The organism is Simplicispira piscis (assembly GCF_054783455.1).
This window is the reverse complement of record NZ_BAAGQN010000017.1, coordinates 132,879-180,684: the sequence shown is the minus strand read 5'-3', so window position 1 is coordinate 180,684 and position 47,806 is coordinate 132,879. Positions and strand designations below refer to the sequence as shown.

Here is a 47,806-nt window from a genome sequence, read left to right as displayed (position 1 = left end):
GGGAGCATGACGAACATGCTCCCTTTTTACCTGCCCGGGGTAAGCTGCCGTCTTAACTGACTGGCATTGCACCGAAGTGGCCTTTGCATGGGTTACCGCAGCAGCGGCGTACTCAGTTGCGGGTCTGGTCGACCAGCTTGTTCTTGGCGATCCAAGGCATCATGGCGCGCAGCTGGGCACCCACTACTTCGATGCTGTGGTCAGCCGTGTTACGGCGGCGGGCGGTCATGCTGGGGTAGTTCAGGCGGCCTTCCTGGATGAACATCTTGGCGTAGTCACCGTTCTGGATACGCTTCAAGGCATTGCGCATGGCCTTGCGCGACTCTTCGTTGATGACTTCAGGGCCGGTCACGTACTCGCCGAACTCGGCGTTGTTCGAGATCGAGTAGTTCATGTTGGCGATGCCGCCTTCGTAGATCAGGTCCACGATGAGCTTGAGCTCGTGCAGACATTCGAAGTAGGCCATCTCAGGGGCGTAGCCGGCTTCGACCAGGGTTTCGTAACCCATCTTGATCAGCTCGACGGCGCCGCCGCACAGCACGGCCTGTTCGCCGAACAGGTCGGTCTCGGTCTCTTCCTTGAAGTTGGTCTCGATGATGCCGGCCTTGCCGCCGCCATTGGCCATGGCGTAGCTCAGGGCCAGGTCACGGGCTTTGCCGGACTTGTCCTGGTGCACGGCCACCAGGTGGGGCACGCCGCCGCCCTGGGTGTAGGTGTTGCGCACGGTGTGGCCGGGGGCCTTGGGGGCGACCATCCACACGTCCAGATCGGCGCGGGGCACGACCTGGTTGTAGTGCACGTTGAAACCGTGGGCAAAAGCCAGCGACGCGCCCTTTTTCAGGTGCGGCTCGATTTCGCTGTAAACGCCTGCGATGTTTTCATCGGGCAGCAAAATCATCACAACATCGGCAGATGCGACGGCTTCGTTGACTTCAGCCACCTTCAGACCGGCCTTGCCGACCTTGTCCCACGATGCACCGCCCTTGCGCAGGCCGACCACGACCTTCACGCCGCTGTCGTTCAGGTTTTGTGCATGGGCGTGGCCTTGCGAGCCGTAGCCGATGATGGCCACGGTCTTGCCCTTGATCAGGCTCAGGTCACAGTCTTTATCGTAGAAAACTTTCATGGTCGCTCCGGTTGAAATTCGCAGGGGTTGAAACTGAAAAAAATGGGATTGTCTTACATCGGATGGGGACTCGGCCGGATGGCTAGGCGGGGGAGCCGCAGACAGTGCTGTTGCACGGCAAGGCTTCCCAACAACGTTTGCCCCGGTCGAACGCCAATCCGTTACACGCGCAGGATGCGCTCACCTCGGCCGATGCCACTGGCGCCCGTACGCACGGTCTCCAGGATGGCCGTGCGGTCAATGGCCTGCAGGAAGGCTTCATTCTTGACCTGGTCGCCCGTCAGCTCGATGGTGTAGCTTTTCTCTGTCACATCGATGATGCGGCCACGGAAGATGTCAGCCATGCGCTTCATCTCTTCGCGCTCCTTGCCCACAGCGCGCACCTTCACCATCATGAGCTCGCGTTCGGTGTAGGAGCCTTCGGTGAGGTCGACCACCTTGACGACCTCAATGAGGCGGTTGAGATGCTTGGTGATCTGCTCGATCACGTCGTCCGAGCCGGTCGTCTGGATGGTCATGCGCGAGAGCGATGCATCCTCGGTGGGCGCTACGGTCAGCGACTCGATGTTGTAGCCACGGGCCGAGAAAAGGCCCACCACGCGGGAAAGAGCGCCGGGCTCGTTCTCCAGCAATACGGCAATGATGTGTTTCATGGTGCAGATTCCTCTTTTTGCGACGGCAGCACGATCCAAAAATGGTCGCAGAAAACTGTCGTTTTTCGCTGCCCTCCCCTGGCGCCGGTAAGCGCCAGACTTGGCAGGCAATAGATTCGTCGAAAATTACAAAAATGATAGCTGCTAGCGCTTAATGGACGAGCGCTAGAGGCCAATTATGCTCAAAGGTCTTCCGATCCCAGAAGCATCTCGGTCAGGCCCTTGCCGGCCTGGATCATCGGGAATACGTTCTCGGTGGGGTCGGTGCGGAAGTCCATGAACACCGTGCGGTCCTTGAGCTTGCGCGCCTCACGCAGTGCGGGCTCCACATCCTTGGGATGCTCGATCAGCATGCCGACATGGCCATAGGCCTCGGCCAGCTTCACGAAGTTGGGCAACGCATCCATATAGCTGTGGCTGTAGCGGCCCGAATATTCGATCTCCTGCCACTGGCGCACCATGCCCAGGTAGCGGTTGTTCAACGCACAGATCTTGATCGGCGTGTTGTACTGCAGGCAGGTGGACAACTCCTGGATGTTCATCTGCACCGAGCCCTCGCCCGTAATGCAGAAAACCTCACTCTGGGGCTTGGCCAGCTTGATACCCATGGCGTAGGGAATGCCCACGCCCATGGTGCCCAAACCGCCCGAATTGATCCAGCGGCGCGGCTCGTCAAACCGGTAGTACTGGGCGGCCCACATCTGGTGCTGACCCACGTCGGATGTGACATAGGTGTCTGCATCCTTGGTCATGTTCCACAGCGTCTCCACAACGTACTGCGGTTTGATCACGTCAGTGCTACCCATGCTGTATTTCAGGCAATCGCGCTCGCGCCAGGCCTCGATGGTCTCCCACCATGCGGCCAGGGCACCAGCCTCCACCCGCGTGGGTGTCTCACGGATCATGGAAATCAGCTCGGTCAGCACATCCTTGACATCGCCGACGATCGGAATGTCCACCTTCACGCGCTTGGAGATGCTCGACGGATCGATGTCGATATGGATGATCTTGCGATCATTCTGGGCGAAGTGCTTGGGATTGCCAATCACGCGGTCGTCAAACCGCGCGCCCACGGCCAGCAGCACGTCGCAGTTCTGCATGGCATTGTTGGCTTCCACCGTGCCGTGCATGCCTGGCATGCCGAGGAACTTGCGGTCGCTGGCCGGATAGGCACCCAGGCCCATGAGGGTGTTGGTGATCGGGTAGCCCAGCATGTCCACCAGGGTGCGCAGTTCCTGCGTGGCATTGCCCAGCAGCACGCCGCCACCGGTATAGATGAAAGGACGTTTGGCCGTCAGCAGCAGTTGCAAGGCCTTGCGGATCTGACCGCCATGGCCTTTGCGCACCGGGTTGTAGGAGCGCATTTCCACACTCTGTGGGTAGCCCTCGTAGGCAATCTTCTTGAAAGACACATCCTTGGGGATGTCCACCACCACCGGGCCTGGGCGGCCGGTACGTGCGATGTGGAAGGCCTTCTTCATCGTCATGGCCAGGTCGCGTGCGTCCTTGACCAGAAAATTGTGCTTGACGATGGGCCGCGTGATACCCACGGTATCGCATTCCTGGAATGCATCCAGGCCAATGGCCGCCGTAGGCACCTGGCCTGTGACGATGACCATGGGAATACTGTCCATATAAGCCGTGGCAATGCCGGTAATGGCATTGGTGACGCCGGGACCGGACGTGACCAACGCCACGCCCACCTCGCCGGTGGCCCTGGCATAGCCGTCGGCCGCATGGACGGCAGCCTGCTCGTGGCGCACGAGTACATGCTGAATGGTGTCCTGCTTGTACAGGGCGTCGTAAATATAAAGAACTGCGCCGCCGGGATAGCCCCAGATGTATTGCACGCCCTCGGCCTGCAAGGCCTTGACGAGAATCTCGGAACCCATGAGTTCCAGCGAGGCGGGATTGTGTTGCGCAGCGGCTGCCGAAGCGATTTCGGCCTTGGTGATTTCCATGATGAACCTTTGTGATTTTCTCTAACGAAAAACCTTGGGTGCCCCTTGCGTGGACTCTTGTGAAGCCAGCTTGGAACTTGAGGCCAAGGACATGGGCGTGAAGATTGCCGCGCCGGACCGTGACCCGTTTGCCTTTATGTTTGCAGTCGGCCATTATCGCACTGCAACAAAGAAAAAGTGTGGGGAGCAGAAAAAAACCGCCCCAATGCGATAATCAAAGGCGTTTTGCGCACACCCCGCTGCAGCGCCCTCCGTACTGCACACACCCCTGCCCCAAACCCTTTGGCCACCGAAAAAGAACTCTCGGATTTCCTGCAAAGCGTAGAAAAGCGCGCCTTCAAGCGCTCCATGTACCACGTACGCAACGAGGAATCAGCCCTGGACATTGTGCAAGACAGCATGATGCGATTGGCTGAGCACTATGGGGACAAGCCAGCAAGCGAGCTGCCCATGCTTTTTCAGCGCATCCTGTCCAACTGCACGCTGGACTGGTTTCGCCGTCAAAAGACGCACAATGCGTTGTTCTCGCACATGAGCGATTTCGAGAGCGACGCCGATGGCGGTGGGGATTTCGACCTGCTGGAAGCCTGGAACGGCCCCGAAGGCGGCGAGCAAGCCCAGAGCGCCGAAGATCTGGCGCGCCGGGGACAAACGCTGCGGGATATCGAGCTTCAAATTCTGGAACTGCCGCCACGTCAACGGGAAGCATTCCTGATGCGTTATTGGGAAGAAATGGATGTAGCGGAAACAGCAGCCGCCATGGGTTGCTCTGAAGGCAGCGTCAAGACACACTGTTTCCGTGCCATTCAGGCCCTCAGCAAGGCGCTCAAGGCCAAAGGAATTCACCTATGAACACCGCACATACTCCTCCGTACGAACTGCCCGCTGATCGCTTTGCCCTGCGCATCACGGCTCGACTGACCGAAGGTGCCAGCGAGCTGCCTTACGATATTTCTGAGCGTTTGCGTGCCGGCCGCATGCAGGCGCTGGCGCGCCGCAAGAAAGCCGTTGCCGTGGTTCATACGGCGCCCGTGCTCGTGCATACGGGCCACAGCGCCACCTTGGGTGGCGGCGGCGGCATGAACTGGTGGCAGTCGCTCCTGTCGGCTGTTCCCATCATGGCGTTGCTGGCCGGCCTGGTGGTGATCAATCTGGATCTGGACGAAGTCGGAACCATGGAAGTGGCTGAGCTGGACGCAGCCCTGCTTGCCGACGATTTGCCTCCCACGGCATACTCTGACCCTGGTTTCGCCCAGTTTCTGAAATCGGGCGGCACGCAAAGCCACTGATTTTTATTTTAGCACTGCATGCACACACCCGTAAACACGCCACACCGTTCCCGCAGCCCAACGCCAGCCATCGTGCTGGCGTTGGCGTTGCTAGGAGGGCTGGCTGCGGGTGCATGGATGGTGGTGCAACAGGTGCGCATGGTTCCTGGAACAACGATCAGTGCCCCGACGACACCCGCCCAGCCACAGACCAACGCTCCCGAAATCCAGAAAGCGGGAGTAGCCCACTCCAAGGACGAAGGGCCCGGCTGGGAAACCCTCAATACCCCGCAGAAGCTCGCGCTCTACCCTTTGGCAGAGCGCTGGGCCTTCCTGGGCAGCCTGCAAAAGCGTCGCTGGCTGGCACTGGCACAAACCTTTCCATCCTTGCCCGAGGAAGAACAGGCGCGACTGCACGACCGCATGACGGCCTGGGCCAGCCTGAGTGCGCAGCAACGCAACCAAGCACGGCTCAACTTTGCAGTAACCAACCGTCTGTCAACCGAAGACAAACGCTCTCAATGGGACGCCTACCAGGCATTGAGCGAAGAAGAAAAACGCAAGCTGGCAGCCCGTGCCAACACAAAACCGCAGGGAGCAGCTCCCGCCCTACGCCCCAGTGCGTCAAAGAGACTGGCCAAGGTGCCTGCGGCCGTGAACCCTGCGGGCAACCCCGCAAACCCCCCCAAAATTCCCCCGTCTTCTTCAGCACAGGCCCGCATTGCAGCACCTGGTGTGGCCGCCGAAACGCGCTCACCCGAAGCACAAAGCGCCAACGCACCCGCCAGCACGGCCGTTCCAGCCCCGCCAGTCGCCCCCCCGCCGGCAGAGCCACCCGAACCACCGACGCCCGATACGCGGCCCTCCGACATCTACCTGAACTGAGCAGCACACTCCGCAATGCCAGAGCCTACCGCCACCGCCCATCCCACTGTCCAGCCAGCGCGCGTGACAACCGACGCCATTGCCCCCAGCCTGGGACGTCGCATGGCCTGCTGGCTCTATGAAGGCATGTTGATGTTTGGCGTGGTCTTCATTGCCGGGTACCTGTTTGGCACCCTGAGCCAGACGCGCAATGCGCTGGACAATCGCCACGCGCTGCAGGCTTTCTTGTTTGTCGTTTTCGGTATCTATTTCACCTGGTTCTGGGCCAAGGGCCAGACCCTGGCCATGAAAACCTGGCATATCCGGGTGGTGGACACAGCAGGCCACCCCGTATCGCAGGCACGCGCCTTGGCACGCTACGTGTTGAGCTGGCTTTGGTTTCTGCCTCCGCTGCTTGCAGTGTCCCCTTTTTCGCTGCCTGCGGGCGAAGTTACCGTGATCGTGCTGGGTTGGGTCGCAGTTTGGGCCCTCACGAGCCGATTGCACCCGCAACAGCAGTTCTGGCATGACGCATGGGCAGGTACCCGTCTGGTGAATTCACAACCCCCTGGCCTGTAGTCGGCCGTTGCAGCGCGTTCTGCTGGCGCTGGTATCCCATGCCCTCTTCTACTCCGTCAAGCACCGATCCCGTCAATCCCCAAAAGGCCCGTAGCGGTTTGAATCGCCTCTGGCACGCCACAGGCTATTCGCTGCAAGGCCTGCGCAGCGCCTGGGGCGAAACTGCGTTTCGGCAGGAAGCGCTTGCAGCCGTGGTGCTGCTGCCGCTATCGCTGTGGCTGGGTCGCACCTGGATTGAAACCGCCTTGCTGGCCGCCACCGTGGTACTGCTCTTGGTGGTCGAGTTACTCAATACAGGCATTGAAGCTGCCATTGACCGCATTGGCCCCGAATGGCATGACCTGTCCAAGCGCGCCAAAGACATGGGCAGCGCCGCCGTGCTGCTGAGCCTGCTGCTGTGCATCGGGGTCTGGGGCGCGGCTTTGTTTCAAAGGTATTTTCATGGTTGAACCCTCTTTTTCCCTGTGTGTTTACTGCGGCTCGCGCCCCGGTGAGAACCCGTTGTTTGCCAACGCGGCGCATGCTGTGGGCACATGGATCGGTGCCCACGGCGGGCAACTGGTGTATGGCGGCGGCAGTAGCGGCCTGATGGGTATGGTGGCGCAGGCCACGGCCCAGGCAGGCGGCCGGGTGGTGGGGGTGATCCCCCAGACGCTGGTCGACAAGGAATACGCCAACCATGCCTGCGATGAGCTGCACATTGTGCAAACCATGCACGAACGCAAGGCGCTCATGGCCGAGCGCAGCGGCGCCTTTCTGGCGCTGCCAGGGGGCATAGGCACGTTCGAGGAACTGTTTGAAGTCTGGACCTGGCGCCAGCTGGGATACCACGACAAGCCCATCGGGCTGCTGAACGTGGCGGGTTACTACGATGGCTTGCTGGCCTTTTTGCATACCAGCGTGGGCAGCGGCTTCATGGGGCCCTGGCAAATGGACCTGGTACACGCCAGCACTTCGGCAGACACCCTGCTCCCGCACCTGGTGCGGCCCATACCCGCCAGTCCGAACGGCTCAGAACTGCGCGCGGTGATCTGACCGCTGTTTTGCTGCGAGGCGCGCTGCCGTTCAGATGGCAGTGTCGTCCAAGTCACCCGTGCGGATGCGCACCACGCGCTCGACCGGGGTGACAAAAATCTTGCCGTCACCGATCTTGCCCGTGCGGGCCACGCCCACGATGGCATCAACGCAGCGATCGAGGTCTTCGGTCTTGACCACCACCTCGATCTTTACCTTGGGCAAGAAGTCCACCACGTATTCCGCTCCCCGATACAGCTCGGTGTGCCCCTTCTGGCGGCCAAAACCCTTCACTTCAGTCACGGTCAAGCCTGTGACACCGCACTCGGCCAGGGCTTCGCGGACTTCTTCGAGTTTGAAGGGTTTGATGATGGCGGTGATCATTTTCATGGGGTAACTCCTTGATGCGGCAAATAGGGGGCGTCGGTGGCGGCCGGGTTCAGGCCCTGAACTGGCTGGTGATGGGATAGCGCCAGTCCTTGCCAAAGCTGCGCCGCGTGACCCGGATACCTACCGGGGCCTGGCGGCGCTTGTATTCATTGATCTTGATGAGGCGCGTCACGCGCTCGACGTCGGCGCGAGCGAAGCCGGCAGCGACGATGCTCTCGATCGGTTCGTCCTTTTCCATGTAGCGCTCAATGATCGCGTCCAGCACCTCATAGGGCGGCAGGCTGTCCTGGTCCGTCTGGTCAGGGCGCAGCTCTGCGCTGGGGGGGCGGGTGATGATGCGCTCGGGAATCGGGTTGGCGCCCGTGCCATAGGGGTCGTTGGCATTGCGCCAGCGCGCCAGGTCAAAAACCACGGTCTTGGCGACGTCCTTGATGGGCGCAAACCCGCCCGCCATGTCGCCGTAGAGGGTGCAATAACCCGTGGCCAGCTCGCTCTTGTTGCCCGTGGTCAGCACCACGGCGCCAAACTTGTTGGACAGCGCCATCAGCAGTGTGCCGCGGATGCGTGCCTGCAGGTTTTCCTCGGTCGTGTCCTCGCTGCGCCCCACAAAATGCGGCGCCAGCGCGGCCCGCAAGGCGTCAAACGTCGGCGCAATGGAAATTTCGTCGTATTGCACACCCAACCTTTCGGCCATGTCGCGTGCATCAATCCAGCTGATGTCGGCGGTATACGGCGAGAGCATCATCACCGTGCGCACCTTGGCAGCGCCCAGCGCATCGACCGCAATCGCCAGCACCAGCGCTGAGTCCATGCCGCCCGACAAACCCAGCAGCACGCCCGGAAAACCATTCTTGCGCACGTAATCGCGCACACCCAGTACGAGCGCATCCCACAGGTCGGCTTCCATGCGAGGCTCAGGCTGCACATTTGCTATTATTTGTATAGCTGATTGCGCTTTAACCACCTGCGTAAACACCAGTTTTTCTACAAAACCTGGCGCACGCCCTGCTACGGCGCCTGCAGTATCCAGGGCAAACGAACGGCCCTCAAAAACCACCTCGTCCTGGCCTCCCACCAGATGGGCATAAACCAGCGGCAAGCCGGTCTCCAGCACGCGGTCCCGCATGGTCTGTTCGCGTTCAGTGCTTTTGCCGATGTGGAAGGGGGATGCATTGATCACCGCCAGAAGCTCCGCACCCGACTGGACGCAATCGCGCGCCGGCGCGGTATGCCAGGCGTCTTCGCAGATCAGCAAGCCCACGCGCAGCCCACCCACCTCGAACACGCAAGACTCCTGGCCCGGCACAAAGTAGCGGCGTTCGTCAAATACCTGGTAATTGGGCAGTTCGCGCTTGGCATAGGTCTGCTCCACCCGGCCATTGCGCACTACGCTGGCTGCGTTCAGACAGGGGCTGAATGCGGGGGCATCGGGGGCCGCGCGCTGGGGATGGCCCAGCACAATCGCCAGGTCTTTCAACCCCGCTGTCTCGCGGGCCACCGCTTTCACGGCATCATCGCAGGCAGACTGGAATGCGGGACGCAGGAACAGGTCTTCGGCGGCGTAGCCGCACAGGGCCAGTTCAGGCGTCAGCAGCAGGTGCGCTCCGGCGGCGTGGGCCTCGTGCGCCGCGGCAACAATCTTCTGCACGTTTCCGGGCAGATCGCCCACCACAAAATTAAGCTGAGCAGTGCAAATGGAAAGCGTCATGGAATGGAAACGAGCCGCCAGGGCCCCAGAGAGCATCGCCGAGCCAACACACACAAGCCCACCAGCGGGCAACGGTTGCAGGAATGGCCATGGCTGAAAATGCCATTATCACCCGCATGTCCACATCTCCGCTGGACATCGCCGCGGCCGACTGGAACGCCCTGCTGGCCCTGCAAGCCCAGCCCACCCCCTTCATGCGCCACGAATACCTGGCCGCCCTGCACGAGAGCGGCAGCGCTACGCCGCGCACTGGCTGGACGCCGCGCTTTCTCTCGCTCTGGCAGGGCGATGTCTTGTGGGCCGCCTGCCCGCTCTACGTCAAAAGCCATTCCTACGGCGAATATGTGTTCGACTGGACCTGGGCCAACGCTTATGCAGAGCATGGCCTGCCCTACTACCCCAAGGCGGTGGTGGCCGTTCCCTTCACGCCGGTTCCAGGCACGCGCCTGATGGCGCGGAACTGTGAGGCCCGTGCCGCGCTGGTGCAGGCGCTGCGCGACTGGTGCACGCAGGCCGGCGTCTCTTCGCTGCACCTGCTGTTTGCGGACGATACAGACATGGATGCCTGCAAGGCAGCAGGACTGATGCAACGCCAGACGGTGCAATTCCATTGGAAGAATGTGGCCCCCACGCTCGGCACTGGCGTGTCCTCGCTGCCCCCCGAGGGGGCTCTCGCCGCCTTGGGGCGGCCCGGCGGCGGCTCGATGGCCCCCACGCTCGGCACTGGCGTGTCCTCGCTGCCCCCCGAGGGGGCTCTCGCCGCCTTGGGGCGGCCCGGCGGCGGCTCGATGGCCCCCACGCTCGGCACTGCCGTGTCCTCGCTGCCCCCCGAGGGGGCTCTCGCCGCCTTGGGGCGGCCCGGCGGCGGCTCGGTGGCCCCCACGCTCGGCACTGGCGTGTCCTCGCTGCCCCCCGAGGGGGCTCTCGCCGCCTTGGGGCGGCCCGGCGGCGGCTCGATGGCCCCCACGCTCGGCACTGGCGTGTCCTCGCTGCCCCCCGAGGGGGCTCTCGCCGCCTTGGGGCGGCCCGGCGGCGGCTCGGTGGCTTACCGCGATTTTGACGATTTCCTGTCCTGCCTGAGCCAGGAAAAGCGCAAGAAAATCCGCCAGGAGCGCCGCCGGGTGGCCGACGCAGGCGTGCGTTTTGAGTGGCGCCAGGGCACGGACATTGCGTCCAGCGACTGGGATTTTTTCTACCGCTGCTACGAGCGCACCTACCTGGAGCATGGCAATCTGCCCTACCTCACACGGGATTTCTTCCGGCGCATGGCAGCCCACATGCCTGAGGCATGGTTGCTGTTCATCGCAGAACGCAATGGGCAGCCAATTGCTAGTAGTTTGATAGCTATTAGCGTTTATCCATCAAGCGTTACAGGCCAAAAATACTCTGAATTCGTAGCCTATGGCCGTTACTGGGGTGCCTTGGAGCGCGTGGACTGCCTGCACTTCGAAGCCTGCTACTACCAGCCGCTGCAGTGGTGCATAGCGCACGGTGTGCAGCGCTTTGAAGGGGGCGCTCAGGGCGAACACAAGATGGCCCGTGCCCTGCTACCCGTGCCCACCCACAGCGCCCACTGGCTCGCACATCCGGCTTTTGCCGATGCGGTGGGTCATTACCTGGAACGCGAAGGCGTCGGCATGGCGAACTACCTGGAGCAGTTGCAAGCGCGCAACCCCTTACGTACCCCGGATTAAAGACTCAGTAGTCGGTTTGCGCCTGCTCCAGCAGTTGCAGAAACTGCGCTGCGGGCACCGGGCGGCTGTACAAGTAGCCCTGCACCTCCTCACAGCCCTGGGCCTGCAGAAAAGCCAGCTGGCCAGTCGTCTCCACGCCTTCAGCGATGGTATGCATGCCCAGGCTGCCGGCCATGGAAATGATGGCGCTCACGATGGCCCGGTCATCAGGGTCGGTGGTGATGTCGCGCACGAAGGTCTGGTCGATCTTGACCTTGTAGACCTTGAACTTCTTCAGGTAGCTGAGCGACGAATAGCCCGTGCCGAAGTCGTCGATGGACAGCAAAATGCCACGCTGGTGCAGCTTGTCCATGATGGCAATAGCGCCGTCCGGATCAGTCATGGCCACACCCTCGGTCAGTTCCAGCTCCAGACAACGGCCGGGCAGGCCCGCCTCGTCCAGGATGGCGCCGATGCGCTGCACCAGATCGGCCTGGCGGAACTGCACCATCGACAGGTTGACCGCCATGGTCAACCCATGGCCCGCCTGCATCCATTCCTGAAGTTGGCGCGTCGCGGTGCGCAGCACCCATTCGCCAATGGGCAAAATCATGCCGCTGCTCTCGGCCACCGGAATGAATTCCGCTGGAGATACCTGTCCCAGTTCGGGGTGCTTCCAGCGCAGCAGGGCCTCGGCGCCGATGATGGCCCCCGTAGCGACCGAAATCTGAGGCTGATAGTGCAGCGTGAGCTGATCTCGCTCCAGAGCGCGCCGCAGGGCGTTTTCAAGCAACAGTGTGCGCTCGGAGCTGGCCTGCATCTCGGCCGTGAAAAACCGAAAATGGTTGCGCCCGTGTTGTTTGGCGTAGTACATGGCCGCATCAGCGCAGCGCGACAAACTATCAAAGTCCGTCCCGTCGCCCGGGAACATCGCAATACCGATGCTGGGCGTCACGGTCAGCTCATGCGACTCTATCTCGAAGGGTTCGGCGGCCGCGTGCAGCAGCTTCTCGGCCAGGTGGGCCGCGCCGAGCGCATCGGTGTCCGGCAGCACCACAATGAACTCATCCCCGCTGAGGCGCGAGACAGTGTCTTGTTCGCGCACCATGGCGATGAGGCGCCGCGCCATCGCCTGCAACAAGGCGTCTCCCACACGATGGCCGAGTGAATCGTTGATTTTCTTGAAATGGTCCAGATCCAGAAAAAGCAGCGCCAGCGACTGGGTGTGTCGTTGGGCCATGATGATCGCCGTATGGCAACGGTCTGCCAGCAAAACACGGTTGGGCAGGCCGGTCAGCGCATCGAAATGGGCCAGTTGGCGCACCTGCGCTTCGTCCAGCTTGTTCTGGGTAATGTCACGGGACAGCACCACGAAGCGCGGGCCTACCCCCGGTTGTGCAGCCTTGCGCGCCACGGAAAGTGCAAACCAGCGTTCTGCGCCCCCCTGCTGGAACAAGCGGATTTGCGCACCTGAAGCCCAGCTTTTTTGATTAGCTTCATGGATGGCGTCCAACACCGCCCGGGCGGCATCCTGCGGCATGATTTCAACCACCGATCGGCCCAGCAACTGGTCGGCTGCGGGGATCAACATATCCTTGCGAGGCACATGCGCGCTGTAATAGCGCCCCTCCAGGTCCATTTCAAACAACAGGTCGGGGATGGCATTGACCGTGGCTTCCAATTGCTGTTGCGTGGCCAGGATTTCGCTGGTGCGCTGCGCAACCAGCGCTTCGAGCTGGGTATCCCGAATACGCATGGCGTACAGCAGCCATGCGAGGTAAGCCATCAGCAGGCTGACAAAGACACCCACCAACGCCTCCAGCACCCGATCTGCCGTGTGGTACCAACCTGCAAGGGGCGCCACACTCAGTGTCCAGGCGCCATTGGGCAAAGCGAGTGTGCGCTCGACAGGGTCGATCAAGGCCTGCGCATTCCACGTCTCGATTTGCTGGCGTTCACCCGTTTCGGGCACCTTGCGCCACAACGCATAGGCATAACCGCGTTCGCTCAGCACGGGCAGACGGGCCGCATCCAGCGCCTGGGGGAACCGCAGGGTGGCATAAGAAAAACCCCAGAACCGGCGCTCGCCATCCGCTGCGGTGAGATAGATCGGCAAACGCCCCACCACCCCCAAGCCCCCTTGCGCCAATTGAAGTGGCCCTGCCAAAGTCAATTTACCTGTGTCACGCGCCAGGCGCGCCTCGCGGTTCTGCGCAATGTCCGTCAACTGGTTGAAGCCCAGGCTCTTTTCATTGCCCGCCAGCGGTGACACACAGCAAATGATGCCGTTGGGCGCCAGGCCCAGGGCGGCGATGCCCGGGTAGAAGGGCAGCATTTCAGTCGCCACCCCATCAAAGTCCAGCACTTCACCCCCCCCTTGCCGAACCAAGGCCGCCATCGCATAGGTGGCTGAAAGCGCCCGATCGATACCCCGCTGCAATGCCTGGGCATGGTCTGCTGCCAAGTCCGCTGCCAGCGCCTTGCTCTTGTCGACTTGTTGCTGCACCGAGTGACGATCCCACAACTGCACCATCAGCAGGCCAGACACCAGCACCAGCAGTGACACAAGCCACTGTCGTTGACGGGGGGTGATGTGGAGGATCAAAACGAGGGTTTGACAAGGATGAGGAGCGATTCTGCCCGATCACACACTCTTTCACGACTCCTTCGTTTTACGACCCCCATGGCAACCTTTGGGACGATGCTGAACAAGCCCCTCACGCGCTGCACATCCGTACCTCGGGCGGTCTGCGGCGTTGCAAATCCTCGCCATAGCCGCGGCCATGGCTGCGATTTGCGCCTTGCATCCCATCCCGGTGCACGGCGCGCACCATCGCGGTGACTTGTTCAGCATCGCCTTAGATCCTGGATGCCCTTGATGCAGGCGCGGTCACCGGATTGCACATTTGCATACGCGCTTAAAGATGCATACGCTATGCACATTAAATACTGTTTGGATTCTGCGATGAAACAACACTCCACAAACCCATCCCGGCACCGCCCTGGGCGCGCCACTGCCCCGGCGCAACCCTGAAAGGAAATGCACTATGTCCAGCAGCATTGAACAGGCCGCACCTTTGGTGCAAGCGCTTGAGCGCCCCTACCAACACGGGTTTGTGACAGACGTTGAATCCGACGCCCTGCCTCCGGGTCTGGATGAAGACACGATTCGCGCCATTTCACTGCGCAAACGTGAACCCGCGTTTTTGCTGCAGTGGCGACTGGCCGCATTCAAGCGCTGGCAGACCATGGAGCCCCCGGCCTGGGGACGCTTGCAGGTCGATGCCATCGACTTCCAGGCGCTTTGCTACTACTCAGCGCCCAAATCCCTCAAAGATGGCCCCAAGAGCCTGGCCGAGGTAGACCCCAAGCTGCTCGAAACCTACGAAAAACTCAATGTACCGCTGCACGAACGCGCCCGCCTGGCCGGGGTAGCGGTGGACGCTGTTTTTGATTCTGTCTCCGTAGGGACCACCTTCCGCGAGCAACTGGCCGAGGTGGGCGTGATCTTCTGCTCGTTCTCACACGCCGTGGAGCACCATCCAGAACTGATTGAACGCTACCTCGGCACCGTGGTGCCTGTGGCGGACAACTTTTATGCCGCACTCAATTCGGCGGTGTTTTCCGACGGCTCTTTCGTCTACATCCCTAAGGGGGTACGTTGTCCCATGGAGCTGTCATCGTACTTTCGTATCAACGCACGCAACACAGGCCAGTTCGAGCGCACCCTGATCATTGCCGAGGAAGGCAGCCATGTGAGCTACCTGGAGGGCTGCACGGCCCCCCAGCGCGACGAACACCAGTTGCACGCCGCTGTGGTGGAACTGGTCGCGCACGACGACGCTTACATCAAGTATTCCACCGTGCAGAACTGGTACCCCGGCGATGAACAAGGGCGCGGCGGCATTTACAACTTTGTGACCAAACGCGGGCTGTGCGCAGGGCAACGCTCGCACATTGCCTGGACGCAGATCGAAACCGGCTCGGCCATCACCTGGAAATACCCCAGCGTGGTGCTGCGCGGCGATGACTCGCGGGGCGAATTCCACTCCATCGCGGTATCCAACCACTACCAGCAGGCCGACACCGGCACCAAGATGATCCACCTGGGGCGCAATACCAAGAGCCGCATCGTCTCCAAGGGCATCAGCGCGGGCCATGCCCACAACAGCTACCGCGGGCTAGTGCGCATCGCGCCCACAGCCCAGGGCGCGCACAACCACACGCAGTGCGACTCGCTGCTCATCGGCCCGGACTGCGGGGCGCATACCTTTCCCTATATCGATACGGCGCGCAGCGATGCCCTGGTGGAGCACGAGGCCACCACCACCCGCATCTCCGAAGAACGGCTTTTTTACTGCCAGCAGCGCGGCATTGATCCGCAGGAAGCCACGGCGCTCATCGTGGGCGGTTTCTGCCAGGCCGTACTGGAAGAACTGCCGATGGAATTTGCCCTGGAAGCCAAGGCCCTGCTGGCGGTGTCTCTCGAAGGCGCTGTGGGTTGATGGGGAAAAATTCAATAAAAACAGCCTCTAGGCCATGTGCAATAAGCGCAAGAAGCTATCAAATTAATTAAAGGAAACCCCCATGACAACCCCTAGCCCCTTGCTACAAGTGCGTGACCTGCGCGTGCAAATCGGTGACCGCAACATCCTTAAATCGGTCTCTCTCGACGTGCCTGCGGGTTCCTTGGTGGTGCTGATGGGTGCCAACGGCAGCGGCAAAAGCACCTTGGGCTTGACGCTTGCGGGTCACCCGCAGTACTGCGTCACATCTGGCCAGGTGGCGCTGGACGGCCAGGATCTGCTGGCCCTGAACGCACACGAACGTGCCCGCGCCGGGCTGTTTGTGTCGTTCCAGTCGCCGCCTGACATCCCGGGTGTCAAGAACAACCTGTTTATCCGCAGCGCCCTCAACGCCGTGCGCGAAGCCCGGGGCCAGGAGCCGCTGGATGCGTTCGACTTCCTGGCCAGCGCCCGCACTGCAGCGCAGCAGCTCGGCCTGCCCGAGGCCATGCTGGCGCGTCCGGTCAATGAAGGCTTCTCGGGCGGCGAGCGCAAGCGCAACGAGCTGCTGCAACTGGCCCTGCTGCAGCCGCGCCTGGCCTTCCTGGACGAAATCGATTCGGGCATGGATGTCGATGGCGTGCGGGCCGTGGTACAGCTTGTGCACCAGCTGCGCGCCAAGGGAACGGCCTTGGTGGTGATCTCCCACTACCTGCACCTGATCGAATCGCTGGAACCCGATACCGTGCTGCGGCTGGACCAGGGCTGCATCGCAGAAACAGGAGGGCTGGAGCTGGCACGCAGCATCGCCCAGACCGGTTTTGCCCGCAGCCCCGAACTGGCGGAGGCCTGAGCCATGAACACTGCCAAAGCCGATGCGCTGACCGCCCGTGAACACCTGGCCGTGCGCGGCTGGATTGCCCCACGCAACGAATCCTTTCGCCATCTGCCACCCCCCCCAGTGCGCGCCTGGCTGGGAGACAGCGCACAGGCCAACCCGGCAAGTTGCGATGCCTCGCCCCTCGCTGGCGCAGGCTGGACGCTGCACCCCGTGGGCGACACGCTGCAATGCAGCGTTGCCGCCCGCTGGCTCGATGCCAGCGACCCGCAACAGCGGGCAGAGCTTTTTGGCGGCCTGGTTCAGCCCGGCGACAGCGACGCTGCCCCTTTTGCCTGGGCGCACCGTGCGCTGTGCCGCCAGGGCTTGCGCCTGCGTGTGGGCGCGATGCCCGAAGAAGGCTCCGGCAAAACTGTGTGGCTGCACCTGCACCACCAACCACGCAGCACCGTGGAGGCCCCTTTGCTGGTGGTGGACGTGCCCGATGGCGTGCGCTGCGTACTCATCGAAACCCACGACCGCGAACCCGCGCAATGCCAGCGCAGCGTGACGCAGAACCTGCATGTGCACCTGCATCTGGGCCAAGGCGCCATGCTGCAGCACCTGCGCATCACCGCACCCGCCGCGGGCGACCAGGTGGCCCACCTGGTGCATGCCCGGCTGGGCCAAGGAGCGCACTATGCGCAGGCCTTGGTGGCTTCTGGCAGCCAGTACCACCTCCAGCGCACGGTGCTGGACCTGCAGGGCACCCGCGCCAGCGCGCGCACGGGTGCTGTACTGTTCGCCCATGCGGCGGTGCTGGAACAGCAGGTGCACACTGCCCACAACGCCGCCCGCACCGAAAGTGCGGTGGAAACGCTGGTGTTGGCCAGCGGCCAGGCGCATGCCGTGGTCAACGCACACACCCGCATCGCCCCGGGGGCAGACGATGCCACCGTGCGCCAGCGCCTGAACGGCATTCCCCTGGCAGGCGAGCCCCGGTTGGTGCTGCGCCCGCACCTTGAAATACTGCACGACAAGGTGCAGGCTGCACACGGCGCCACCTGGGGCGCCTTGCCTGAAGATGCCTTGTTCTACGCCCGCCAGCGCGGCCTGGACGAAACCAGTGCGCGTGCACTCATCATTGAAGGCATGGCCACGGCCCTGCTGGAACGCTGCTTCGACGACCCGGACACGCTGGCCACCCTGATGGCCGATGGCTTGCTGGCGCGCACCATCGCGCAGCAGTTGGAGGCGCACCATGGGTGATCTGCAGTTTCCGCAAACACCGTCTCTGACAGCTGATTCCGTGGTGCATGGCCTGCGCGACCGGTTTCCGGTGCTGCAGCAGCGCATTCAGGGCGGCGCACTGGCCTACCTCGACAACGCTGCCACCACACAAATGCCGCTGCAGGTACTGTCGGCCATGCGCCATTTCGAGGAGAAAGACCGCGCCAATATCCATCGCGGCGTGCACACCTTGAGCCAACGCGCCACCGACGCCTTTGAACAGGCGCGCAGCGATCTGAAGCGTTTCGTCGGCGCGAGCGACGCCCATGAACTGGTCTTTACGTCGGGCACCACCGAATCGCTGAACCTGGTAGCCCAGGGGCTCTGGGCCGGTGGCACGGGCCCAGCATGGCTGCGCCCGGGGGACGAGATCATCGTCAGTGGCCTGGAACACCACGCCAATCTGGTGCCATGGCAGCAGGTTGCACGGCGCAGCGGCACCACCCTGCGCATCTTGCTGCCCGATGCGAAGGGCCGTCTGCACACAGACGACCTGGCCCGCCTGCTGACACCGCGCACGCGGGTTTTCGCGATCACTGCCTGCGCCAACGCGACCGGCGAGCGCCCCCCGTATGAGGACTTACTGGCCCTGGCAGCGCAGGCGGGCGCGCTCACCGTGCTGGATGCCGCGCAGGCCATGGCACACGCCGCGCCCAACTTGTCGCAGCTTGACTGCGATTTCATGGCCTTTTCAGGCCACAAAATGTATGGCCCCATGGGTATCGGCGCCCTGGTGGGAAAGCGCACCACGCTCGAGCGCCTGATGCCCCTGCGCCTGGGCGGCGACATGGTGGAATGGGTGACGTACGAAGATGCCGGTTTCGCCGTTCTGCCTGCCCGGCTGGAGGGCGGTACGCCCCATGTGGCCGGCGCCGTGGGCATGGCGGCGGCAGCGGCTTTCATCGACGAGGTTGGGCGCGACGTGATCGATGCCCATGTGCATGCACTGCGGGCGCATGCCGCCGCGGGCCTCGCCGCCATCGAGGGCATCACAGTGCTGGCGCCGCACGCTACACGCTCGGCCCTGGTGTCGTTCGTCGCCCGCAATGTGCACCCGCACGACATAGGCACGCTGCTCGATGGGCAAGGCATTGCAGTGCGCACCGGCCACCACTGCGCACAGCCGCTGCTGGAGCACCTGGGCGTTGGCCCGACCACACGCGCCTCGTTCGCCGTTTACAACACCCACGACGAAGTGGAACGCCTGCTGGCAGGCGTGGCCCGCGCACTGGAGATGCTGAAGTGAAACACCACCCTATGTCGCTTTGTTCCTGGGCCCTGCCAGCTTTCTGTGTCGTGGATGCCGCGCAACGCAATGGAGACCTGAAATGAACACCCCGGACAATGACCTGTACCAGGACGTGGTGGTGGAACACAAACGCGCACCGCGCAACTTTGGCCACCTTGCCCACCCCACCCACCAGGCACGCGGTACCAACCCGCAATGCGGCGACAACATTGCCGTGGAACTGGACATTCGCCAGGGCCATGTGCACGACATCCGCTTCCACGGACAGGGCTGCGCCATCTGCATGGCATCGGCTTCCATGATGAGCGAAGCCATCAAAGGCCAGGAAGTGGCAGTGGCGCGGCAGTTGCAGCAGCAGTTCCGCGCCGTACTGACCGGCGAGACCGATCCTGAAAACGCCCATCTGGGCAAACTCATCAGCCTGGCCGGGGTACGACGCTACCCCAGCCGCATCAAATGCGCCCTGCTCGGCTGGCACGCCCTCATGCATGCCCTGGCGCAGGAAGCAGACAACACAAGCGTGGCAACGCCCCACGCGGAGAAAACACCATGATGAAGCGCCAACGCGAAGATGTCCTGGTCCGCCGTTCGGTGTGCGTCGAGCGCATTCCCGATGGCTCACCCATTGATCTGGAAGCAGGCACCCTGGCGCAAATCACGCAAGCGTTGGGCTCTTCTTTTACCTTGGTGGTCGAAGGCCAACTGGTGCGCCTGCGCGGTACGGACGCCGATGCCATCGGAAAAAAAGAGCCTGCAGCGCTGGCACTGCCTGAGGTCGTCGAGGCGAAGGATGTCAGCGATCTCGTCTGGCAGACGCTGCGCACCTGCTACGACCCGGAGATTCCGGTCAACATCGTGGAACTGGGGCTGATCTACCGCTGCGTGCTGGAGCCGCTGGAAGATACCGAAAAAGTGCGCGTCGTGATCGATATGACGCTGACCGCCCCCGGCTGTGGCATGGGTGAAGCCATTGCCAACGAGGTGTGCGACAAGGTTTTGGCCCTGCCCCGGGTGGGCGAGATCACGGTCAACATGGTGTTCGATCCGCCATGGAATCGCTCCATGATGTCCGAGGCGGCCCTGCTATCCCTCGGACTATAAAAACGATCCCTGCCCACCACCAGAGTGGGCAGGATGACACACATCAACCGCCGCAGGCACCACCCGAGCAGCAAGAACCCGCTTCTTCGGCCACCTTGGCCTCGAGCTTGCTGATCAGCACCCGCCACTGTGCCGGGCCCGACTCCAGGTAGGCCCACTGGACCTGGCCTGGCGCACGGGATTCCAGCTGGTGACGCAGTGGCACGGGGTCGTGGTCGTTCACGATCTGCAGAGCCTCGCCCGCGCGCATCGCATCAAATTTCCCAAAAATCTGCACATGGCGCTCACGCGGCTCGAGGGTGCGTACATCGATCACAGGGGACTGGGTAGGAAGCATGGAGAAGCCTTTCTGGGAAAACGGAGGATAAAAATACGGGAACGCACTGCGCGTTCCCTGGGCACAAAACGAGACAGGCGGCTTTTCAGCCGTCCTTGCCATCCAGCCGGGTCTGGGCAAGCCAGGGGGTGTAAATCACAAGGTAGATCGCAAACGCCACGCACCATGCCGCAGCTGCAATGGCCAGGGCCATGCCATACCACTGCGGCACAGCGATCGGCAGCAAGACACGCAGCACAGCCGCCCCCATCACCAGGGCATAGGCCAGCACCTCGGCACGGCTGGCCTGCAGGGGCCGCCCGGTATGGCCGCGTGCAGTGCGGGTGATCATGCCGATGATCAACCCGCCCGTGGTTCCCACAGCAAAAGCGTGCACCGCCGCCGACGCTACCACCCAGCCTACCTGGGCCATGGCCAACAGTACAAAACCCACAGCAATCCAGGCATAGGAGGCATGCAGAATCCACAAAATGGGGCGCTTGCGCGTGACCAGCGGGTGCCACTTCCACAAACGCACAGCATGCGCCACAGCGGCCAATACGCAGGCGACCAGAGTCCACAGACCCGCCGGGGCAAACACCCACAGCGCCAAGGCCAGCGCGGTCACTGCCAGCGTGCCCAGTTCAAAACGGCGAGACACCGTAATCACCAGCCCCGGAGTTACGCTCTTGGTAAACATGGGCACGACCCGCCCTGCCATGACGCATTCGATCATCACGATCAACGCCAGGCCGGCATACAGCGGCGAGAGAGGCGACAAGTCGATCACACCCGTGGCGGCCAGGTGGAATGCGAGGTTGGCCAACGACATCAGCAAGAGAATGGAGATGAGCGGTATGTTGCGCTTGTTTCCCGATTTCAGCAGGACCCGCAAGAGGATGCCGGCCACGATCGGCAGCAACGCCACATCCAGCACCGCATACACCGCGTAGGGCGCAGTCACTGCAGCCACGCGCGCCGCCAGCCACAGCAAAGCCAGCGCCCCCAGAACCGCCCCGCGCGGCGTGGGCAGCCCGGTCCATGCCTTCACCGCCGTCAGCAAGAAGCCGACGATGACGCCTGCCGCAAAGCCGAACAGCATCTCGTGCGCATGCCAGAGCAAGGGGCTGATGGGCAGATCCAGGCGTGCATGCCCCAGAAACACGGCAATCCACAACGGCACCGACAGGCAGGCCAGGAGCGCTGCTCCCAGATAAAACGGACGAAATCCCAAGCGCAGCAAAGGCCAACCCTGAAGAACAGCGGGGGGTTGTGCCTGCGCGGCTGGGGTCAGTAAGGGCGAAATGGGTTGATTCATGGAGGCATGACCACAGCACCTGCCTTCAGGGACTCATGGTCTACAAAAGATTCATTTTGTCTGAATCTTAATACCTATCAGCCCGCAATGCAATCCCCACGCCCTCAAGAGACGGCTAGATTGATGACACGCCCTAGAAGCTCTCCCAGTCATCGCCGCCTTTGCCTTGGGCCGACGCCGGTGGCACTGCAGATGGGGGTATAGGCCGGGCCTTGGGCGGAGCCGACGGTTTGGGCGCGGGCGCCTTCAAACCCGGCGCCTTGCTCCGTGCAGGCGCCGCAAAAGGAGGTTGCTTTGCCAGCGCAGGGCGCGCGGGTGGTGTCGCTGCCCGGGCTGGCGTGGCAGGGCTGAGTGCCAGCTTGAAGACCGCTACAGACTGCACCAGCTCTCCAGCCTGGCTATTGAGGCTACTGGCCGCCGCTGCCATTTGCTCCACCAAAGCAGCATTTTGCTGTGTGGCCTGGTCCATCTGCGTGACCGCTTCGCCCACCTGCGCCACCCCTGAGCTTTGCTCGCTGCTCGCGGCACTGATCTCACCCATGATGTCGGTCACCCGCCGAATCGCCGCCACCACTTCGGTCATCGTCGCTCCCGCCTTGTCCACCTGGGCGTTGCCTTGCTCCACGCGCTCGACACTGGCAGAAATCAAGTTCTTGATCTCCTTGGCCGCCTCGGCGCTGCGCCCCGCCAGGCTGCGCACTTCGCTGGCCACGACGGCAAAGCCCCGTCCCTGCTCACCCGCGCGGGCGGCTTCCACCGCAGCGTTCAGGGCCAGGATGTTGGTCTGGAAGGCAATGCCGTCGATCACGCCAATGATGTCGGCGATCTTCTGGCTGCTGGTGTTGATGCCCTTCATGGTTTCCACCACCTGGGCCACCACTTCGCCGCCCTGCTGCGCCACGCTCGATGCATTCACTGCCAGCTGATTGGCCTCGCGGGCGTTGTCGGCGTTCTGGCGCACCGTGCTGCTCAGCTCTTCCATGGATGCCGCTGTCTCTTCCAGTGCACTGGCCTGCTGCTCTGTGCGCGCCGACAGGTCGTGGTTGCCCTGGGCAATCTCGGCGCTCGCCGTTGCTACGTTCTCGGAACCTTCACGCACCCGTGTCACGATGCTGGCCACGTTGTCGCGCATGGATTGAATGCCGTGCATCACACTGGTCTCATCCTTGCTCTGAGGCATATCCACCGCCAGATCGCCTTGCGCAATGCGGTGCGTGATGGCATTGAGCAAAGAGGGTTCTCCCCCCAACTGCCGCAGGATGCTGCGCGCAATCCAGAAACCAATCAAACCCAGACCCAGGGCCAAAAGCACTGCAACCCCACCCGCCTCGCCCAACCGCTGCAAGAAGGTCGCCTGTACCGTATCAACGTACACGCCGGAGCCCACAATCCAGCCCCAGGGTGCAAAACCTTTGACGTAGGCCGCTTTTTCCACCGGCACATCGCTGCCCGGCTTGGGCCACAGATAGTCCACAAAGCCAGCACCATCCTTTTGCACCACCTTGACAAACTCTACATAGAGGTATTTGCCCGTAGGATCCTTGCGCTGGCTTTGGTCCTTGCCCTCCATGTCTGGAACGATGGGATGCATAACCACCTTGGGCTGCATGTCATTGATCCAGAAATATTCGGTTTTGTTGTAGCGCAGTGCCCGTACCGTATCCATCGCGCGCTGCTTGGCTTCGTCGTCGGTGATGGTGCCCTTGGTCGCCTGCGCGTGGTAGTGGGCAATCACGCCATGGGCGGTTTCCACGGCCTGGCGTACGCTGGCCTGGCGCTCCTGCAGGATCAGACTGCGCTCAGACACCATGATGATGGCCACCAGGGCGAGCATGGCCAGCATGGCAGCCCCCACCAACCACCCGAGTCGCCGGGAAACACTGAGCTGGCTGAACGAAATCATAAAAATTTTCCTGGTTGGGGTCGCGTAGGTAGTTATCTTATGCCGCCGCCCACACAAGTCGCATGAGCGACAGAAAAAAGTCACGATACCGTTTTTTTCTCCGGTTTACGAGAGGTCATCTACCGTTGTGCAGCATGGGTAACGAATGTCCAACCCACCGCTACGGCCCCAGGCACATCCCCGTCTTCATTGGAAAGCTTTGCCCACTTGACAGCGTCATACCCCTGGAAAAATGCCAGTTCGCCTGCCTTTGATTGCCCTGGAGACCTGATGCCCTTGAACAGCACCCTCCCGGGAACACACCCACGCCATACCGCTGCCCGGCCTGCACTTGCTGTGCCATGGAATTTCGCACACCCTGGGAACTGGGAGCCGTACTCACGGCGTGGCCCTTGCTGCAGCGTGCACCACTGGGCGATGGCCATTCGGTCATCGTCTTTCCGGCCCTGACGGCCGGGGACCCCGGTGGGCTATGGCCAACCGTCTGAGCCAGCCCCATGGCCCGGGCACGGCTCGCGGCGCTGATCTCACCCATGATGTCCATGACACTGCGGATATCCGTCACAACTTCGGTCATGGTGGTCCCGGTTTTATCCACCAGGGCGCTGCCCTGCCCTACACCACCTGCGCTCGAGCAGCACAACGCCTGCCACGCAGCAAACGGCCAAAAAATAAATTTTTGATAGCTGCTAACGCTTACGGCATCAGCGCAAAAGGCTAAAAACACTGCACATCAAAATGACGGCTCACCCGTCGATAAGCAACCCATCATTGCTGGATGCCCCATGAAAAAAGCATGCAGAAGTCGCCCTCTGCATGCTTTTGGGTGGGGCAGCACAGTGTCACTGACACTGCGCCTGGCGTCAGGCCTTAGCCTTCTCGTAGTTGGCCAGGCCGTCCACGATTTCCTTGTGTGCGGCTTCGATGCCTTCCCAGCCCAGCACCTTGACCCACTTGCCTTCTTCCAGGTCCTTGTAGTGCTCGAAGAAGTGGCTCAAGGCCTTGAGGCGTGCGGGGTTCACGTCTTCAATGTTCTTCCAGGCGGAGTACATACCCAGCACCTTGTTCGTGGGTACAGCCAGCACCTTGCCGTCAATGCCGGCTTCGTCTTCCATCTTCAGGATGCCCAGCGCACGGCAAGGCACGACCACGCCGGGGTGCAGTGGGTAGGGGGTGATGACCAGCACGTCCACCGGGTCGCCGTCACCGCTGAGGGTGCGCGGCACATAGCCATAGTTGGAGGGGTAGTACATCGCCGTCGTCATGAAACGGTCGACGAAGATGGCGCCCGACTCCTTGTCCACTTCGTACTTGATCGGGTCGGAGTCCATGGGAATCTCGATGACCACGTTGAAGGATTCGGGAACATTCTTGCCAGGGGTGACGCTATTGAGGGACATGGTGGTCGTTCGCGTTGAAGTTTGATGAGGATTAAAGAATTCAGGTCGGGATTAACCCTCATTTTACCGGCGCGCCCCTTTCTTGGCGCTTGCACGCCATTTTTCAGGGTAAATTGACCGCGTTGGCCAATCGTCTCCCGGTATGGGGCACGAGGAAGCAACGCAGCGGAGACATTCCCCATGCGTTGTGTCTCCTCCCGTGCGAAACAACACCCTGGAGATACAAGAATGGCTGGAAATACAGCGCTGACTTCCCCTCTCATCCTCGCCCTGGTCTGTGGGCTGATCGCCGTGGCCTACGGCATCTGGGCCCGAGGCTGGATTCTTTCCAAAGACGCGGGCAACGCCCGCATGCAAGAGATTGCCGCCGCCATCCAGGCGGGGGCCGCCGCCTATCTGGCGCGGCAGTACAAGACCATTGCCATCGTCGGCGTGGTGCTGGCCGTGCTCATTGGCCTCTTTCTGGACAGCAAGACGGCCATTGGCTTTGTCATTGGCGCCGTGCTCTCGGGCGCCTGCGGCTTCATCGGCATGAACGTGTCGGTGCGTGCCAACGTGCGCACCGCGCAGGCCGCCACGCAGGGCATCGGCCCGGCGCTCGATGTCGCCTTTCGCGGCGGCGCCATCACCGGCATGCTGGTGGTGGGCCTGGGCCTGCTGGGGGTCACCGGTTTTTATTGGTTCCTGGTGGGCAGCAACCCGGTGGCAGACCACACACTGGCCAATCTGCTCAACCCGCTGATCGGCTTTGCCTTTGGCTCGTCGCTGATTTCCATCTTTGCGCGCCTGGGCGGCGGCATCTTCACCAAAGGCGCCGACGTGGGTGCCGACCTGGTGGGCAAGGTCGAGGCCGGCATCCCCGAGGATGACCCGCGCAACCCCGCCGTGATCGCCGACAACGTGGGCGACAACGTGGGCGACTGTGCCGGCATGGCCGCCGACCTGTTCGAGACCTACGCCGTCACGCTGATTGCCACCATGGTGCTGGGCGCATTGATGCTGACCGCTGCCCCAGTGAGCGCCGTGATGTACCCACTGGCGCTGGGTGCGGTCTCCATCGTGGCATCCATCATTGGCTGCTTCTTCGTCAAGGCCTCGCCGGGAATGAAAAACGTGATGCCAGCGCTCTACAAGGGCCTGGCGATTGCCGGGGTGCTTTCGCTGATTGCCTTCTGGTTCGTTACCGCCTGGATCATTCCCGACAACGCCCTGGGCGGCACGGGCGCGCAGATGAAGCTGTTTGGCGCATGCGCCACCGGCCTGGTGCTCACCGCAGCGCTGGTCTGGATCACCGAGTACTACACCGGCACGCAGTACAAGCCGGTGCAGCACATTGCACAGGCCTCCACCACCGGCCACGGTACCAACATCATTGCCGGCCTGGGCGTGTCCATGCGCTCCACCGCCTGGCCCGTGATCTTTGTCTGCGCCGCCATCCTGGTGTCGTACTCGCTCGCTGGGTTGTTCGGCATTGCCGTGGCGGCCACCTCCATGCTCAGCATGGCGGGCATCGTGGTGGCACTGGACGCCTACGGGCCGATTACCGACAACGCTGGCGGCATTGCCGAAATGGCCGAAATGCCCAGCAGCGTGCGTGACATTACCGACCCGCTGGACGCCGTGGGCAACACCACCAAGGCCGTGACCAAGGGCTACGCCATTGGTTCGGCCGGTCTTGCATCACTGGTGCTTTTTGCCGACTACACGCACAAGCTCGAAAGCTATGGCCAGGCGATTACTTTCAACCTGTCCGACCCCATGGTCATCGTCGGCCTGTTCATCGGCGGCCTGATTCCCTACCTGTTCGGTGCCATGGCCATGGAGGCCGTGGGCCGCGCAGCCGGCGCCGTGGTGGTGGAAGTGCGCCGCCAGTTCCGCGACATCAAGGGCATCATGGAGGGCACAGCCAAGCCCGAATACGGCAAGGCTGTGGACATGCTGACCAGCGCCGCCATCAAGGAAATGATCGTCCCCAGCCTGCTGCCCGTGGTGGTGCCGATTGTGGTTGGCCTGCTGCTCGGCCCCAAGGCGCTGGGCGGCCTGCTGATGGGCACCATCGTCACCGGCCTGTTCGTCGCCATTTCCATGTGTACCGGCGGCGGTGCCTGGGACAATGCCAAGAAGTACATCGAAGACGGCCACCACGGCGGCAAGGGCTCAGAGGCGCACAAGGCCGCCGTCACCGGCGACACCGTGGGCGATCCGTACAAAGACACCGCTGGCCCGGCTGTGAACCCGCTGATCAAGATCATCAACATCGTGGCGCTGCTCATCGTGCCACTGGTGGTGAAGTTCCACGCCGGCTGAAGGTGCTGCCCAGGCGGCCTGACTACTGAAACGGCTGCTGACCAAAGGGGCTTTGCGCCCCTTTTTCGATGCGTCCGTGACAATGGCCGCGCAACCGATACCGTTTGGCCGAAAGCGACGCCTTCAAACCCGCGCAACATGGCACCACGACTACGAAATGGGCCCATGAACCACGCTACTTCATCCTCCGCCGGTCCCGACATCGCGCTCTACCACCAGGTCGTGCGCGCCTCTTTGGCGCATTCCGGCCATCTTTTGGAGCGCGTCATCGAATCCGCCCGCAGGGCTCTGCAAGCACGCGAAGACCAGGCCCGCACCCCCGGCGAGAGCCACAGCATCATGCACGCGCGGCAGCACCTCGTCCGTGTCGGCTCCGTCATGTGCGAGCGATTTCCTGGCGCCCTGGAGCAAGCCGTAGCCAAAGGTGCTGACCGAGAGCAGCCCGCGACACGGTCGCTTTTTTCGGTCCAGTTTGACGAGCTGGAGCTGATGGACGAGTCACAAATCAGCGAGAGCGTCGAGCGTGCGCGTGCAAGGCAGGTGCTCGCCGAGGCCGTGGCAACGCCCTTGGCCGATCTGAACGCGCTCATGAGCGCAGCGCAAGGCCAATCCACCGTGGACCCCGGGCACAACCCCCTGCAACCCGAGCTATTTCTGCAGGCCCTACAAACCGTGGTCGGGCAGATGCAGCCGTCCGACCCGGTGCGGCGGGACTGGATGGGGCACTTGGCCGAGGCGATGGGCAAAGAGCTTATGGCCCTGTATCTCCAGTTGATCGGGCAGTTGCAGGAAAGCGGCATCAAGCCTGCCGGTTTTGCGGTTCGCCAGCAAGGCGGCAACTACGTCTACGTGAAGCCCGTGGGTGCAGAAGGCCACGCTCCCGGGTTCGGTCCGGAATCCGCACAGTGGCGTACGGACGGAACATATACACCCGCGCAGCTTGCCCCCGCAACCGCAACAGCCCCCACCCAAACCCTGCTGACGCTGCACCAGTTACACCGACTGCTGACAGGCGAGCTGGCCGATGGCCCAGCACCCGAAATGCCTTTCTCTGAACGGTTTTCGCGCGAGTTCGAAAGCACCTCCGACCGCACGGCGGCACCCGCACCGGACTTTGACATCACCGTGCCGGCGGCTTTTGAAGCGCTCCAGGAAATGAACCAGGTGGATCGCATGATGGAGCGGCTGGGCAACCGGGGCCCGCAGGCCTTGGCGGCCCCGTTGGCTGCAACCACCACGGCGCCACACAAAGCGGGGCTTGGCCAGGCCTTGAGCATGGAAGTGATGTCGCTCATGCTGGACAACATCGAACGCGATGACCGTCTGCTCTGGCCAGTGCAGCAGCTCGTCAAGTCGCTGGAACCTGCCCTCTTGAAACTGGCGCTGGCAGACCCGCGATTTTTCAGTGACAAGGACCATCCCGCACGCCGCCTGTTACAGGAGATGACGGACCGCAGCCTGGCCTTTGACAGCCTCGAAGCCCAAGGCTTCGAGAGTTTCATGCAGCCACTGATCGATGTGGTGGGTCCATTGACGCAGTCGCCCATTGAAGACCAGGAACCGTTTGCACATGCCCTGGAACAATTGCTGGGCGCCTGGGCCGCGCGCGAGAAAAAGCACGAAGACGAGCGCCTGCGTGCCATCGAAGCCCTGCGCCATGCCGAGCAACGCAACCTGCTCGCCGCCAGGATGGCGCGGGAGATTCGGCTACTGCCCCAAATCGACGCGATCCCGGCCGAAGTGGCGCGCTTTCTGCTGGGCCCCTGGATCCAGGTGATGGCCCAGGCCCGTCTGGATGACCACAGCGGCAGCAACGACCCGGGCCGCTTCCGGGAGGCGGTGGACGCGCTGATCTGGAGTGCACAACCCCAGCTCACCCGCATCAACGTGGCCCGCCTCGCCCGCCTCTTGCCCAAGCTGCTCTCCCGACTACATGAAGGCCTTAACGCCATTGACTACCCACCTGCGAAGACGCGCGCGTTCTTCGAGCTGCTGATGCAATTGCACCAGCAGGCCTTTGTACCCGGCGGCACGGCACCAATCCCGCCCCACACGCCCTCATCCCCTGCACACAAAAATGTGCCCACGCTGGAGGCGGACGAACCCTGGATTGCACCGTCTGAAGTGGCGGAATCCGGGTTCATGGACGAACCCTCGGGCACCCAGCCAACAAACCCTGGCGGCGAAACAGCCCACAGCCCGGCCATGGGCGCTGTGCAAGGCCTGGAGATCGATGTCGGAACCTGGGTCAACCTCCTGGTGGAGGACAAGTGGGAGCGCACGCAGCTATCGTGGATTGGATCCCATGGCAACCTGTTCCTGTTCACCAACGCCTACGGCCATACCCAATCGATGACCAGGCGACTGCTCGATAAGCTGCTCGCCCGTGGCTCCCTGCGGGTCATTTCCGGGCAGACCGTGGTGGCGGGCGCGCTCGACGCCGTGGCACAAGCCGCCCTGCGCAACAGCCTGGACACAGGCGAGTAGCCGGCTTTTCACGCACGGTGCATGTGCATCACCCATCGGCGCCTCGCGCAGCTTCTTTTGTCGGCCTAAAACTCTGAAGAAATGGCCGCCTGTAGCAAGGCACTCGCCGGGGCAACCAATACTTGCATGTCGTCCACGCGCCCTTGCTCGATGGCCTGCAGCACCAGTTCGTGAATACCACCCACCACCGCCAGCGCCATAGTGGGCTGCAGCGGTGACTTGCGCAGGCGTGCGCCGGGACGCTGGTTCACCACCTCCAGCATCAGGTCGGCCAACTGGCCATGCACACGGCGGCGCACCGCCAGTCCCGCAGCGCCCAAACCCAGGATATCGATGAACAGCGTGCGCAGCAGCACCGGGCGGCGTGAGAGCGCCGCCAGATAGGCCGCCATGGCCTGCTCCACCTGCACCTGCCATTCGCTGTGCGGGTCGATCGCAGCGCGCAGCGCGGCCGTGGCCTCGTCGGTGGCTGCAACGTACAGCGCCATCAGGCATTCAGCCTTGTCGGCGAAATGCTCGTAAAAAGTGCGCCGCGACACGCTGGCCTCGCGCACCACGTCTGCAATGGTGGTCTCGGCGTAGCCTTTTTCCGCCACACAGCGCGCCATGCCGTCCAGCAGGCGGGCACGGTGCCCAGTGGGATCGTTGCAGTCTGCGTTCATGGTCATTTCATTCCCCGGAACAATCGGTACTTGACAGTACCACAACTTTCTTCGATGATTCGTGTCGCTTGGTACTAGTCAGTACCACTCGTTGAATCACCGCCCAACGGCCCACCCATGACATCGCAACTCACGCCCCGTGCGCACCTTCTCACCAGCGTCGCTGCGCTGTGCCTGCTGGCCCAGCCCGCTCTCGCGGCCCCCATGGACTTCGGCACCGCACTGCAGCACATGGCAGCATCGTCCGACCGCCTCGCTGCATCGCGCCAGGCCGTGGACAGCGCCGCCTGGCAGCGCCGCGCGGTCGAAAGCCTGGGCGGTCTGAGTGTCAGCCTGACCGGCGCTGCCTATGCCTACAACGCCAACCTCGACGTGGACCTGAACCCGCTGAGCCAGGCCCTGCCCGGCATCGCATCACAGCTGCCGCCCCAGCTGGGAGGCATGGTGGCGCAGCTGCCGCACCTGCCCGCCAGCTACACGCTCAACCGCCACAAGACGGACGTCACGGCTTCGGTCAATGCCGTCTATCCACTCTACATGGGTGGTATTGACAACGCCGCACGTGGCCTGGCCGATGCCCGCACCCGCGAGGCCCAGGCCGACAGTGCGCGCGTCAGCGACGAACTGGCCTCGCTACTGGTACAGCGTTACTTTGGCGCCCAACTGGCCGACCGCGCAGCCGTGCTGCGCGAAACAGCGCTGCAGAGCATCGAAAAGCACGACGCGGCCGCGCAAAAAATGCTGGACGCAGGCGTGATTGCCAAGGTCGAGCGCCTGCAAGCACGCTCGGCCCTGGAAGACGCCCGCAAGAATGCCCGCAAAGCGCGCGACGATGCCGACCTGGCCACCACCGCGCTGACCCGCACCGCCCGCGCCGAAGAGCGCGTGCAACCCACCAGCCCGCTGTTCGTCAACAGCCAACCCGTGCAGCCGCTGGACTACTTCATTGACGCCGCACTGGCCCGCCACCCGGGCCTGGAAAAAATCGCCGCCAAAAAGGCGCAGGCCAGCCAGTTGCACGCCGCCGATGAGGCCCTGCGCCGCCCCCAAGTGTTTGCCTTTGGGCAGCGCCAGATCAAGAGCGGCAACGCCGACTGGGTGGCCGGTATTGCCGTGCGCTGGACGCTGTGGGATTCCATCGACCGCAAAGCCCTGGCCGCTTCGTCCCAGGCGCAGGTCGAGCAGGCCGAGCGCACCGGCGCCCAGGCGCGCAGCGACATCGCCCTGCTGGTCGAGAAAAACTGGCTGGCGCTGGAGCAGGCGCGGCGCCAATATTTCGCGCAGCAGGCCGGTGTGGACCTGTCCGCCGAAGTGCTGCGCCTGCGCGAAGCGGGCCTGCGCGAGGGCACCAGCACCACGCTGGACCTGATCGATGCACAACTGAACAACGCCAAGGTGCAAACCGAACGCGCACAGGCCGCCCACGACTACGTGCTGGCATTGGCCGCCCTGCTCGAGAGCAGCGGCCTGTCGGATGAATTTGCAAACTACATGGCGCAAGCCGATGTGAAGGTGGATTGAGATGAACGCAAAGACAAAAACCGCCGCAGCGGTCACCTTGGGCCTGGCTGTTGCCGCCTTTACGGGTTATGGACTGTGGCAGGCAGGGCAGCCCGCACCTGAAGTGTTCCAGGGCCAGATGGAAGCGCGCGAAGCCGACATTGCCCCCAAACTCAGCGCCCGCATTGCGCAGGTGCTGGTGAAAGAAGGCGACCAGATTACCGTGGGCACACCGCTGGTGCGCCTGGACAGCCCCGAAGTCGCCGCCAAGATGGCCCAGGCCACGGCCGCCCAGGCCGCAGCCCAGGCCGTGGCCCGCAAAGCCGAGAACGGCGCACGCCCGCAAGAGATCGAAATGGCGCGCCTGACCTGGCTGCGCGCCCAGACCGCCGCCGAGTTGGCCGACACCTCGTTCCAACGCGTTGAAGGCCTGGCCCGTGAAGGCCTGATTGCCACGCAAAAACGCGACGAGGCCGATGCCCACCGCAAAGCCAGCCGCGACCAGGCGCTGGCCGCCAAGGCGCAGTACGACATGGCCCGCGCCGGTGCCCGCCCCGAAGACCAGGCGGCGGCGGCCGCGCAGGCCCGCCAGGTGGCCGGTGTGGTGGCCGAAGTGCAGGCCGCGCAGGCCGAGACCGAACTCAAAAGCCCGGTGGCTGGCGAAGTGGCCAAGGTACTGGCGCGCGTGGGCGAACTCTCGCCCCAGGGCGTAGCCGTGGTGTCGGTGGTCGATCTGTCAGACCAGTGGGTGGTGCTCAACGTGCGCGAAGACCGCCTGCAACGCTTTGCCGTGGGCACCGAGTTTGATGCCACCCTGCCGGCCCTCGGCGATCAGCCCGTGCGTTTCAAGGTGTACGCCAACAGCGCGCTGCCCGACTTCGCCACCTGGCGTGCCACGCGCGCTGGCCAGGGCTTTGATGTGCGCACCTTTGAGGTACGCGCCCGCCCCGTGACCGCCCTGCCCGGCGCACGCCCCGGCATGAGCGTGTTGGTCAAAAATTTATAACAAATTGACCTCTAGCGCTTTATCCATAAGTGCTACCAGCTATGAATTCAATAGTACACAGTGCCCAGCGTGAAGCCCGGCGCTTGCGCCGCAGCCCCTGGGACCTGGCCATGATCACCTGGGTGCCGCTGCTGGCCGTTGCGCTGCTGTGGTGGATTTTTTCTGCCGGTGTGCCCCACGGCTTGCCCATTGGCGTGCAGGACGAAGACCATTCCACCCTCTCGCGCCAACTCACCCGCATGCTGGACGCCACACCCGGCCTGCACGTGGCGCGGCCGATCAGCGGCAGCCTGGAGGCGCAAGCCGCCCTGCGCAGCACGGAGCTTTACGCCGTCGTGGTGATCCCACGCGACTTTGCGCGCGATGTAAAGCAAGGCCACGTGGGCAACGTCACGCTCTTGCACAACGCACAACTGGGCACGCATTCGGGCCTGATCCAGCGCGATGTGCGCGCGGCCGTGGGCACGCTTTCGGCCGGGGTGGAGTTGTCTGCACGCGCCAAGCGCGGCGAATCCGCACAGGCCGCGCGGGTGGCCATGGACCCGATCCACACGCAACTGGTGGGTCTGTTCAACGTGGCGGGCAACTATGAGCAGTTTCTGGCGACCGGGCTGATTCCCGCGCTGCTGCACATCCTGGCCATGACCGCCGGTGCCTGGGCCGTGGGCCGTGAACTGCGCGACCGCAGCCTGGGCGACTGGCTCGGGCAGCGCGGCCAACCCACACGCACGGCGGGCGCCCTGGTGGGCAAGCTGCTGTGGTCCTGGCTCAGCCTCACGCTCGTCGGCCTGCTGTCCCTGGTGGGGTTGACCTGGGGGCGCGGCTGGCACCCCAGTGGCAGCATCGCCTGGGTGGCTGCAGCACTGGCGCTGCTGGTGGGGCTGTCGGTGGCGCTGGGCGCGCTGCTGGCGGCGCTGACGCGCTCGCTGCGCATGGCGCTCTCGGGCGTAGGTTTTTTCTCGGCACCTGCGTTTGCCTTCAGCGGCGTGGCGTTTCCGCTGCTGGCCATGTCGGCCAGCGCACGGGCCTGGGCGCTGGCCATGCCGTTCACGCACTACATCGCCCTGCAAACCGCGCAACTGCAAATGGGCGCGCCCATTGCCGCCAGCGCAAGCACCATGGCAGGGCTGCTGCTGGCCACCGTGCTGGCGCTGCTGCTGTGCGTGCCCTTGCTGCAGGCAGCGCTAGGCCAGCCACAGACCTGGGGAAAACGTTGATGAACCATTTATGGACCCGCGCCTTGGCAGCGTGGCGCGATGCCCTGGCGGTGGTGGTGCGCGACAAGGGCGTACTGCTGCTTCTGGTCGCCGCACCCGTGCTGTACGGCTTTTTCTACCCCTGGTTCTACGCCACCGAAGTGGTCACGCAAGTGCCAGTGGCCGTGGTGGACCTGGACCACTCCAGCCTCTCACGCCAGATCACGCGCCTGGCGCAGGCCGACCCGAACATCGCCGTAACCCTCGTCACGGGCAACGAGCAAGAGGCACGCGAGGCGCTCTGGAACGGCGCCATTGGCGGCTACGCCGTGCTCCCCGCCGACCTGCAGCGCAAGGTGCTGCGCAGCGAAGCGACCGTGGTCAACGTCGAAGGCAACGGTGCCTACACCCTCATCAACAAGGCGGTGCAGCGCGGCTTTGCCGAAGCCGTGGGTACGGCATCGGCGGCGGTGGAAATCCGCATGCTGCAAGCGCACGGCCAGAGCGCCCTGCAGGCGCAGGCTAGCCGCAATCCCGTGCAACTACACACCGTAGCGCTGTTCAACCCCACCGAGGGCTATGGCAGCTACGTGGTGCCCGCCGTGGCGCTGCTGATCCTGCAACAGACGCTGCTGATGGGTGCTGCCATGCTCGCCGGCACCTGGGTCGAGACAGGGCAGCACCGCGCCAGCCCCGGCACCTGGTGGGCACGCCTGCTGGCACTGTGCACACTGGGCATGGTCAGCGGCCTGCTGTATTTCGGCTGGATCTTCATCTGGCAAGACTACCCGCGCGGCGGCAACCCCTGGGGTGCGCTGGTGCTGCTGCTGTGCTACGTGCCCACCAACGCCGCTCTGGGCATGCTGCTGGGCCTGTGGATGGGCAACCGCGAGCGCGCGCTGCAGGTGCTGCTGTTTACCACCTTGCCAATGGCTTTCATGGCGGGATTTTCGTGGCCGGTGCAAGCGCTGCCGCTGCCGCTGCAATGGTTGCGCTGGCTGCTGCCCAGTACGGCGGGCGTACAGGCCTCGCTGCGGTTGAACCAGCTGGGCGCGCCCCTGGCCGATGTGCTGCCGCACCTGGGCGTACTGCTGGCATTGTTGGGCGCCAGTGTGGTGGGTGTGCTGTGGAAGGCGGCCCTACCCAGGCCAATCGACACCCGGGCCTAGCCAGCTCCCCTGGCAGCCCAGCAGTTCCGTCGTTGCCAGACGCGCCCGCCGCTGGCCCACACCCAAGGCATCCCGGGTCGGCTCCGGTGCAGCGCCCCCCTGGCGCCACCAGGGCTGCAGCCATTGCCAGGCGCGCATGCGCGCCTTCAACGGCAGTGCTGTGGGGTGGGGTTGTGCGGCTTTGGGCGTCGCCGCTTCGAGCGTACGCTGCGCTGCCCGCTCCCGCTCTACCGCCAGCGCCGTATCGCGCACTACCACAGCCGCCCGCAGGCGCAGCACCTGGGCCTGCAGACCCTCAATTTCGGCCTGTTGCTGCGCCATGATGCGACTGCAGCGCTCCTGCGCAGCGCCATAGGCGCGGCAGAGCACCACATGCTCTTGCGGGACCGTGGTTGCGGGCGAAAGGATAGGGATGGAGCGCATGGTGCTGGCCTGCTGTAGAAAGGACAGGTCAGATATTAAATGAGAATAATTCTCATTGCAAAAACGGCAACGCTGTCACCAGGGTCAAATCCGGTTCCGTCCCTCGCTTGCACGCCCTTGGTTTTCGGCTCCGTAAAGTCAGTTGCTGATCTGCACCCAGAGCTTGTCGAGTCTTTTCACGCTGACAGGCTGCGGCGTGCGCAGCTCCTGCGCAAAAAAGCTCACGCGCAACTCTTCGAGCAGCCAGCGCAGCTCCTGCATGCGCGCGTCGACTGCGCCCTTGCGCTCGGCCACCAGGCGCCAGTAGCGCTGCTCGTGTGGGCGCAGCTCCATCAGCTTGGCGGCGTCGCGGGCTGGGTCGGCGCGCAGTTTGTCCAGGCGTGCGGTGATGGCCTTGAGGTAGCGGGCAAAGTGCGCCAGCTGCGGCCAGGGCGCGGCTGTCAAAAAGTTTTTCGGCACCAGGCGTTGCAATTGCTGTTGTGCGTCCTGCACAGAATCGGGCGCAATCTTGGTGTCCTTGATCTTGCGCGCTGCTGCTGCGTATTCGATAAGGATGGTGCCCGCCAGACGCGCCACTTCGTTGGCAATCAAGGTGAGGCGCCCGCGCCCTTCCTGCACGCGGCGCTCGAACTGTTCCGCATTGGTGGGCAAGGGCTCCAGCAAAAAAGCGCGGTCCATCGCCACGTCGAGGATCTGGCTGCGCAGCTCCTCCTGCGTGCCCAGCGGTATGTAGGCCACGGCCATCTTTTGCAGGTCGGGAATGTTCTTTTCCAGGTACTTGAGGGCGTCTTTGATTTGCAGTGCAAAAAGGCGGCGTAGCCCGGCACGGTGCTTGGTAGCGGCCAGCGCGGGCTCGTCGAACACTTCGATGGTGACGGCATCACCCGCGTCAATGAGCGCAGGAAAGCCGATGAGCTGCTGCCCGCCCCGGCCGATTTCCATCAACTCGGGCAGCTCGCCAAAGGTCCAATGGGTATAGCGCGCCTCGGCGTGTACCGTGGGCACCGCAGGTTTTGCTTTGCTTTTGATAGCTGCTTGCGCTTGACCAGTAAGCGCTGGAGGCTCATTTGTCTCTAATTTTTTGGCTTCTTGAGCGTTGCTGCTCAACTTGAGCCCCGCCAGCGCCTGGAAGGCCCCGCGTGCCTTGGCGCCCCACTCGGCCTTGAGCGCGCCCAAGTTGCGGCCCTGGCCGAGCTGGCGGCCATGCTCGTCCACCACGCACAGGTTCATGAACAGGTGCGTGCTCAGCATGTCGAGTTTGAAGTCGGCGCGCTTCACATCGAGCGATGTTTCATCGCGCACCTGTTTGAGCAGCGCGTCCACCAGGCCGACGTGCCCGATGCGGTCGGGCGTGCCCAGCAGCTCGGCCAGGCGGGCAGCCGATTCGGGCAGCGGCACAAAGCGGCTGCGCGGGCGCTGCGGCAGGCTTTTGAGCAGCGCCTGGATTTTGTCCTTGAGCATGCCGGGCACCAGCCATTCACAGCGCTCCTCGCTCACCTGGTTGAGCACAAACAGCGGCACCGTCACCGTGACGCCGTCGCGCGCATCGCCCGGCTTGTGCAGGTAGCTCGCCTGGCAGTCCACGCCGCCCAGGCGGATCATTTTGGGGAAGGCGGCGGTGGTGATGCCCGCCGCCTCATGGCGCATGAGCTCATCGCGGGTGAGGCGCAGCAGCTCGGGGCGCTTGGCCACTTCCTGCCGGTACCAGTGCTCAAAGGCGCGGCCATTGGTGATGTCCTGCGGAACCTGCTGGTCGTAGAAGGCGAAGATGAGTTCTTCGTCCACCAACACGTCCTGGCGGCGCGACTTGTGCTCCAGCTCCTCCACCTTGGCGATGAGTTTTTCGTTGGCAGCCAGGAACGGCAGGCGTTTGGCCCAGTCGGGCAGGACATCGCCCGCCACCAGCGCCTGGCGGATAAACATCTCGCGCGCAGCGTGCGGGTCCACCTTGTCGAAGGGTTTGCGCCGCCCGCTGTAGACCACCAAACCGTAGAGCGTGGCGCGCTCGAAGGCGACGACCTCTGCGGCTTTTTTCTCCCAGTGCGGATCGAGCAATTGCTTCTTCAGCAGGTGCGCGCCCACCTCCTCCAGCCATTGCGGGTCGATGTTGGCAATGCCTCGCCCGAACAAGCGGGTGGTCTCCACCAGTTCGGCGCAGACGATCCAGCGGCCGGGCTTCTTGCGCAGGTGCGCGCCGGGGTGGCGGTGGAACTTGATGCCGCGCGCGCCGAGGTACACATCCTCTTCTTCCGGCTTGAAGCCGAGGTTGCCCAGCAGGCCTGCGAGCATGGATTTGTGCAGTTCCTCATAGCTCGCAGGCTGGGGATTGAGCTCCCATCGGTGCTCGGCCACCACGGTGAGCAATTGGCTGTGCACGTCGCGCCACTCGCGCACGCGGCGCACGTTGATGAAGTTCTGCCGCAACAACTGCTCATACTGGCGGTTGCTGAGCTTGTGGGTGGGTGCGGCATCTGCAAGCGCCGACGGCAGTGCAGGCTGTGGCTGGGCGCCCGAGGCGCGCTGCGCCACCGGCAAGAACGCCTGGTTGGGCGCTTTTTTGCGCGCTTGCACCTGTTGCACGCGGGCCGAAGCCAGTGTGGGCATGCTGCCTCCGCGCGCCTGCTGCAGCCAGTTCCATAGCGTCAGATACCCACTGAATTCGCTCTTTTCGTCGTCAAACTTGGCGTGCTGCTGGTCGGCCAGCTGCTGTGCTTCCATAGGACGGTCACGCACGTCCTGCAGACTGAGTGCACTGGCAATCACCAGGACCTCATTCAAGGCGCCACGCTCGCGCGCTTCCAAAATCATGCGGCCCACGCGCGGGTCCACCGGCAGGCGCGCCAGCGCACTGCCCATGGCGGTCAACTCGTTGTATTCGTCCACGGCACCCAGCTCGTGCAGCAACTGGTAACCATCGGCAATCGCGCGGCCCGAGGGCGCGTCGATAAACGGGAACTGCGCCACGTCGCCCAGGCGCAGCGACTTCATGCGCAGGATGACGCCGGCCAGCGATGAACGCAAAATTTCCGGGTCGGTAAAGCGCGGCCGCCCGGCAAAGTCTTTTTCGTCGTACAGGCGAATGCAGATGCCGCTGGCCACGCGCCCGCAGCGCCCGGCGCGCTGGTTGGCCGCCGCCTGGCTGATGGGCTCGACCAGCAATTGCTCGACCTTGCTGCGCAGGCTGTAGCGCTTGACCCGCGCGGTGCCCGAGTCGATCACGTAGCGGATGCCCGGCACCGTGAGCGAGGTCTCGGCCACGTTGGTGGCCAGGATGATGCGCCGCCCCGTGTGGCCGTCAAAAATGCGGTCTTGCTCGGCCTGCGAGAGGCGCGCGAACAGCGGCAGCACTTCGGCATTGCGCGTGACCGGGTTGTGCGCGAGGTGCTTGCGCAAATGGTCCGCCGCCTCGCGAATTTCGCGCTCGCCAGGCAGGAAAACCAATATGTCTCCGGCCGCATTGCCTTGCCACAGCTCGTCCACGCCATCGGCAATCGCCTCATTCAGGCCATAGTCACGTGACTCCTCGAACGGACGCCAGCGCTGCTCCACCGGAAACATGCGGCCAGAAACCAGCATGACGGGCGCCGGGCCGTTCTTACTTTCAAAGTGTTTGGCAAACCGGTCGGCGTCGATGGTTGCAGACGTCACCACCACTTTCAAATCGGGCCGACGCGGCAGTATCTGGCGGATGTAGCCGAGCAGAAAATCGATGTTCAGACTGCGCTCGTGCGCCTCGTCGATGATGATCGTGTCGTAGGCCTTGAGGAGCGGGTCGGTCTGCGTCTCGGCCAGCAAAATGCCGTCCGTCATCAGCTTGACCGAGGCACCCTGGCTCAGGCGGTCCTGAAAACGCACCTTGTAGCCCACCACTTCGCCCAGCGTTGTCTTGAGCTCTTGGGCAATGCGCTTGGCCACGCTGCTGGCCGCAATGCGGCGCGGCTGGGTATGGCCAATGAATTGCCCACGCTCGCCCGGGCGTGCATTGGCGCACCCCCTGCCCATGGCCAGCGCCAGCTTGGGCAGTTGCGTGGTCTTGCCCGAGCCGGTTTCACCACACACGATGATGACCTGGTGGGCCTGCAGGGCCGCCATGATCTCGTCGCGCCGCCCCGAAACAGGCAAAGACTCCGGAAACTCCAGGACGAAGGGGCAAACAGGGGCCGGTGGGGGCGCATCAGAAAAAGACATAGCCCGCCATTATCGATAGCGCAGGGCCCACCGCCCGCAGATTCGCCTGCGTGCGAGACAATCCACCCGCAAACACAGCACGGGGAACACGGATGCGAATTCTGATCGTCGAGGACGACGCAGGCATTGCCAGCGGCCTGGCCGCCACCTTGAGGGGTGCCGGTTATGCCGTGGACATTTGCGACAGCCTGGCCCGCGCCGGTACGGCCCTGCGCACCGAATCGTTCGACATGGCGCTGCTCGACCTGGGCCTGCCCGACGGCGACGGCATCGACTGGCTGCGCAGCCTGCGCCAGGAGGGGCGCATGCTGCCCGTGCTCATCATGACCGCCCGCGACGCCCTCACCGACCGTGTCACCGGGCTGGACGAGGGCGCAGACGACTACCTCGTCAAACCCTTTGCCCCCGAAGAACTGCTGGCGCGCATGCGCGTGGCCCTGCGCCGCAGCGAGGGCCGGGCATCCCCCTTGCTGGTGCACGGCGACCTGGTGGTGAACCCGGCAGCGCACACCGTGCACCGTAATGGCACGCTGGTGCCCTTGCGCGCCAAGGAATTTGCCCTGCTGCTGGCCCTGCTGCGCGCCAGCGGCAAGGTGCTCACCCGCCAGCGGCTGGAAGAAGCCCTGTACGGCTTTGACGACGCCCTGGAGAGCAACGCCCTGGAAGTCCATATCCACCACCTGCGCCGCAAGCTGGGCAGCGAGTTGCTGCAAACCGTGCGGGGCGTGGGCTACTTTGTGCCGCGCCCGGACAACGACGCTACCCCGCAGAAGGCGACGCCATGAAGCCACGGCCCTCCCCCTCGCCGCGCCTGCTGCGGCGCTATCTGTGGACCTGGGCCCTGCTGACGCTGGCCATTGTCTGGCTGGCGCTGGCCGCCGTGGCTTACTACACCGGGCTGGACGAAGCCGACGAAATCCTGGACGGCCACCTGGTTTCCGTTGCAGAACCGCTGCTGCACCCCGCTGCCCGGCTGCTCAAAGCCCCGCCACAGTCCGCCCCCCTCCCCATGAGAAGCCCCTACGCCACGGTCTACGCGCCCGAGCTGCGCCTGGTGGTCTGGGAAGACGAGCGCGTGGTGTGGGACACCCATGGCATTGCTGCCCTCCTGCCAGCCAACCTGGCCCAAGGCCACCACACACTGGTGCTGGACCCCTCCCGCCCGGCATCCACATGGCGGGTCTTTGTCGCCGATGCTCCCGCAGACGCCACCACAGCGCGCCGGGTGGCTGTGCTGACCGAAATGGGCTGGCGCCAGCACCTGGGCACCGACTTGGCCGAAGACATCGTTCGGCCCTCGCTGGTGCTGCTGCCGCTGGTGGCCCTGCTGATGGCCTGGGCCATCCGCCGGGGCCTGCTGCCGCTCGAACGCCTGTCTGACCAGATTGCCGCGCTGGACCTGGACGCCGGGCAAACCCTGCCCGAGCAACAACCTTTTCGGGAACTGGCCTACGCGGTGGACGCCATCAACACCCTGGTGCAGCGCCAGCAGTTGCAATTGCAGCGCGAACGGCGCTTCACATCAGACGTGGCGCACGAGTTGCGCACCCCGCTGGCCGCCATGCTGCTGCAGGCCCGGCGGGCGCGCGAAGCGGACAACCCTGCCGACCGCGCACAGGCACTGCAGACCATTGAGCAGGACGCCCTGCGCGCGGGGCATATCCTGGGCCAGTTGCTGGACCTGGCACGCGCCCAAAGCCTGGAAGCCCTGGCCACGGAGACGGTAGATCTGTGCGCCGTAGCGCAGCGGGTTCTGGCCGACCATGCCCCCCTGGCCTACGAGCGCCACCAGGAACTGGCACTGGATGCGCCGTCCCGTCCCGTGCAGGTTCAAGGCCACGCCACGATGGTCGAACTGATACTGCGCAACCTGGTCGACAACGCCTTGCGCCACACCCCCCCAGGCACCCTGGTTGAAGTGCGCGTGGCGCAGACCCCGCATGGCCGCTGCACGCTGTCGGTAAGCGACAACGGTGCACGCGATGGCGCGCACGCCAGCGCCAACCCCGGCATGGGCGTGGGTCTGAACCTGGTGCAGCGCATGGCCGACGCGCAAGGCATCGCGCTGGAACACACGCCGGGCACACCTGCGACGAACCACCGCTTCACCTTGTCGTGGGCCGGTTAATACTCGGATAAGGCGGGTTGGCAAGAATCCTTGGATTTCCGACTCCGATTCCCCCTGCCAGCCTGATGTCCCCTACCAACCGCGCCCCCTGGCACCCCACTGCCCTGCTCCTGATCCTGTCCCTGTGGCTGGCCACTGTGGGCAACCTCCCGCTGTGGAAGGCCCTCTGGAGGCTTCCGGAAACCCATGGACTGCAGGCCGTCATTACCCTGGGTTCTCTGGTACTGGTGGTGCTGGCCGCCACCGTGCTGCTGCTGGGGCTGTTCCTCTGGCCGCGCTGGCTCAAGCCGGCAGGCATTGCGCTGTTGCTCATCACGGCATCCAGCAGCTATTTCATGTCCAGCTACGGCATCGTGATCGACCCCACCATGCTCACCAACGTGGTCCAGACCGACATGGGCGAGGCGCTGGACCTCTTGTCCTGGCCTTTGGTGGTGACCTTGGCCCTGGGCGCGGTGTTGCCCGGCATCTGGTGGTGGCGCCAGCCCGTGCGCCGCGTGGGCGCCGGACGGCTGGTGCTGCAGCAGCTCGGCGTGGGGCTGCTAGGCCTGCTGGTGGCAGTTGCCATGCTGTGGATGTCGTTCCAGGACGTGGCCTCCCTCATGCGCAACCACAAAACGCTGCGCTACATGATCAACCCGTTTAATTCGGTGTATGCCGTGGCGCGGGTATCTGTGGGCCGTGCCGTACAGGCCCAGCAAGTGCTGGAACCTATCGGTATGGATGCGCACCTTACGGCACCGGGCAACTCGGTCGACACATCGCCCCTGATCGTTTTGGTAGTGGGCGAGACCGCACGCGCGGCCAATTTTGGTCTGGGTGGTTACGCGCGCGACACCACGCCCCAGCTCAAGCAACTGCAGGCCGAGGGTGATCTGGTGTATTTCTCCAACGTCAGCTCCTGCGGCACCAACACACAAACCTCCTTGCCCTGCATGTTTTCCTCTCAGGGGCGAGAGCGCTTTGAAGGCGCCGACAGCCACCAGGAAAACCTGCTGGATGTGCTGCAGCGCGCCGGCCTGGCCGTGCTGTGGCTCGACAACCAGTCGGGCTGCAAGGGCGTATGCGACCGCGCTCCCCATACCGATACGCGCAACCTGAATCTGCCCGACATCTGCCCGGACGGTGAATGCTTCGACGAAGCCATGCTGCGCACCTTGCCCGATGAACTGGCCCGGCTCGACCCCGAGCGCCGCGCCCGGGGCACCGTGGTGGTCATGCACCAGATGGGCAGCCACGGCCCGGCGTACTACAAGCGCTCGCCCCCTGCCATGAAGCTCTTCCAGCCCGAGTGCAACAGCAATGCGCTGCAGGAATGCCCACCGGAACAGCTCCAGAACGCCTACGACAACTCGCTGCGCAATACCGACCACCTGCTGGCCCAAACGGTGCGCTGGCTGCAGACCCTGCAGCGCCCCACCGCGCTGGTCTATGTGTCGGACCACGGTGAATCGCTGGGCGAGAAGGGCCTGTACTTGCACGGCATGCCGTACCGCATGGCCCCGACAGAACAAACGCATGTACCCATGCTGGCATGGGCTTCCAAGTCACTGCAGCACACGCAAGGCTTGCGTCTGGAATGCCTGAAAGGCCAGGCCGCACAGCCCTGGTCGCACGACAACCTGTTCCACACCATGCTGGGGCTGGCGCGTGTCGGCACCACGGCACTGGACGGCAAGCTGGACATGCTGGCCCCGTGCACCGGGCCGGCCTGAGCGATCGCCATGGCGGCCTGACGGGGAGGCAGTCAGACCTTGGACTTGCCGGGTGCAAATCCGACACCGTCCTAGGCTCCGTCAAATTCGGTGAAAATCGCGCACCGGCGCTCCGTCGGATGTTTTTCACTCTTCTGACCGCCCACACTGCCGCATGTCCACCGTTTTCAATTTCACTTTCGTCCCTTGGTTCCGGTCGGTGGCACCCTACATCCACATGCACCGGGGCAAGACCTTCGTGGTGGGTATTGCGGGCGAGGCCATTGCCGCGGGCAAGCTGCCCGGCATCGTGCAGGACCTGGCATTGATCCAGAGCATGGGGGTGCGCATCGTGCTGGTGCACGGTTTTCGCCCCCAGGTCAACGAACAATTGCAAGCCAAAGGACATGCAGCCCGCTACTCCCATGGCATGCGCATCACCGATTCCGTGGCACTGGACTGCGCGCAAGAGGCCGCAGGCCAGCTGCGCTACGAGATCGAAGCCGCCTTCAGCCAGGGGCTGCCCAACACACCCATGGCGGGTTCCACGGTGCGGGTTATCTCGGGCAATTTCCTCACTGCCCGGCCCGTGGGTATCGTCGATGGCGTGGATTTCAAGCACACGGGTCTCGTGCGCAAGGTGGATGTCGCAGGCATCATGCGCTCGCTGGACATGGGCGCGCTGGTGCTGCTGTCGCCGTTTGGTTTTTCGCCAACCGGCGAGGCCTTCAACCTGAACATGGAAGAAGTGGCCACCAGCGTCGCCAGCGAGCTGCAGGCAGACAAGCTGATTTTTCTCACCGAAATTCCGGGTATCCGCATCCAGCACGACGCACCGGCCAGCGAAGACAACCCTATCGACACCGAGCTGCCGCTGGCTGCCGCAGAAGCCCTGCTCGCCCAGATTTCGTCGCCCCACCAGCCCACCGATACCGGTTTTTACCTGCAACACTGCGTGCGGGCCTGCAAAGCTGGCGTGGAGCGCAGCCATATCCTGCCCTTTGCCACCGACGGCGCCCTGCTGCTGGAGGTGTATGTGCACGATGGCATTGGCACCATGGTCATCGACGAAAAGCTCGAGAGCCTGCGCGAAGCCACCGCCGACGATGTGGGCGGCATCCTGCAATTGATCGAGCCCTTTGAGAAAGACGGCACCCTGGTCAAGCGCGACCGCACCGAGATCGAGCGCGATGCCGACCACTACACCATCATCGAGCACGATGGCGTCATTTTTGCCTGCGCCGCCCTCTACCCCTACCCCGAAGCCAAGACCGCCGAGATGGCAGCGCTGACCGTGTCACCGCAAAGCCAGGGCCAGGGCGACGGAGAAAAGGTGATGAAGCGCATCGAGCAACGGGCGCGCGCAATGGGCCTGTCCAGCATCTTCGTGCTCACCACGCGCACCATGCACTGGTTCATCAAGCGCGGTTTCGTGCAGGTAGACCCCGACTGGCTGCCCGAGGCCCGCAAACGCAAATACAACTGGGATCGGCGCAGCCAGGTGCTGGTCAAAAAACTTTGAGCATTTTTGGCATCTAGCGCAATACCATCAAGCGCTAATAGCTACAAATAACAGAGCATCAAGCCACAGTATCGACCTGCGTGGGGTCCAGAAACCGCTCTGCATAGCGCAGGTACACGCGCTGGGCCACAAACACCGCAAACAGATCGGGATCAATGTGCCCGTTGCAGGTCATTTTTTCCATGATGTCCAGCGCCTGCGACAGCTTCATGCCGCTCTTGTAGGGCCGGTCTGCAGCGGTCAGCGCCTCAAAAATATCGGCAATGCCCATCATGCGGGCCTGCACCGACATCTGCTCGCGCGTCAACCCGCGCGGGTAACCTTTGCCGTCCATGCGCTCGTGGTGCCCCCCGGCATATTCGGGCACGTTTTTCAGGTGCCGCGGCCAGGGCAGTGTCTCCAACATCTTGATGGTAGCGACGATGTGGTAGTTGATGGTGTCGCGCTCGGCCTGTGTGAGGGTGCCTGCACGAATGGTGAGGTTTTCCATTTCCTCGGCCGTGAGAAAGGTGGTCTGCACGCCCTCCACATTGCGCCACTGGCGCTGCATGCCGATGGCACGCACGCGCAACTGGTCGGCGGGCTGCATGGACTCCACGCCCTTGTTGCAGCGCCGCAAAAAATCACGATCGGCCTCGATACTTTGCAGCTTGCGCTGCAGGTTCGACTGGGCCACCGCTTCGGCCCCCGCATCCACCACCGGACGCAGGGCCAGTTGTGCGCGCAGCGCTGCCAGCTCGGCATCACGCTTGAGCACCTCAAAGCGCGTGTCCACCAGGTCGATGCGGTCATAAATGGTCTGCAACTTGGTCGCCTTGTCCACCACGTGCACCGGCGTCGTGATCTTGCCACAATCGTGCAACAGGCCCGCCATCTGCAGTTCGTAGCGGTCGCGCTCGGTCATGTGAAACTCAGCCAGCGGCCCTTCGGTCGTGGCATCAGCGGCTTCGGCCAGCATCATGGTGAGCGCGGGCACACGCTCGCAATGCCCGCCGGTGTAGGGTGACTTTTCGTCGATGGCGATGTTGATGAGTTTGACGAAAGACTCGAACAAACGTTCGAGCTGCGAAATGAGCAACCGGTTCGACAGCGCAATAGCCGCCTGCGAGGCCAGCGATTCGGTCAGGCTCTGGTCGGCCTCCGAGAAAGCCACCACCTGCCCCGTTTCAGGATCCAGTGCGTTGAGTAACTGCAGTACGCCAATGAGCTCGCCGTCGTGGTTTTTCATGGGCACGGTCAGAAACGACTGCGAGCGATAGCCCGTGCGCTGGTCAAAGGCGCGCGTGCCAGAAAAGTCGAATCCCTCCTCGGCATAGGCGTCGGCAATGTTCACCGTACGGTCGTGCAGGGCCGAATGCGCCGCCACCAGGGCATCGTTGGGCGAACCGTCGGCATGGCGCAGGGGCAGGTCAGGCAAGGCAATGCGTTGCCCTGTAGTGCCTCCCTGGCGAATACCCAGGGAATCCGTGCGCATGATCTCGAAATGCAGGGCCGTGTGGTCGTCCGTCACGCTGTAGAGGGTGCCGCCATCAGCGCCGGTCAGGGTTTTGGCCGCTTCAAGGATGTTTTCCAGCAGCCGTTCGATGTCGCGCTCACGCGAGAGCGCTGCGCCGATGCCGTTGAGCTGCTCCAGGCGGCGGAACAGGTTCATTGCTGATGTTTTGCCCATGGCGATGCCTTCATTGCCAGCCTCCGCAGGCTGGATTGGCTGCCATGTTAGAGGCAAACGCCCCGCCCGTTACAACTGCTCAGATTCCAGCAGATGTTCTCCGGGCAGGCCCTGCAATGCGCCGTCGAGCAGCGCCTGCGCAATGCGCTGCGCTGTCACGGGCCGGTAGCGCCGCGGCACCAGTGGCCCGAACGCGCGCGCCACCCACAGGCCCGCCACTTCACCCGGCCGCGCCACATCGCGGTCGGCATTGATCAGCGAGGGCCGCACGATGGTGAGCGATGGGTAGCCCAGTGCACGCACGCCATCTTCGGCCTGCGCCTTGGTGCGCAGGTAGAAATTGCCCTGGGCACGGGCCCCCAGCGAAGAGTTGAGCGCCATCCGCGTGGCACCGGCCTGCCGGGCCAGGCGCGCGGTGTCGATGACAAGGTCGCGGTCCACGGCCGCAAAGGCTGGTTGCGAGCCCGCCACCTTGATCGTGGTGCCCAGCGCGCAAACCACGGCATCGGCCCGCCACCACGGCGCAGCGGCATCCAGCTGTGCAAAATCGGTAACGGGATTGAGCAGCTTTTCATGCGCTGCCAACGGGCGGCGCGTGGGAGCGATGACCTGGGCCACCCGGGAGTCGGCCAGGGCCTGGGCCAGCACTTCGCGGCCCACCGCGCCCGTGGCGCCCAGAAGCAGCAGGCGCAGAGGCTGGGCGATGGCCGTCATGGGGGG

At 63.6% G+C, this 47,806-nt stretch carries 41 protein-coding genes; 26 read left to right on the top strand and 15 right to left on the bottom strand.

The genetic code is table 11. The features are described 5' to 3' along the window. Positions 1–112: 112 nt before the first annotated feature. From ilvC to ACYVOC_RS13495, 3 genes are all read right to left on the bottom strand, one after another. Positions 113–1,126 carry a ketol-acid reductoisomerase gene (gene ilvC / locus ACYVOC_RS13505; protein WP_116004007.1) on the bottom strand — a complete coding sequence of 338 codons (1,014 nt, stop codon included), beginning with the start codon at positions 1,124–1,126 and terminating at the stop codon, positions 113–115. 161 nt (positions 1,127–1,287) lie between these two features. After that, positions 1,288–1,779 (bottom strand): acetolactate synthase small subunit, encoded by a 492-nt coding sequence (ilvN, locus tag ACYVOC_RS13500; RefSeq protein WP_116004008.1) that lies wholly within the window; start codon positions 1,777–1,779, stop codon positions 1,288–1,290. A 182-nt stretch (positions 1,780–1,961) separates the two neighbouring features. Then, positions 1,962–3,740: an acetolactate synthase 3 catalytic subunit gene (locus ACYVOC_RS13495; RefSeq protein ID WP_116004009.1), complete on the bottom strand. Its 1,779-nt coding sequence runs from the start codon at positions 3,738–3,740 to the stop codon at positions 1,962–1,964. 70 nt (positions 3,741–3,810) lie between these two features. Between ACYVOC_RS13495 and ACYVOC_RS13490 the strand changes: the two genes are divergently transcribed. From ACYVOC_RS13490 to ACYVOC_RS13460, 7 genes are all read left to right on the top strand, one after another. After that, positions 3,811–3,954, top strand: a complete 144-nt coding sequence (locus tag ACYVOC_RS13490; RefSeq protein ID WP_461162155.1) for a hypothetical protein — start codon at positions 3,811–3,813, stop codon at positions 3,952–3,954. Positions 3,955–4,022: 68 nt separating this feature from the next. After that, positions 4,023–4,592 (top strand): RNA polymerase sigma factor, encoded by a 570-nt coding sequence (locus ACYVOC_RS13485; RefSeq protein ID WP_116004010.1) that lies wholly within the window; start codon positions 4,023–4,025, stop codon positions 4,590–4,592. Continuing rightward, positions 4,589–5,029: a DUF3619 family protein gene (locus ACYVOC_RS13480; RefSeq protein ID WP_461162154.1), complete on the top strand. Its 441-nt coding sequence runs from the start codon at positions 4,589–4,591 to the stop codon at positions 5,027–5,029. The genes ACYVOC_RS13485 and ACYVOC_RS13480 overlap by 4 nt, the downstream gene beginning before the upstream one ends. 18 nt (positions 5,030–5,047) lie before the next feature. Continuing rightward, positions 5,048–5,893, top strand: a complete 846-nt coding sequence (locus tag ACYVOC_RS13475; RefSeq protein ID WP_461162153.1) for a DUF3106 domain-containing protein — start codon at positions 5,048–5,050, stop codon at positions 5,891–5,893. Positions 5,894–5,908: 15 nt separating this feature from the next. After that, positions 5,909–6,451 carry an RDD family protein gene (locus ACYVOC_RS13470; protein ID WP_461162152.1) on the top strand — a complete coding sequence of 181 codons (543 nt, stop codon included), beginning with the start codon at positions 5,909–5,911 and terminating at the stop codon, positions 6,449–6,451. Positions 6,452–6,489: 38 nt separating this feature from the next. Continuing rightward, the gene (locus ACYVOC_RS13465; protein WP_116004014.1) at positions 6,490–6,900 is read left to right on the top strand and encodes a diacylglycerol kinase; all 411 of its coding nucleotides are present in this window, start codon (positions 6,490–6,492) and stop codon (positions 6,898–6,900) included. Next, positions 6,893–7,486 (top strand): LOG family protein, encoded by a 594-nt coding sequence (locus tag ACYVOC_RS13460; RefSeq protein WP_116004015.1) that lies wholly within the window; start codon positions 6,893–6,895, stop codon positions 7,484–7,486. Before ACYVOC_RS13465 ends, ACYVOC_RS13460 begins: the two co-directional genes overlap by 8 nt. A 30-nt stretch (positions 7,487–7,516) precedes the next feature. On the opposite strand, the gene ACYVOC_RS13455 is transcribed toward ACYVOC_RS13460, so the two are convergent. Together ACYVOC_RS13455 and ACYVOC_RS13450 are read right to left on the bottom strand one after the other, a co-directional pair. After that, positions 7,517–7,855, bottom strand: coding sequence for a P-II family nitrogen regulator (locus ACYVOC_RS13455; RefSeq protein ID WP_116004016.1), 339 nt, complete (start codon positions 7,853–7,855; stop codon positions 7,517–7,519). Positions 7,856–7,904: 49 nt separating this feature from the next. Then, entirely contained in the window at positions 7,905–9,563 is a 1,659-nt protein-coding gene (locus tag ACYVOC_RS13450) for an NAD+ synthase (protein ID WP_461162151.1), read from the bottom strand. Between the two features lie 89 nt (positions 9,564–9,652). Between ACYVOC_RS13450 and ACYVOC_RS13445 the strand changes: the two genes are divergently transcribed. Beyond that, positions 9,653–11,257, top strand: coding sequence for a GNAT family N-acetyltransferase (locus ACYVOC_RS13445; RefSeq protein WP_461162150.1), 1,605 nt, complete (start codon positions 9,653–9,655; stop codon positions 11,255–11,257). Positions 11,258–11,261: 4 nt separating this feature from the next. On the opposite strand, the gene ACYVOC_RS13440 is transcribed toward ACYVOC_RS13445, so the two are convergent. Next, the gene (locus tag ACYVOC_RS13440; protein ID WP_461162160.1) at positions 11,262–13,769 is read right to left on the bottom strand and encodes a bifunctional diguanylate cyclase/phosphodiesterase; all 2,508 of its coding nucleotides are present in this window, start codon (positions 13,767–13,769) and stop codon (positions 11,262–11,264) included. Between the two features lie 514 nt (positions 13,770–14,283). Between ACYVOC_RS13440 and sufB the strand changes: the two genes are divergently transcribed. The 6 genes from sufB (at position 14,284) to sufT (ending at position 20,198) form a co-directional block, all read left to right on the top strand. Next, positions 14,284–15,741, top strand: a complete 1,458-nt coding sequence (sufB, locus tag ACYVOC_RS13435) for a Fe-S cluster assembly protein SufB (RefSeq protein WP_461162149.1) — start codon at positions 14,284–14,286, stop codon at positions 15,739–15,741. A gap of 82 nt (positions 15,742–15,823) precedes the next feature. Then, positions 15,824–16,594 (top strand): Fe-S cluster assembly ATPase SufC, encoded by a 771-nt coding sequence (sufC, locus tag ACYVOC_RS13430; protein ID WP_461162148.1) that lies wholly within the window; start codon positions 15,824–15,826, stop codon positions 16,592–16,594. A gap of 3 nt (positions 16,595–16,597) precedes the next feature. Beyond that, entirely contained in the window at positions 16,598–17,827 is a 1,230-nt protein-coding gene (locus ACYVOC_RS13425; RefSeq protein WP_461162147.1) for a SufD family Fe-S cluster assembly protein, read from the top strand. Next, positions 17,820–19,094, top strand: a complete 1,275-nt coding sequence (locus ACYVOC_RS13420; RefSeq protein ID WP_461162146.1) for a SufS family cysteine desulfurase — start codon at positions 17,820–17,822, stop codon at positions 19,092–19,094. Before ACYVOC_RS13425 ends, ACYVOC_RS13420 begins: the two co-directional genes overlap by 8 nt. Positions 19,095–19,176: 82 nt before the next feature. Then, positions 19,177–19,650, top strand: a complete 474-nt coding sequence (sufU, locus tag ACYVOC_RS13415; protein WP_116004023.1) for a Fe-S cluster assembly sulfur transfer protein SufU — start codon at positions 19,177–19,179, stop codon at positions 19,648–19,650. Then, a complete protein-coding gene (gene sufT, locus ACYVOC_RS13410) occupies positions 19,650–20,198 on the top strand; it encodes a putative Fe-S cluster assembly protein SufT (protein WP_116004024.1) in 549 nt (182 codons plus the stop codon). Before sufU ends, sufT begins: the two co-directional genes overlap by 1 nt. A gap of 43 nt (positions 20,199–20,241) precedes the next feature. On the opposite strand, the gene ACYVOC_RS13405 is transcribed toward sufT, so the two are convergent. The 3 genes from ACYVOC_RS13405 to ACYVOC_RS13395 form a co-directional block, all read right to left on the bottom strand. After that, on the bottom strand, positions 20,242–20,535 hold the full coding sequence (locus tag ACYVOC_RS13405; protein ID WP_461162145.1) for a DUF2249 domain-containing protein: 294 nt from the start codon (positions 20,533–20,535) through the stop codon (positions 20,242–20,244). A gap of 85 nt (positions 20,536–20,620) precedes the next feature. After that, positions 20,621–21,832 carry an NnrS family protein gene (locus ACYVOC_RS13400; protein ID WP_461162144.1) on the bottom strand — a complete coding sequence of 404 codons (1,212 nt, stop codon included), beginning with the start codon at positions 21,830–21,832 and terminating at the stop codon, positions 20,621–20,623. A gap of 133 nt (positions 21,833–21,965) precedes the next feature. Then, complete coding sequence (locus ACYVOC_RS13395; protein WP_461162143.1) at positions 21,966–23,735, bottom strand: methyl-accepting chemotaxis protein; 1,770 nt, start codon at positions 23,733–23,735, stop codon at positions 21,966–21,968. A gap of 341 nt (positions 23,736–24,076) precedes the next feature. On the opposite strand from ACYVOC_RS13395, the gene ACYVOC_RS13390 reads away from it, so the two are divergent. Both ACYVOC_RS13390 and ACYVOC_RS13385 read left to right on the top strand, forming a co-directional pair. Continuing rightward, positions 24,077–24,223, top strand: a complete 147-nt coding sequence (locus tag ACYVOC_RS13390; protein WP_461162142.1) for a hypothetical protein — start codon at positions 24,077–24,079, stop codon at positions 24,221–24,223. After that, the gene (locus ACYVOC_RS13385; RefSeq protein ID WP_461162141.1) at positions 24,208–24,456 is read left to right on the top strand and encodes a hypothetical protein; all 249 of its coding nucleotides are present in this window, start codon (positions 24,208–24,210) and stop codon (positions 24,454–24,456) included. The genes ACYVOC_RS13390 and ACYVOC_RS13385 overlap by 16 nt, the downstream gene beginning before the upstream one ends. Positions 24,457–24,598: 142 nt before the next feature. Here the strand turns inward: ACYVOC_RS13385 and ppa are convergent, their stop codons facing one another. Then, entirely contained in the window at positions 24,599–25,135 is a 537-nt protein-coding gene (ppa, locus tag ACYVOC_RS13380; protein ID WP_116004028.1) for an inorganic diphosphatase, read from the bottom strand. Between the two features lie 228 nt (positions 25,136–25,363). Between ppa and ACYVOC_RS13375 the strand changes: the two genes are divergently transcribed. Both ACYVOC_RS13375 and ACYVOC_RS13370 read left to right on the top strand, forming a co-directional pair. Beyond that, positions 25,364–27,442 (top strand): sodium-translocating pyrophosphatase, encoded by a 2,079-nt coding sequence (locus tag ACYVOC_RS13375; protein ID WP_461162140.1) that lies wholly within the window; start codon positions 25,364–25,366, stop codon positions 27,440–27,442. Positions 27,443–27,607: 165 nt separating this feature from the next. Then, entirely contained in the window at positions 27,608–29,929 is a 2,322-nt protein-coding gene (locus ACYVOC_RS13370; protein WP_461162139.1) for a DUF1631 family protein, read from the top strand. Positions 29,930–29,994: 65 nt separating this feature from the next. Here ACYVOC_RS13370 and ACYVOC_RS13365 read toward each other — a convergent pair whose 3' ends face one another. Then, positions 29,995–30,597 (bottom strand): TetR/AcrR family transcriptional regulator, encoded by a 603-nt coding sequence (locus tag ACYVOC_RS13365; RefSeq protein ID WP_199562975.1) that lies wholly within the window; start codon positions 30,595–30,597, stop codon positions 29,995–29,997. A gap of 111 nt (positions 30,598–30,708) precedes the next feature. Here ACYVOC_RS13365 and ACYVOC_RS13360 point away from each other — a divergent pair, with 111 nt between their 5' ends. Genes ACYVOC_RS13360 through ACYVOC_RS13345 form a run of 4 tightly spaced genes read left to right on the top strand, consistent with a single transcriptional unit; the run spans position 30,709 to position 35,462 of the window. Next, positions 30,709–32,112, top strand: a complete 1,404-nt coding sequence (locus tag ACYVOC_RS13360) for a TolC family protein (protein WP_461162138.1) — start codon at positions 30,709–30,711, stop codon at positions 32,110–32,112. 1 nt (position 32,113) lies between these two features. Then, positions 32,114–33,097: an HlyD family secretion protein gene (locus ACYVOC_RS13355; protein WP_461162137.1), complete on the top strand. Its 984-nt coding sequence runs from the start codon at positions 32,114–32,116 to the stop codon at positions 33,095–33,097. A 41-nt stretch (positions 33,098–33,138) separates the two neighbouring features. Continuing rightward, on the top strand, positions 33,139–34,314 hold the full coding sequence (locus tag ACYVOC_RS13350) for an ABC transporter permease (RefSeq protein ID WP_461162136.1): 1,176 nt from the start codon (positions 33,139–33,141) through the stop codon (positions 34,312–34,314). Next, entirely contained in the window at positions 34,314–35,462 is a 1,149-nt protein-coding gene (locus ACYVOC_RS13345; RefSeq protein ID WP_461162135.1) for an ABC transporter permease, read from the top strand. Before ACYVOC_RS13350 ends, ACYVOC_RS13345 begins: the two co-directional genes overlap by 1 nt. On the opposite strand, the gene ACYVOC_RS13340 is transcribed toward ACYVOC_RS13345, so the two are convergent. Both ACYVOC_RS13340 and hrpA read right to left on the bottom strand, forming a co-directional pair. After that, complete coding sequence (locus ACYVOC_RS13340) at positions 35,433–35,885, bottom strand: hypothetical protein (RefSeq protein ID WP_461162134.1); 453 nt, start codon at positions 35,883–35,885, stop codon at positions 35,433–35,435. The two genes, ACYVOC_RS13345 and ACYVOC_RS13340, sit on opposite strands and share 30 nt — an antisense overlap. 138 nt (positions 35,886–36,023) lie before the next feature. Continuing rightward, positions 36,024–40,073 (bottom strand): ATP-dependent RNA helicase HrpA, encoded by a 4,050-nt coding sequence (hrpA, locus tag ACYVOC_RS13335; protein ID WP_461162133.1) that lies wholly within the window; start codon positions 40,071–40,073, stop codon positions 36,024–36,026. Positions 40,074–40,165: 92 nt separating this feature from the next. On the opposite strand from hrpA, the gene ACYVOC_RS13330 reads away from it, so the two are divergent. From ACYVOC_RS13330 to argA, 4 genes are all read left to right on the top strand, one after another. Further along, positions 40,166–40,858: a response regulator gene (locus ACYVOC_RS13330; protein ID WP_461162132.1), complete on the top strand. Its 693-nt coding sequence runs from the start codon at positions 40,166–40,168 to the stop codon at positions 40,856–40,858. After that, positions 40,855–42,201, top strand: coding sequence for a sensor histidine kinase (locus ACYVOC_RS13325; protein WP_461162131.1), 1,347 nt, complete (start codon positions 40,855–40,857; stop codon positions 42,199–42,201). The genes ACYVOC_RS13330 and ACYVOC_RS13325 overlap by 4 nt, the downstream gene beginning before the upstream one ends. Before the next feature lie 65 nt (positions 42,202–42,266). Next, complete coding sequence (locus tag ACYVOC_RS13320; protein ID WP_461162130.1) at positions 42,267–43,916, top strand: phosphoethanolamine transferase; 1,650 nt, start codon at positions 42,267–42,269, stop codon at positions 43,914–43,916. Positions 43,917–44,070: 154 nt separating this feature from the next. After that, a complete protein-coding gene (gene argA, locus ACYVOC_RS13315; protein WP_116004042.1) occupies positions 44,071–45,417 on the top strand; it encodes an amino-acid N-acetyltransferase in 1,347 nt (448 codons plus the stop codon). Positions 45,418–45,475: 58 nt separating this feature from the next. On the opposite strand, the gene ACYVOC_RS13310 is transcribed toward argA, so the two are convergent. Beyond that, positions 45,476–47,086, bottom strand: a complete 1,611-nt coding sequence (locus ACYVOC_RS13310) for an HD domain-containing phosphohydrolase (RefSeq protein ID WP_461162129.1) — start codon at positions 47,084–47,086, stop codon at positions 45,476–45,478. Positions 47,087–47,155: 69 nt separating this feature from the next. Beyond that, a partial coding sequence (locus ACYVOC_RS13305) for an NAD(P)H-binding protein (RefSeq protein WP_461162128.1) occupies positions 47,156–47,806 on the bottom strand: 651 nt, incomplete at its 5' end.

Excerpts from the sequence above, each read along its gene's own strand:
- ilvC (WP_116004007.1), bottom strand. The coding sequence starts at position 1,126 with ATGAAAGTTTTCTACGATAAAGACTGTGACCTGAGCCTGATCAAGGGC.
- ilvN (WP_116004008.1), bottom strand. The coding sequence starts at position 1,779 with ATGAAACACATCATTGCCGTATTGCTGGAGAACGAGCCCGGCGCTCTT.
- ACYVOC_RS13495 (WP_116004009.1), bottom strand. The coding sequence starts at position 3,740 with ATGGAAATCACCAAGGCCGAAATCGCTTCGGCAGCCGCTGCGCAACAC.
- ACYVOC_RS13480 (WP_461162154.1), top strand. The coding sequence starts at position 4,589 with ATGAACACCGCACATACTCCTCCGTACGAACTGCCCGCTGATCGCTTT.
- ACYVOC_RS13475 (WP_461162153.1), top strand. The coding sequence starts at position 5,048 with ATGCACACACCCGTAAACACGCCACACCGTTCCCGCAGCCCAACGCCA.
- ACYVOC_RS13470 (WP_461162152.1), top strand. The coding sequence starts at position 5,909 with ATGCCAGAGCCTACCGCCACCGCCCATCCCACTGTCCAGCCAGCGCGC.
- ACYVOC_RS13465 (WP_116004014.1), top strand. The coding sequence starts at position 6,490 with ATGCCCTCTTCTACTCCGTCAAGCACCGATCCCGTCAATCCCCAAAAG.
- ACYVOC_RS13460 (WP_116004015.1), top strand. The coding sequence starts at position 6,893 with ATGGTTGAACCCTCTTTTTCCCTGTGTGTTTACTGCGGCTCGCGCCCC.
- ACYVOC_RS13455 (WP_116004016.1), bottom strand. The coding sequence starts at position 7,855 with ATGAAAATGATCACCGCCATCATCAAACCCTTCAAACTCGAAGAAGTC.
- ACYVOC_RS13450 (WP_461162151.1), bottom strand. The coding sequence starts at position 9,563 with ATGACGCTTTCCATTTGCACTGCTCAGCTTAATTTTGTGGTGGGCGAT.
- ACYVOC_RS13445 (WP_461162150.1), top strand. The coding sequence starts at position 9,653 with ATGGCTGAAAATGCCATTATCACCCGCATGTCCACATCTCCGCTGGAC.
- ACYVOC_RS13440 (WP_461162160.1), bottom strand. The coding sequence starts at position 13,769 with ATGGTGCAGTTGTGGGATCGTCACTCGGTGCAGCAACAAGTCGACAAG.
- sufB (WP_461162149.1), top strand. The coding sequence starts at position 14,284 with ATGTCCAGCAGCATTGAACAGGCCGCACCTTTGGTGCAAGCGCTTGAG.
- sufC (WP_461162148.1), top strand. The coding sequence starts at position 15,824 with ATGACAACCCCTAGCCCCTTGCTACAAGTGCGTGACCTGCGCGTGCAA.
- ACYVOC_RS13425 (WP_461162147.1), top strand. The coding sequence starts at position 16,598 with ATGAACACTGCCAAAGCCGATGCGCTGACCGCCCGTGAACACCTGGCC.
- ACYVOC_RS13420 (WP_461162146.1), top strand. The coding sequence starts at position 17,820 with ATGGGTGATCTGCAGTTTCCGCAAACACCGTCTCTGACAGCTGATTCC.
- sufU (WP_116004023.1), top strand. The coding sequence starts at position 19,177 with ATGAACACCCCGGACAATGACCTGTACCAGGACGTGGTGGTGGAACAC.
- sufT (WP_116004024.1), top strand. The coding sequence starts at position 19,650 with ATGAAGCGCCAACGCGAAGATGTCCTGGTCCGCCGTTCGGTGTGCGTC.
- ACYVOC_RS13405 (WP_461162145.1), bottom strand. The coding sequence starts at position 20,535 with ATGCTTCCTACCCAGTCCCCTGTGATCGATGTACGCACCCTCGAGCCG.
- ACYVOC_RS13400 (WP_461162144.1), bottom strand. The coding sequence starts at position 21,832 with ATGAATCAACCCATTTCGCCCTTACTGACCCCAGCCGCGCAGGCACAA.
- ACYVOC_RS13395 (WP_461162143.1), bottom strand. The coding sequence starts at position 23,735 with ATGATTTCGTTCAGCCAGCTCAGTGTTTCCCGGCGACTCGGGTGGTTG.
- ACYVOC_RS13390 (WP_461162142.1), top strand. The coding sequence starts at position 24,077 with ATGGAATTTCGCACACCCTGGGAACTGGGAGCCGTACTCACGGCGTGG.
- ACYVOC_RS13385 (WP_461162141.1), top strand. The coding sequence starts at position 24,208 with ATGGCCAACCGTCTGAGCCAGCCCCATGGCCCGGGCACGGCTCGCGGC.
- ppa (WP_116004028.1), bottom strand. The coding sequence starts at position 25,135 with ATGTCCCTCAATAGCGTCACCCCTGGCAAGAATGTTCCCGAATCCTTC.
- ACYVOC_RS13375 (WP_461162140.1), top strand. The coding sequence starts at position 25,364 with ATGGCTGGAAATACAGCGCTGACTTCCCCTCTCATCCTCGCCCTGGTC.
- ACYVOC_RS13370 (WP_461162139.1), top strand. The coding sequence starts at position 27,608 with ATGAACCACGCTACTTCATCCTCCGCCGGTCCCGACATCGCGCTCTAC.
- ACYVOC_RS13365 (WP_199562975.1), bottom strand. The coding sequence starts at position 30,597 with ATGACCATGAACGCAGACTGCAACGATCCCACTGGGCACCGTGCCCGC.
- ACYVOC_RS13360 (WP_461162138.1), top strand. The coding sequence starts at position 30,709 with ATGACATCGCAACTCACGCCCCGTGCGCACCTTCTCACCAGCGTCGCT.
- ACYVOC_RS13355 (WP_461162137.1), top strand. The coding sequence starts at position 32,114 with ATGAACGCAAAGACAAAAACCGCCGCAGCGGTCACCTTGGGCCTGGCT.
- ACYVOC_RS13350 (WP_461162136.1), top strand. The coding sequence starts at position 33,139 with ATGAATTCAATAGTACACAGTGCCCAGCGTGAAGCCCGGCGCTTGCGC.
- ACYVOC_RS13345 (WP_461162135.1), top strand. The coding sequence starts at position 34,314 with ATGAACCATTTATGGACCCGCGCCTTGGCAGCGTGGCGCGATGCCCTG.
- ACYVOC_RS13340 (WP_461162134.1), bottom strand. The coding sequence starts at position 35,885 with ATGCGCTCCATCCCTATCCTTTCGCCCGCAACCACGGTCCCGCAAGAG.
- hrpA (WP_461162133.1), bottom strand. The coding sequence starts at position 40,073 with ATGTCTTTTTCTGATGCGCCCCCACCGGCCCCTGTTTGCCCCTTCGTC.
- ACYVOC_RS13330 (WP_461162132.1), top strand. The coding sequence starts at position 40,166 with ATGCGAATTCTGATCGTCGAGGACGACGCAGGCATTGCCAGCGGCCTG.
- ACYVOC_RS13325 (WP_461162131.1), top strand. The coding sequence starts at position 40,855 with ATGAAGCCACGGCCCTCCCCCTCGCCGCGCCTGCTGCGGCGCTATCTG.
- ACYVOC_RS13320 (WP_461162130.1), top strand. The coding sequence starts at position 42,267 with ATGTCCCCTACCAACCGCGCCCCCTGGCACCCCACTGCCCTGCTCCTG.
- argA (WP_116004042.1), top strand. The coding sequence starts at position 44,071 with ATGTCCACCGTTTTCAATTTCACTTTCGTCCCTTGGTTCCGGTCGGTG.
- ACYVOC_RS13310 (WP_461162129.1), bottom strand. The coding sequence starts at position 47,086 with ATGGGCAAAACATCAGCAATGAACCTGTTCCGCCGCCTGGAGCAGCTC.